General features: G+C 39.1%; 39 protein-coding genes and 2 pseudogenes. 10 read left to right on the top strand and 31 right to left on the bottom strand.

Annotated features, from left to right (window positions below; genetic code table 11):
* Positions 1 to 373: 373 nt before the first annotated feature.
* The 18 genes and pseudogenes from OLM34_RS00905 to OLM34_RS00990 form a co-directional block, all read right to left on the bottom strand.
* Entirely contained in the window at positions 374 to 1,528 is a 1,155-nt protein-coding gene (locus OLM34_RS00905) for an MFS transporter (RefSeq protein ID WP_264404580.1), read from the bottom strand.
* 25 nt (positions 1,529 to 1,553) lie between these two features.
* Positions 1,554 to 2,411: a carbohydrate kinase family protein gene (locus OLM34_RS00910; protein WP_264404581.1), complete on the bottom strand. Its 858-nt coding sequence runs from the start codon at positions 2,409 to 2,411 to the stop codon at positions 1,554 to 1,556.
* A gap of 9 nt (positions 2,412 to 2,420) precedes the next feature.
* Entirely contained in the window at positions 2,421 to 3,995 is a 1,575-nt protein-coding gene (locus OLM34_RS00915) for a glycoside hydrolase family 32 protein (RefSeq protein ID WP_264404582.1), read from the bottom strand.
* A gap of 56 nt (positions 3,996 to 4,051) precedes the next feature.
* Complete coding sequence (locus OLM34_RS00920) at positions 4,052 to 5,644, bottom strand: DUF4980 domain-containing protein (protein ID WP_413777176.1); 1,593 nt, start codon at positions 5,642 to 5,644, stop codon at positions 4,052 to 4,054.
* 157 nt (positions 5,645 to 5,801) lie between these two features.
* Positions 5,802 to 7,532, bottom strand: a complete 1,731-nt coding sequence (locus OLM34_RS00925) for a RagB/SusD family nutrient uptake outer membrane protein (protein WP_264404585.1) — start codon at positions 7,530 to 7,532, stop codon at positions 5,802 to 5,804.
* A gap of 21 nt (positions 7,533 to 7,553) precedes the next feature.
* Positions 7,554 to 10,694, bottom strand: a complete 3,141-nt coding sequence (locus tag OLM34_RS00930) for a SusC/RagA family TonB-linked outer membrane protein (RefSeq protein ID WP_264404586.1) — start codon at positions 10,692 to 10,694, stop codon at positions 7,554 to 7,556.
* A 167-nt stretch (positions 10,695 to 10,861) separates the two neighbouring features.
* Positions 10,862 to 13,600 (bottom strand): substrate-binding domain-containing protein, encoded by a 2,739-nt coding sequence (locus OLM34_RS00935; protein WP_264404588.1) that lies wholly within the window; start codon positions 13,598 to 13,600, stop codon positions 10,862 to 10,864.
* 637 nt (positions 13,601 to 14,237) lie between these two features.
* On the bottom strand, positions 14,238 to 15,719 hold the full coding sequence (fucP, locus tag OLM34_RS00940) for an L-fucose:H+ symporter permease (RefSeq protein WP_264404589.1): 1,482 nt from the start codon (positions 15,717 to 15,719) through the stop codon (positions 14,238 to 14,240).
* Between the two features lie 15 nt (positions 15,720 to 15,734).
* Complete coding sequence (locus OLM34_RS00945) at positions 15,735 to 16,889, bottom strand: DUF6786 family protein (RefSeq protein ID WP_264404591.1); 1,155 nt, start codon at positions 16,887 to 16,889, stop codon at positions 15,735 to 15,737.
* Between the two features lie 270 nt (positions 16,890 to 17,159).
* Positions 17,160 to 18,010, bottom strand: a pseudogene (locus OLM34_RS00950) (DUF2961 domain-containing protein).
* A 369-nt stretch (positions 18,011 to 18,379) separates the two neighbouring features.
* Positions 18,380 to 21,631 (bottom strand): type I restriction endonuclease subunit R, encoded by a 3,252-nt coding sequence (locus OLM34_RS00955; protein ID WP_264404592.1) that lies wholly within the window; start codon positions 21,629 to 21,631, stop codon positions 18,380 to 18,382.
* A complete protein-coding gene (locus tag OLM34_RS00960) occupies positions 21,628 to 22,281 on the bottom strand; it encodes an abortive infection family protein (RefSeq protein ID WP_264404593.1) in 654 nt (217 codons plus the stop codon). The genes OLM34_RS00955 and OLM34_RS00960 overlap by 4 nt, the downstream gene beginning before the upstream one ends.
* Positions 22,281 to 23,273, bottom strand: a complete 993-nt coding sequence (locus OLM34_RS00965) for a restriction endonuclease (protein ID WP_264404594.1) — start codon at positions 23,271 to 23,273, stop codon at positions 22,281 to 22,283. Before OLM34_RS00965 ends, OLM34_RS00960 begins: the two co-directional genes overlap by 1 nt.
* Before the next feature lie 4 nt (positions 23,274 to 23,277).
* Entirely contained in the window at positions 23,278 to 24,513 is a 1,236-nt protein-coding gene (locus OLM34_RS00970) for a restriction endonuclease subunit S (RefSeq protein WP_264404595.1), read from the bottom strand.
* 31 nt (positions 24,514 to 24,544) lie between these two features.
* Positions 24,545 to 24,880, bottom strand: coding sequence for a hypothetical protein (locus OLM34_RS00975; protein WP_413777173.1), 336 nt, complete (start codon positions 24,878 to 24,880; stop codon positions 24,545 to 24,547).
* Positions 24,853 to 25,686: a Fic family protein gene (locus OLM34_RS00980; protein WP_264404596.1), complete on the bottom strand. Its 834-nt coding sequence runs from the start codon at positions 25,684 to 25,686 to the stop codon at positions 24,853 to 24,855. The genes OLM34_RS00975 and OLM34_RS00980 overlap by 28 nt, the downstream gene beginning before the upstream one ends.
* A gap of 76 nt (positions 25,687 to 25,762) precedes the next feature.
* Positions 25,763 to 27,319, bottom strand: coding sequence for a class I SAM-dependent DNA methyltransferase (locus OLM34_RS00985; protein WP_264404597.1), 1,557 nt, complete (start codon positions 27,317 to 27,319; stop codon positions 25,763 to 25,765).
* Positions 27,320 to 27,821: 502 nt separating this feature from the next.
* A complete protein-coding gene (locus OLM34_RS00990; protein WP_264404598.1) occupies positions 27,822 to 29,324 on the bottom strand; it encodes a Fic family protein in 1,503 nt (500 codons plus the stop codon).
* Between the two features lie 1,100 nt (positions 29,325 to 30,424).
* On the opposite strand from OLM34_RS00990, the gene OLM34_RS00995 reads away from it, so the two are divergent.
* The 7 genes and pseudogenes from OLM34_RS00995 (at position 30,425) to OLM34_RS01025 (ending at position 34,409) form a co-directional block, all read left to right on the top strand.
* A complete protein-coding gene (locus OLM34_RS00995; RefSeq protein WP_264404599.1) occupies positions 30,425 to 30,766 on the top strand; it encodes an ArsR/SmtB family transcription factor in 342 nt (113 codons plus the stop codon).
* A gap of 10 nt (positions 30,767 to 30,776) precedes the next feature.
* Positions 30,777 to 31,196, top strand: a complete 420-nt coding sequence (locus OLM34_RS01000) for an arsenate reductase ArsC (protein ID WP_264404600.1) — start codon at positions 30,777 to 30,779, stop codon at positions 31,194 to 31,196.
* Complete coding sequence (locus tag OLM34_RS01005; RefSeq protein ID WP_264404601.1) at positions 31,193 to 31,549, top strand: DUF3147 family protein; 357 nt, start codon at positions 31,193 to 31,195, stop codon at positions 31,547 to 31,549. The genes OLM34_RS01000 and OLM34_RS01005 overlap by 4 nt, the downstream gene beginning before the upstream one ends.
* Before the next feature lie 11 nt (positions 31,550 to 31,560).
* The gene (gene arsM / locus OLM34_RS01010) at positions 31,561 to 32,370 is read left to right on the top strand and encodes an arsenite methyltransferase (RefSeq protein ID WP_264404602.1); all 810 of its coding nucleotides are present in this window, start codon (positions 31,561 to 31,563) and stop codon (positions 32,368 to 32,370) included.
* Between the two features lie 74 nt (positions 32,371 to 32,444).
* Entirely contained in the window at positions 32,445 to 33,074 is a 630-nt protein-coding gene (locus tag OLM34_RS01015; protein ID WP_264404604.1) for a hypothetical protein, read from the top strand.
* Between the two features lie 24 nt (positions 33,075 to 33,098).
* Positions 33,099 to 33,302, top strand: a pseudogene (locus OLM34_RS01020) (transposase); the annotation flags it as partial.
* A gap of 207 nt (positions 33,303 to 33,509) precedes the next feature.
* Positions 33,510 to 34,409 carry a DMT family transporter gene (locus tag OLM34_RS01025; RefSeq protein ID WP_264404605.1) on the top strand — a complete coding sequence of 300 codons (900 nt, stop codon included), beginning with the start codon at positions 33,510 to 33,512 and terminating at the stop codon, positions 34,407 to 34,409.
* Here the strand turns inward: OLM34_RS01025 and OLM34_RS01030 are convergent.
* The 13 genes from OLM34_RS01030 to OLM34_RS01090 all read right to left on the bottom strand — a co-directional run bounded on the left by OLM34_RS01030 (position 34,366) and on the right by OLM34_RS01090 (position 55,086).
* Positions 34,366 to 35,334 carry an alpha/beta hydrolase gene (locus OLM34_RS01030; protein WP_264404606.1) on the bottom strand — a complete coding sequence of 323 codons (969 nt, stop codon included), beginning with the start codon at positions 35,332 to 35,334 and terminating at the stop codon, positions 34,366 to 34,368. The genes OLM34_RS01025 and OLM34_RS01030 overlap by 44 nt on opposite strands.
* Before the next feature lie 170 nt (positions 35,335 to 35,504).
* On the bottom strand, positions 35,505 to 37,313 hold the full coding sequence (locus OLM34_RS01035; RefSeq protein ID WP_264404830.1) for a glycoside hydrolase family 127 protein: 1,809 nt from the start codon (positions 37,311 to 37,313) through the stop codon (positions 35,505 to 35,507).
* Between the two features lie 83 nt (positions 37,314 to 37,396).
* Positions 37,397 to 39,430, bottom strand: a complete 2,034-nt coding sequence (locus tag OLM34_RS01040) for a glycoside hydrolase family 127 protein (RefSeq protein ID WP_264404607.1) — start codon at positions 39,428 to 39,430, stop codon at positions 37,397 to 37,399.
* A gap of 174 nt (positions 39,431 to 39,604) precedes the next feature.
* Positions 39,605 to 42,421 (bottom strand): formylglycine-generating enzyme family protein, encoded by a 2,817-nt coding sequence (locus OLM34_RS01045; protein WP_264404609.1) that lies wholly within the window; start codon positions 42,419 to 42,421, stop codon positions 39,605 to 39,607.
* A 3-nt stretch (positions 42,422 to 42,424) separates the two neighbouring features.
* Positions 42,425 to 43,513 (bottom strand): hypothetical protein, encoded by a 1,089-nt coding sequence (locus OLM34_RS01050; protein WP_264404611.1) that lies wholly within the window; start codon positions 43,511 to 43,513, stop codon positions 42,425 to 42,427.
* Between the two features lie 188 nt (positions 43,514 to 43,701).
* The gene (locus OLM34_RS01055) at positions 43,702 to 44,112 is read right to left on the bottom strand and encodes a hypothetical protein (protein ID WP_264404613.1); all 411 of its coding nucleotides are present in this window, start codon (positions 44,110 to 44,112) and stop codon (positions 43,702 to 43,704) included.
* 12 nt (positions 44,113 to 44,124) lie between these two features.
* Complete coding sequence (locus tag OLM34_RS01060; RefSeq protein WP_264404614.1) at positions 44,125 to 45,657, bottom strand: RagB/SusD family nutrient uptake outer membrane protein; 1,533 nt, start codon at positions 45,655 to 45,657, stop codon at positions 44,125 to 44,127.
* 49 nt (positions 45,658 to 45,706) lie between these two features.
* The gene (locus OLM34_RS01065) at positions 45,707 to 48,859 is read right to left on the bottom strand and encodes a SusC/RagA family TonB-linked outer membrane protein (RefSeq protein WP_264404615.1); all 3,153 of its coding nucleotides are present in this window, start codon (positions 48,857 to 48,859) and stop codon (positions 45,707 to 45,709) included.
* A gap of 355 nt (positions 48,860 to 49,214) precedes the next feature.
* Positions 49,215 to 53,186: a hybrid sensor histidine kinase/response regulator transcription factor gene (locus OLM34_RS01070; protein ID WP_264404616.1), complete on the bottom strand. Its 3,972-nt coding sequence runs from the start codon at positions 53,184 to 53,186 to the stop codon at positions 49,215 to 49,217.
* Positions 53,187 to 53,309: 123 nt separating this feature from the next.
* Positions 53,310 to 53,450, bottom strand: coding sequence for a hypothetical protein (locus tag OLM34_RS01075; protein WP_264404617.1), 141 nt, complete (start codon positions 53,448 to 53,450; stop codon positions 53,310 to 53,312).
* A gap of 133 nt (positions 53,451 to 53,583) precedes the next feature.
* Positions 53,584 to 53,763: a hypothetical protein gene (locus tag OLM34_RS01080; protein ID WP_264404619.1), complete on the bottom strand. Its 180-nt coding sequence runs from the start codon at positions 53,761 to 53,763 to the stop codon at positions 53,584 to 53,586.
* 131 nt (positions 53,764 to 53,894) lie between these two features.
* The gene (locus OLM34_RS01085) at positions 53,895 to 54,872 is read right to left on the bottom strand and encodes an alpha/beta hydrolase (RefSeq protein ID WP_264404620.1); all 978 of its coding nucleotides are present in this window, start codon (positions 54,870 to 54,872) and stop codon (positions 53,895 to 53,897) included.
* Position 54,873: 1 nt separating this feature from the next.
* Positions 54,874 to 55,086: a DUF5808 domain-containing protein gene (locus OLM34_RS01090; RefSeq protein ID WP_264404621.1), complete on the bottom strand. Its 213-nt coding sequence runs from the start codon at positions 55,084 to 55,086 to the stop codon at positions 54,874 to 54,876.
* A 252-nt stretch (positions 55,087 to 55,338) separates the two neighbouring features.
* Here OLM34_RS01090 and OLM34_RS01095 point away from each other — a divergent pair, with 252 nt between their 5' ends.
* The 3 genes from OLM34_RS01095 (at position 55,339) to OLM34_RS01105 (ending at position 57,448) form a co-directional block, all read left to right on the top strand.
* The gene (locus tag OLM34_RS01095) at positions 55,339 to 56,121 is read left to right on the top strand and encodes an alpha/beta hydrolase (RefSeq protein ID WP_264404832.1); all 783 of its coding nucleotides are present in this window, start codon (positions 55,339 to 55,341) and stop codon (positions 56,119 to 56,121) included.
* 108 nt (positions 56,122 to 56,229) lie between these two features.
* Entirely contained in the window at positions 56,230 to 56,952 is a 723-nt protein-coding gene (locus OLM34_RS01100) for a DNA alkylation repair protein (protein ID WP_264404623.1), read from the top strand.
* A gap of 40 nt (positions 56,953 to 56,992) precedes the next feature.
* Entirely contained in the window at positions 56,993 to 57,448 is a 456-nt protein-coding gene (locus OLM34_RS01105) for a DUF2975 domain-containing protein (protein ID WP_264404626.1), read from the top strand.
* The last annotated feature ends 223 nt before the right edge of the window (positions 57,449 to 57,671 follow it).

Genomic DNA, 57,671 nt, shown 5'->3' on the forward strand with positions numbered 1-57,671 from the left:
TTCCTTCACATAGAATCGAATTAAAAGGAGATAGTTTAAGAAAAAAAAGATAACTTTGCCAAATTGATAGTTCAGCCAGTGGGTGGGTATCACCGGAATCACTGGGTGGATATCACCGGAATATCAACTTTACGCATCTTTATTTCCTACAAATTATACAATTTCCACACCTTTCCCACCCCGTATACCGAAATTTCTGCATCCTAAATATCCCAAGTATCCCGAGTATCCTGATTCGCCATAAATCCTGCAAATCCTACCCAGTTTATTATGCCTGCAAAATCCTTTCACGGTTTATATTAATAAATTTAAAGGAGCAATTATATAGGCCTGTCACCAAATGATCATTCTCAATCACATGTCGTAAAGCAGATTAAGGAGTATCTTTTTTAAGCTTGGGAGACAAAAAAACAAGGTAAGACACACAGACAGTAAGAATAATAACTGCTCCGGTTTGACTGTTCAAAACATCCGATGCCACGCCCATGAGTAGAGGAAAAACCGCTCCACCTGCCAACCCCATTATCATCAAACCGGATATTTCGTTATTCCTCTCCGGCAAGTGTAGTAATGCCTGCGAAAACATGATGGAAAATATATTCGAATTCCCGTAACCTATCAGGGCTACAAAAAGGAAAATAGCAGCGGAAGAATAACCAAAATAAAGGCCAATTACCGCTATAACTATAAGAGCAACACTGATATGGAAAAATTTTCTTGCGGAATAGTGCGCGAGGATAAAAGACCCACTCAACGCCCCGATTGTACGCAACAAAAAATAAATGCTGGTTGCATAACCTGCTTGAGACAACGGCATGTTAACCCTTTCAATAAGCAATTTCGGGGCAGTCGTATTTATTCCCACATCAATTCCCACATGTACCATTATTCCCAGAAACAACATCAGGATGTACGGATCTTTCAATAGAGCAAAACAGTCTCCAAATGTTGACCGGTGCTCTACCGGTTTTTCGGCAATTTTTGTAAAAGACAACGTCAGGGCAGCAACAATAGCAATAATTGAAAAAATAGGATACAATATTTTCCAGTCACCAAAACGAATAGCTGCCCATCCGGCAATAATCGGAGCTAAAAAGGATGCAATTGCCTTTACAAATTGGCCGAAGGTAAGGGTACTTGCCAATTTATTTCCGCTAACTATATTTGATACCAAAGGATTCAGGGAAACCTGCATGAGCGTGTTGCCAATTCCCAATAATGAAAAAGCGATGAGCATGACGAAAAAACTGTAACTTACTAATGGAACCATTAACGCAACAATCGTTACGATAAGACTGAGGATAACCGTTTTGCGACGTCCTATCTTGTTCATCAGTATCCCTGTTGGAACAGAAAATACGAGAAACCACAAAAACACCATAAATGGCATTAAGTTTGCCAACGTGTCGTTTAATCCAAAATCATTCTTAACATAATTCGTGGCGATTCCTACAAGATCTACAAAACCCATTGAAAAAAAAGCCAGCATCACCGGGATAAGTTGAGAAAGCGAATGTTTATTTTTCATTTTTATGATTCATTAAAAGTTTATTTTATCGTGTAACCCATGCACCGGGTCGGGTGCAAACGAAAGCCGATCTGTCCGCCGCTAGTTGGTGCGCTTCATGCATGGATTTTCCGTGAAGAATGGCAGTAATGAAAACACCGGTGAAAGCATCGCCTGCTCCAACCGTATCCACGACTTCCACTTTCGGGGTTTTTATAAAGGAGGAATCTTCCGGAGCCAAAATAAGGCTATACTCGTCTCCCGCGGTCAATATCAGGAATTTCAAATTGAATTGTTCCACGAACCAACGGCAAGCATTTTCATCCGACAAATGATCAAGAGAAAAAAGCCGTTTCAACAGTTTCAGCTCTTCTTCGTTCATTTTCAAAACATTGCTTTTTTCGAGTGAAGAAGCTATTATTTCTTCGGAATAATAATGTTGACGTATATTGATATCGAAAATCCGAAATGCATGAGGCGGCGTAAGCGAAAGAAATGTTTGAATGGTATTTCGCGATTCTTCAGAACGTTGGGCAAGCGTTCCGAAACACACGGCATCGGCTTTGCCGGCAATTTCTTTCATCGGTTCCGTTAATGGTATATGATCCCATGCCACATTTTCGATAATGGTATAAGACGGAATACCATCCTTAAGCTCCACCAGAACTCTGCCGGTTGGGTAATCAACACGTTCTGCAATGGCATTTATGCCTGCCTGACCGACTTCTTTCAGAATTTCGTCGCCCAACGGATCATTCCCGACGGCCGTAATGGCATAGCTTTCGGCGCCAACTTGGGAAGCATGATATACAAAATTGATGGGAGCTCCTCCCGCTTTTTTGCCGGAAGGCAAGATATCCCAAAGCAGTTCGCCAATACCGATAATAACAGGTTTTTTATTCATATTATTCATTTATTTATTCCAAATCGAATTTAATTCATTGACGGTACCCCCAATCATTTCTATACGTCCGTTTTCGGCAAACAATTCGATCTCGTCAAAAATATCCGAAGGAAACACCAAATCGGTAATAACTGCTTTGCCATCAGCCGCAAACAGCTCTACCGAGGAAACATCGATAATCATGCGCCAGGTTATCTCGGGCTCACGAACAATATACGGAGCAAAATGCAGGGAAGGAAATGAAGAAGAAAAATTTTCGCCTGTCGCACGGGTTCTGTCTGCATAAAAACACCTGTCGATGTTGTCATATCCAACAGTGTAATATTCCCCTTTGGAATTTTTTAGGGTGATGCCGTATTTATTCGGAAAACCCATTTTTGTCTTATTTGCCAAATTAAAAGTTAACGTGATTTCCATTGGAGCTTTTGCAAAAGGAATCTTGTCCGAAATAGATTGTGTGCCCGAAATCATCATTTTTTTTAAATTCACTTTCTTCCCATATAATTTTTCAATTTCCTGTACAGGATCAGATGTCAGCAAATATCGGTTCCCCTCTTTTTCAAGGCCCAATTCGCGCGGAAAAGTCGCCGCACCTCTCCACCCTTCAGTGGGAACTTCATTGGCATACTGCCAATTATTCATCCATCCGATCAAAATTCTCCTATCGTCGGAAGCATTGTTCCATGTCACGCCGGCATAATTGTCTTTTCCATAGTCCATCCATAATGTCACCTCCTGATCGGTTTCGAAACATCGCCCGTCGAATTCGCCTACGAAATATTGCGTGCCGGAACCTCCTGCAGGAGCACCCGGATTAACGTTCACGATCAATACCCATTTCGTTTCATCCGTATTCCTTACCTTTAAAAGAAAAAGATCGGGACATTCCCACACACCTTCATGAGAGCCTTTCCCTTCTCCGAATTCGCCGCTGTAAGTCCAATCGATGCAGTTCGGTGAAGTATAAAATTGAATGACTTGGCCGGCAGCGATACTCATAACCCATTTTTGGGTTTCTTCATGCCATATCACTTTCGGATCGCGAAAATCGGGGATTCCCGGATTTTTTATCACCGGATTATGCACGTATTTTGTCCATGAACGACCATTATCCGTGCTGTAAGCAATGGCTTGCGATTGGGTTTCGTTTCTGCGTCCTTCTTCGGCGGCAACAGGATCGTGATACGTAAAAAAAGCGATGAGCGGAGGATTGTACTCACTCCCAAAACCTGATGTATTCCTTAAGTCAACCACGGCACTCCCCGAAAAAATGTATCCCAAACTGTCGGGATAAAGAGCTATAGGCAAATGTTCCCAATGCACAAGATCCCTGCTTACGGCATGTCCCCAATGCATAGGACCCCAAAAAGGTTTCTCGGGATAATGTTGATAAAAAAGATGATATTCCCCATTGTGATAAACCAATCCGTTTGGATCGTTCATCCAATTTTTCGCAGGTGAAAAATGTACCTGCGGACGGTGTTTCTCTTGAAAAGGCATATCCCCCTCTTCTTTTGGCCGACTGTTTTTGCATCCTGAAAATAGGAATGCGATGAAAATCAGAAAAAAATAATATACTTTCATATTCTTAATGCTTATTACCGATTTAATTTTTCAAAACAATATGTCTGTCAATTTTATTATTCCCAAATAGATTTCATTTCATATGCTTCCAGGGAATGAATCTTAATGTCTCCTTCCAGTTGAAGTCCGTCATTTTTTGTTGATTTATTTAATGCTTCCGATATGAAAAGTTTTCCCTTGTCGATATAACATTCAATCGATGTTTTGTCAATAAGCAGCTCGATGTTGAAGCGAAAAATTCCGGGATAAATGCAAGTATACGGAGCTCCATTAAAGCGATTAAAATTTCCATCGTAGTGTATGACGGGATTCCCTTTAAAGAGAATTTTCAGATCCAAACCGTGCTCTATTTCCACATCCATTATTACATGAAGCAGCTCATTATCAATTCCTTTTAATTTTTTATTGGCTTCTTCACAAGTAAGATCTTTCCACGTATACCTTTTATCGTGTAGTTTCGCTATTTCACTTATGGGTTCACAAAACAATCTTATACCTTCCCTGGTGGTTCTGAGTGTCAATTCGGTTGGAAATAACATCATCTGATTAAATGGCATCCCGGGTTGTTCAATACGTCCCCAACTCATTTGAATTCTTCTTTCATCAGGAAGGTTGTTAAATGTTTGAGCTGCGTATTGGCTACCCCATGAATAAAAATATTTGCCTTGTTCGGGAGTGAAAACTTCACCATCAAAATCACCCGTCATATAAGTTCCCGATGCCCCATACATTACCCATTTTTTATTGTTTTCGTTTCCATCAACAGGCAATTCAAACAGTTCGGGACATTCAAAAAAACCCTTTATTTTGCTTTTATATTCCCATTTTTTTAAATCTTTCGAGTTGTATATGGCAAAATAATTATCTTCATACAATACCATTACCCAAACGCCGGATGATTTATGCCAAAATACTTTTGGGTCCCTGTCAGGGCCGAGAATGGGATTGCCGGCATATTTACTGAAAGTCCGTCCTTTGTCAGTACTATAAGCAAGATTTTGCGTCATATTTTTCCCTGCTGCCGTATAAAATGCAACCATGGTGTTCTTTCCCCATCCTCCCGTATTTTTCTCATCGATAACAGCAGAACCTGAAAACATTGTTCCCATCTTATCAGGATAAAGAGCAGGATTCAACTCTTCCCAGTGTAAAAGGTCTTTGCTTACGGCATGTCCCCAGTGCATATTACCCCATTGGGTTTCGTAAGGGTTGTGTTGGTAAAACAAATGATACTCCCCATCAAGATAGAGCAAGCCGTTAGGATCATTGTTCCATCCTCTTCGGGTTGTAAAGTGAAACTGAGGACGATTTGTTTCCCTGTATAGACTGTCTTCCCCCTCAATTTTATTGGATTGATAAATCTGATCAATACCTTTGACTTGATCACTGAATGTCAATTTCAATTTCTCACCTGTCCATTTGGATAAATCCGCAAAAACCCAGTAGTCAATCTTATCATCTGCTATACGGATTTCTCCGTACGTCAATGTATCTTCCCCTAATACGAATTGAACTCTCTGTCTTTCTTGCTTCATCTCGATGGGAATATTGAGGTACTTGTTTTCAATGAGAAATTCTTTTTCAATTCGTTGACCAAGTACTTTCGATGAAAATAATATAGTTAAAACGATAGCAAAACGGTATTTCATGAGTGTCTTCGTAATTAAATAATTAAAGATATGCACAATTCCCTGTTTATTTTGTATGGCCGGCAACATTCGAGCCTTCGAACTAAAGTTAAATGCTGCCGGCATACACAAATTTCGATTAAAGATACTTGAAAATTTCCAAGTTCGATACTGAAAATCAATATCCCGGATTTTGTTTATAGATCCCTTTTACGTAGCTGATTTGTTGTTGTGGAATCGGAAAGTATTCGTCTCGTCCTTTCGTGAATTTTGCATCCTTCAAATAGGTATAGCGTGTTTTTTCGACTTCAAAATATTCGTTCATGAATTCTTCGGCAAGTCCCCATCTTACCAAGTCGAAAAACCATTTGCCTTCCGTGGAAAATTCTAAATGACGCTCCCATTGTAAAGCTTTGAATGCGAAATCTTTATTCCACGCAGGACAATTTATTCCCGGTTTGTAAGGTTCTACACTGAAATTACCGGTAGGAGAGCCATCTGAAAATTTCAATCTTCCCGTACTGTTAGCGGCTCGTTCACGTATTTTATTGATTAGAGTCAATGCCTCATCCAAACCTGTTCCAAGTTGGATCAATGCTTCAGCCCTCCATAACATCACTTCATCCAATCGCAGCACATCCCAATTTAAGGCGGCACCCATAAAAGGATTAGTTTTCCTGAAACATGGACAATCCGGCAAAACGATTAATTTTTGGCTCATCGTATATCCGTAAACTTCCGGCTGACGTACCCAGCTTTTTTCCATTATGAAATCGGGATCATATTTCCAAGGTAAGCCGGGAACACACGCGGTATGCAATAAACGTGGGTCACTTGGAGTTGCAACAATTGCATCCTTATTGTCGAGCCTGATTCCGGAATTGAAGTTATCAAAATCGGGTACACCGTTAACCGTTTTGTAACGATTCATCATATTGGTCGAGGGTTGCAAAAAACCGCAACAACCATATTCCGGATTCATTGGGCAAACAAGCCATGAATTGAGACGCCCTGTGGGTGAACCATCATTATTGGCCGAATATTGTATTGCCCAAACGGATTCCTGCCCATTTTCATATTCACAAAGGAAGTTTTGTGCGAAATCGGGGAATAAACTTTTGCCCGAATAATCGATAATGTCTTTACATAAATTCGCCACCTCTGTAAGTTTTTCCTTATTGATGTTTATTACATTGTGATTCTCATCCTGTTCATAAGCCGAAAAAAGTAAAGCTTTGGCTAGATAAGCTTCTGCAGCATATTTGGTAGGACGTCCCACTTCCTCTTGTTTTTCAGGAAGATTTTCAACACCATATCTGAAATCGTCTATGAGTTTTTGCCACAGTTCTTCATTGCTCAATTCATCATTGCTTATTTTGTCATATTCTTCTTCAGGAGTATTTTCATCGATATAAGGAAAATAATTGAAGCACAATTTCATATACATATAGATATGTCCGCGCAAAAAACGTAATTCGGCAATCCGTTGTTTTTTCAGGGGAAATTCTTCTTCACTTAAATTCTGTACCCTTCTTAATGCATCGTGAACTCTTCCAACCGCCACATAATGAACCCACCACAGATTATCAAGCTCGCCGGTTGTTGTGGGTTCCATATAGGTAAATGTTTCCCATAAATTTTGTTCTGCAAGATCATTTGTTCCTGCTCCTCCCTTGTAAGCTTCTCCTCCTCTGCACGAACCTTCGGCATAAGGCATTCCCATTTGTTTATTGAAATTATTTTGTCCGCAGAACGAATATGCGGCGATTATCATTTGCTCGACTTTGTCAGGAGCATTTAACTCGTCCGATGCTACTATTCCTTGAGGATTTTGGTCGAGCATGGATTCACAAGAAAAGAAGAAAATTAAAGCAAGACCAAGAGTGAGTTTTATTATTTTTATTTTCATATTTATTCTTTTTTTTAATTATCAGAAAGTTATGTTTAAGCCCATTGTCATTGAAAAGGGTAAGGGATAGGTGTTCCCGGGTGTTTCGGGATCAAGACCGGTATAAGCATCATCACCCCGGGTTTTCTTTATCGTTAAAACATTATCCGCTCTCAGAAATATTCTGCTGTGTTGAATTTTTAACAAATTTGTCAGATTACCGGGCAGTGTATATCCTAATTCCATATTTTTAATTTTCATGAAAGATCCACTTTCCACAAAGTAGGTTGAAAAACGGCCCTCGTCATTATAGTTGTTAACGGAAAGAGCGGGTATTGTAGATTTGTTGTTTTTCGGGGTCCAGGCATTCAAAAGCCTTGTTCCATAATTTTCGCCAACCGTGCCCAAGAAATAAAAATCGGTCCAACTTTTCCATCCGGAAACGTTTAGGTCTTTACCTAAAATACCGTTGAGAAATAAGCTGAAGTCAAAATTATTCCATTCAAGACCCATTGTTACGCCGAATTCGAAATCGGGATTTTCATCGCCTATCCATGTGCGATCTTTGCTGTCTATTGTCTTGTCCCCATTTAAATCTTTATAACGGATTCGGCCTGGTGCTGCTCCAATTTGTGTAGCATGTTGATCAACTTCTTCCTGCGATTGAAAAAGACCATCGGCGACATACCCATATAATGAGTATCTTGAACGACCCAGTATATTATCTTCCATGCCATTTCCGGGAAAGTTGTTTATTACTTGTTCGGGAACTTTTACAATCGTATTTTGGTTATGCGACAGGATCCCGCCTATATTGAAATGTACATCTTTAATCTTTTGATTATAATCGAGATTGATTTCAAAACCTTTATTGTCGACATCTGCTCCGTTTAACCACATCCCTGCACCTTCGCCTAATGTTGCAACATAACCGGGTTTCATTAAAATATCTCGCGTATATTTTAAATAATAATCAAATGAACCGGTAAGTCTTGAATCAAGAATTACAAAATCTAATCCGAAATTGTGTTGCGAAGTACTTTCCCATTTCAAATTCGGATTCCCCCTTTGAATACGTCTGAAACCAGCCGGTAAAGTTCCTGCTTGACCGGTGATGTCGTAAGCCGTTCCCCAGTTCCAGTCCCAAACATTATTGCTGTCATAGAGATATTCGTACATCTGAAAATGTGCATAATTATCAATTTGAGAGTTGCCGTTTTGTCCCCAACCATATCGAAGTTTAAGCTGTGAAAAACCTGATAAAAATTTTTCCAAGAACTTTTCGCTGCTTAAAACCCATCCTACAGAGAAAGCCGGAAAGGTTGCCCATCGTTTATTTTCGCCGAATACGGATGAAGCATCGCGGCGTAAAGTAAAAGAGGCCAAGTATCGGTTGTCGTAATTGTAATTCATTTTTCCGAACCATGAAATCATCCTGTTCATGGCAGCACCTCCACCGTTGTCTTTTTCTTGTTCACCTGCATTCAGATACATATAGTCGGTTGTTTCTAATGCAAAGATTCTTCTGCTTGCCCAGATATCATTATAATCATTTGAAATGGTTTCTTGACCTCCCATTATATCAAAATTGTTTTTCCCTATGTTAAATACATATTGCAGAACGTTGCTGTTATTCCAACTAAAAGTATAATTTGCCCAATTTGTAACCTTATTTTTATCCTCGCTTAAAAATCCCGATTTATACCTTAAATCCATGTTTCTTCGCCAATAGCCTACCAAATCCAATCCGAAATTGGAATTAAATGTAAGGCCTTTCATCAATTTGATATTTAAGAAAGCATTACCAAACAATCGTAAATGATCGTCATGATTTTGGCGATTATCTTCGATCAAACGAACCGGATTCTGACGGTCACTCATGCCTCCTATGGGTCCTCCCCATCCCCCATCTTCTGTATGTACAGGAACTATGGACATGATTGATCTACATGCGCCCAATATACCGTCTCCGATATTCGGCATGCTTCTCCACTGAGATACTGTAAAGTTTTCTCCGATTTTAACTCGATTGTCCAACCAAGAATAGTCCGAATTAATCCGTGCATTTATCCGTCTGAATAAATCCTCCTTGACCGTTCCTTTATTATCATAATAATCAAGAGCAAAAAGAGCATTTCCTCTATCAGATCCTGAAGAAAGTGTAACGTTATATTGCTGAATATAACCTGTTCTCAATACTTCTTTTTGCCAATCCGTATCGGCTGATCTCATCGTTTTCGTTTCCGGATCAAGCCATTCGCGCCAGCTGACGTCATCCAAAACAAAGTACCCCTCTTCATCTTTATGATATTTGTATTGATATAATTGAGCAATCCCGACTTCGTTAGGATCTGCATTCGGATTATCGTTAACAATTGCCCAGAATTGTGCGATGCCGCGTTGTTTTGTATTCATCAGGTCATAGGGCTTTGCGCTGCTGACTAACGTATGGGAAGTATTGAAATCTACCGTCAATTTCCCTCTTTTACCTTTCCGAGTGGTAATGATAATAACACCGTTTGCAGCCCGCGCGCCATATATCGAAGCGGATGAAGCATCTTTTAATACTTGAATCGATTCGATATCCATAGAAGCCAATTCGGACATAGACCGCGTTGTAGGTGTACCATCAATAATGTATAATGGATCATTATTGTTTAGGGTTCCCTCTCCGCGTATCCTAACTGTACTCCAGGGATCAGGAGAACCCGAGAGATTAATTCGCATACCCGGAACTTTTCCTTGAAGCGCCCTCATCGAATTTCCTGTTGGACTCGACTTTAATTGATCAACTTTGACTACTGCAACTGCACCCGTCAAATCGGCTTTCCTTTGTGTTGTATAACCTGTAACAACAACTTCAGATAACGCCAGCGAACTTTCTTTCATTATGATTATTTCAGGAATACTATTTGCCTTAAATTCAAGATTATCATAGCCTACATAACTAATTTGAACTGTGCTTCCGGGATTTACATTTAATGTAAAATTTCCATTATAATCCGAAATCGTTCCGTTATTGGTACCTTTTTCAAGAATTGTTGCACCGATAATAGGTTCATTATTCTCATCCACAATCATTCCTTTAATCATCACAGTTTGTTGCTGAGCATAAATTAATTGCCCCAAACCGAGTAGCATAAAAAAAATTATGCACCATTTAATTTTTTGAATTTTATCCATATTAAAATATTTATTGGTTTAGATTTTCGAATGCGATATTATATTTAATAGGATAACTAGACGATAAAAAAAGTAACAAATGCGATAAATCTTGTAAAATACAAGAATAAAAATCTTTTCTATATCAATAAAGATACAGAAATGTTGCAAAATTAAAAGAATCCCTATTACTTGTCTTTGATATATTCAGAAGGTGTTACATTGAAAGCGTCTTTAAAACATTTAGAAAAATAAGCAGGTGAGGAAAACCCTGTTTCATAAGCAACTTCACTGATTGAAAAATGACTACTTTCTAATAATTCAACTGCTTTTGCTAATCTAAAAATTCGTAAATAATCTATTGGATTTAAACCAGTGATTTCTTTTACTTTTCGTTGGAGGTGTACTCGAGAAACTCCTAATTCTTTACTTATTTTTTCAATAGATATAGCCGGATCGTTAAATTTGGAGGCTATTAACGATGCGAATTTTTGTATGAAAATCTTATCGGCCGTTTCTATTTCGATGGTTGGATCAACAATTGGTATTTTGCCGACTTTTATATCTTGCATGAATTTATTTTGCAATTGCTTTCGGTTTTCGAGCAATTTAATAATTTTGATTTTTACATAATCGATATTAAATGGTTTTGGAATATAATCGTCTGCCCCTTCTGCAATCCCAAAAATGCGTTGATTTTCTTCAGTTAAAGCTGTTAATAAAATAACAGGTATATAGGATAATTCAGGTGTTGATTTTATTGTTTTACACAGCGTAAATCCATTTGTTTCCGGCATCAGTACATCACTAAGAACGAGCGAAATCTCATCGTTCTTGTTGAGGATATTTAATGCTTCCGATCCGTTGGTCGCGGTAACAATTTTAAGATTATCAGAAAGTTCAGAGGAAAGATATTCCATTATATCAGGATCATCTTCAACAATCAGTATAGTATAATTATATTTTTTGTTGAGAATTTCATCTACAGAGGACGAGTTCGACGTAATTATGTCGGCAACTTCATAAATATTATTTGAGGCAATATCAGCATAATTTTCTTGAACAATGGGTAATTGCACCGTAAATGTTGTTGACATTTCCGGTACACTTTCCACGGTGATTTTCCCTCCATGCATTTTTACAAATTCTTGAGCCAAGTGCAATCCGATTCCTGTTCCCTTATTGTTGTTATTTTTTGTAGTATAAAAACGTTCAAAAATCAGGGACTGTTTGTCTTTTTCTATTCCGCATCCGTTATCGGTTATCGAAATAGATATCGTATTGTTATTTTTACTTAGGTTGATGGAAATAACACCCCCTTCTTTCGTAAATTTAAAGGCATTCGACAAAAGATTTACCAGAACTTTATCGATTTTATCCGGATCTAATAACACATACTCAGATGTAGTATTTGAAGTGAACGAATAAGTAATATTTTTCTTTTCAGCTAAATCGTCGAAAAGGTTTTTTGCCGAAGTTGTTAGAGCTACTATGTCGGTATTTTTTGTATCGAGGGTGCTCGTGTTGCTTTCGATTTTCTTGAAATCAAGAAGCTGATTTATCAGACAAATTAGTCTGTCTGTGTTTCTTTTCATTTTTAGTAAATCATCATGTAAAGGAGAGCTAGAGGTGTTTTTTATCCATTTTTCCAAGGGGCTTACAATTAATGTTAGAGGAGTCCTTATTTCATGAGATATATTCATAAAAAAACGTACTTTTTGATTTGTTACTTCTTGTATCATTTCATTTAGTTGAATAAGCTCATGTTTTTGCTTTTCGGTTTCTTCATTTTTCAGTTTTAATTGAGCATTGCTTTTCTCAATTTTTTTGTTGATAAAAAAGATATAAATGGTAAAAGCAATAATGATACTCATTAAAACAAGAATGATAAATAAGGAATGCCGTAGACCGCTAAACCTATTTAAAATAACCTCCATGCTTTTACGCTGTTGTTCAATCTTATTTTGATAATTAATCAGTTGGTTGGATTGAAGCAATAAAGTTTTAGCTGTATGTTTGTCGATTAAAGCTGTATCTAAGATGTATTTTTTATCAACCGGTTTCCCCTTTAAAATTTTCATAGCTATCCTGATTGCCAAATCTCCGCCTGTGGGATATAAAAATGAAGCATCTAATCTTCCATCAGAGACAGCCTCTAGTCCGGCATCTTTCCCGAATGCTCCGTCAACACCCAATATCTTAATATTCGATATAAGAGTGGAATCTATTTCTATTATAGCCTCTCTTACTCCTAAAGCCATTACGTCATTATGAGCATAGACAAGATCTATATTATTTATATTTATCGAATTAAAAAATTTCCTTGCTTCCGTATGAGCTATTTCTTTTCTCCATTTACCTTCTATCGACAAAAGAGTAAAGTTCTTATTTTTATCTAATCCATCCATAAATCCTTTGTGACGTTCTTGAGCCGGAGAGGTAGATTTAGTACCCCAAACTTCGAGTATAGTTGCTTCTTTTGGTAATAAAGAACTTGCATAAGTTCCCGCCATTTTCCCTATTTCATAACTATCTCCTCCTATGTATGTAGTATATTCATCGGAGTTTATTTTCCTATCCAAAATAATTGTAGGAATTCCTGCCTTATAAGCTTCGACGGCAATGGGTGTTATCTCGTCAGATTCGTTTGGAGAAATTATTAATACATCAACTTTTTTTCGTATCAATTCTTTTATTTGATCGATTTGTTTTTGATTGTTTTCTTCTGCATCTCGCACAATTATTTCCAAATTCTCATAATTAGATGCTTCTATATTCATTTCTATCATCATCGCTTGTCTCCAAACGTCATCCATCATACACTGAGAAAATCCTATAGTATATTTTTCATTTTGGTGTTTTTTATCGCATGATTCTGTGAAAAATAATGTAAAGAGAAATAATAAAATTAATGGTACCTTTTGCATGGTTTGAGGCTATTTAGTCAATTCCTTAAAAGTCTATTTTTGGGCAGAGAAGTTATAAAAGTTTTGTTGAAAGAGCAACCGAAAAATCAGCAAAAAAACTTCTTCGCTTTTCCCCGGCGTTCCCTTCAAATTCCTTACAGTAGCAGTCAGTATGCCATTGATTTGTCCAATCGCTCTCCGGGTAATTGAAGCGGGAATAACCCCTCTACCGGCAAGTTTCTTTTTGGCATCTTGTCTTTATTCATTTAGTTTGTTCCAAAATTACACATTTTGCACAAATAATCGATTTTTTGCTGTAGTTTTTAACCCGATATAGAGTTATGCAGCAAGTGCATATTACTGAAATTGTTTGTAAAACCCAATTTCAGGTGACCCGAAGCCTAATTTTCCCCTTGACCTCCCAGTTGGTTTATGCTGCTGTTTGACTCTCTTCGGCATCTGCATTCTCCCGTCCGTTCGGTAGACCACAAAGGTGTTTTTCACGGATTATTTTGAAGCATCCTTTCAAAAGCCGAGCCCGGATATTGGCACTTCTAAATTGAACCTAGGACTTCTTTACCTGACGTGGCATCTATCACTATGGCACGACAGGAATCTGTACCATAGTCTATGCCTGGTACCAATTTATCCATTAATTTTATTTTTTCAATTGAGATTCTTTACGGCGTATCTTGTAAACATATGCTTCCTTTTCACGGGCAATGGTGAAACTATAAACCGTAATAATGATAAAAGCAATAGCCGGAACCCAGTATGCAAATTTTATACTCCCCGATTGATCGGAAAGAATACCCTGGATTTGCGTCAAAAGAGCAGCTCCCGCAATAGCCATCACCATACCTGAACCGGCAATCTTGGTATCTTCGCCCAAATCTCTCATGCCAATACCGTAAATGGTGGGAAACATAAGCGACATGCATCCCGATATTCCCATCAGGGCATAGACCCCCACAAAACTCGAAGCGTAAATGGTCGTAATCGAACAAATAACTGCCAGTACCGCCAAAGCAGAAAGGAGGTTAACCGGTTTGGTGTATTTCATCAACCAGGTACATATGAAACGGCCTGCCACGAAAAGAATGAGCGATAGAATATAATATGTTGCACCCGCTTGTTCTGCTGTTCTAGGTAAAAGGACATCCAACCCAATCCAGTCACAAAAACCATAAAAAGCACCGGCAACAGGTTCAATGCCGCGTAAAGCGCCGATTATTGACTCGGAAGAAGGATTATTTCCTAATCCGGCAATGATCGCATCGAAATTCAATTGCTGCATCACATAACGAATAATAAACGACCATACTGCTATTTGTGCGCCTACGTAAAAAAATTGCGCTATTACTCCCCAAACATAGTTCTTATTTCTTTTTAACCGATTGAAAGTAGCTTTCAGATTCAATGTTTTATCTTCGTCTTGAGCCCTCGGCATTTTTGTTAAAAATATAGCCAGAAAGAGAATCAGCATAACCAGTCCCAATACCAAATATGCCATCGTAACGGCACGAAGTTCAGCATGCTGAATTGAAATCAGTTCTGTTTCGCTAAGCGTTGCTCTTTCTGCTGCACTCATCGTATTCAGTTGCGATAATACAAATATCTGACTGGCGATTACTCCGGTTAATGCACCAAAAGGATTGAAGGACTGAGAAAAATTCAATCTTCTCGTCGCCGTAAAAGGATCTCCCAATGCATAAACGTACGAGTTGGCGGATGTTTCAAGAATAGAAAGTCCGGCAAACAATACGAAAATGGCAAAAAGATACATGGTAAAACAGAAAAATTTACTGATGCCGATCGTCAGCATTGCCGGATAAAACAGAAGAGAACCGGTTATACAGAGACCTAAACCTAATAAAACCCCGGATTTATACGTGTGTTTTTTAATATAAATTGCCCCGGGAAGAGCAAAACAGCCATAACCGAGTAAATAGCACACTACCTGAATCCAAGCTGTCTGCGTATCGGTAAGACTCATGATGCGCTTGAAAGCTGCAAGCATAGTATCCGTCATATTATTGGGTACAGCCCATATAAAAAAGAGAGATGTAAGAAGGATGAATGGGAAAACGATCCCTTCGGGAACCAACCGATGCTTTTCTAAATGATTATTCGAATTCATATCCTTTATGTTCTATCAAAATATGTGTTTTACTTTATCGATGCCTACTCCCAATAATTTTTCACAAATAGGTGACAAAACCGGTTCATCGCCAACAAAATGAAATATAGTATGTTTGTGTGACAATGATTCTTCCGGTCTCAGAAAAGCCGCAGGCGAGCAGCTTTCTAATTCAAGGAATGGTCCCATAATGCTTCCATCATCCAACGGACCATCATTGTATGCATTGAAGGCATCACCGATCAAGGGATCTTTTTTCGGATTCCATTCCTGATTAAGATAAATGCCGGAAGGATCGACATCGAAAGTTACAATTGTCAGCCGTCTTGAAAGAGGATCGTAATTGCCGGCAATCCCTTTCGTGCGTTTTGCATTCATTCCTATCTTGCTGCGGTATTTCCCATCCGTTTTCAAATAAAGAATTCCGCCTTCATCTCTCAAGCGATCGGAAGGAATTTCTCCAAAATAATCGGTTGTGGCAATTTTACCCAACTTAGTTACGTCTCCTTGATGATAAGGAACAATGGTTATGGCCGAATCCGAGGGGTGAAACATATCGAGCATCCAGATACAAACGGTGCCGGTTTCAGGTGTCCATTCAAAATCGTTTTTATTGGTAATTTTGTTATCGGTCGTATAAGCAACAACACCCACTTCTTCCGGTAAAGATAGGGCAAGTAGCTGCGAAATAACCGACTCGGGAAGCAACGATATTTTTCTTTCCACATTCACTTTCAGTAGGTTACCTTGATAATTTTTCAGTTCCATGTCTTTGGTAAACATAGCCTCCTTTTGCGAAACATGTTCAATCTGCCAAGTTTCGATATCAAATGGTTTCGGTGTATGCCAATTATCGTAAATTTGTTCAACGCCAGGTTCGAAAAAAATAGAATATTTACCCCCTTCAGGGCCTAACCAAAGTCGGTTCTCACCACCGTAACCATTCATATGTTCGTCGATTACGCCGGAATCGAATACCTTGTAGTTGACGAAACCGAGACTTCTTCCATCCAATCCGTTTGCAGTAGAAGTAAATACTTTAGCCTGATATTTTGCCGAAACAATCATTTGCGCTTTTTCATCATCCGATTTGAGCACAATCAAGCTGTCTTTTTCCGAGAGATAATTCAAATCATACCCGAAAGTTCCTTTTTCATACGTTTTCTTCATATTTTCTGATGTTTTTTTGTCCTTACCTGTGCAGGAGAAAAGCATTATTCCCCCTAGCGCTACCGGTAAAATAAAATTTACATAATTCATTTTCATTGTGTTGTATTATTTATTGTCCTCTACTGCACATTTGTTTAATTCTGGAGGTAAGCCTTAAAAGCTTTTTTTAGAATGACATTTGACCATCTTTCCCCTATTTTCGACGCCTGATGAACGTAAACTTCCTATTTTTAATTACCCGAATGATCGCTTCATCGCACTTTTATGAGACTAATTTACTTCCAGATATTGCCAGGCGGGAAGCTGTGGAAATTTGGCATGAGGCTCTTTTTGATACCAAAAACAAGTTGAAGATATATCGGATTTCTGGGGTAAATATCGTCCTCCATGGCGCCAGCCCAAGTCCTGAATCGTGATGCGCAAATCCTTCTTAAAACGAACGGGATCCATGATATGCCACCGATAAAGCCCAAAACGCTGTCCTGCTTTATACGTCAGATCAGCGGGTATTACCTGCACAAGTCCGCTGTAAGGGGTGGTAAAGGTGACATATTTTCCATCGTAATCCGGCATTTCTTCCGAAAAGGCATCGGCCAGTAACAGTTAAATGCACTCCCGGGATTAACGCAAACGGCAAGCGAATTGAGATGAGCATATTCACCCCATCCCATTCCGAAAAAATCGCCTACCGGCACTTCAACCGAAGGCGTATCCTCACCGTCCCAGTAAATACGGACAATGGAAAACCGCCAATTGCCGGTAGGTGTCATCCAGATATGCTGAATAGCTCCCGGACCGTCAATTTCAGCCAAGGTAATTGTCTCACCGGGTTTAATAATGATAAAAGGATTCACCTTCCATCCTTGCCCAAGATCTCGTGCCGCCAAAGAAGCATTGGCCGTATTTCTCGGTGCATCCGGATCAGGTATGGCCATCCCTCCCTTTCCTTTTTCTCCCGTAAAGTTTTCGGGACTGATCGATCGTGTTTCGGCATCGGAAAGCCGATACAGATTTCCCATATTCATATTCAATCCGTTGAACCTTTCATTTTGTCCCCAAAGATTCGGAGATTGAAAAATTAAAATAAATAAAATACTGCAAACAAATGATTTAAGTTGCATAATAAAAAGTTTTATATTGAATTGATACTACAACGTTAAACGGCAAGTGCAATATTACTGAAATTGTTTGTAAAACTCAATTTGTATTGTCCTGAAATTTGTTTACAGTTTGTTTTCATAATCCTGAATCCTGTTACTTTTTTGTAAACCTATTTCAAGACTAGACACTTTCCTACGCTTTTCTACAGTTTTACATTTCCTACGCTTCCGACAGTTTTACAGCTCATGCTTTCCTACACTTTCCTACGCTCGCAGATGTACCTGAAACCCGCTCCGAATCAGACTTTCCTACACTTCCTACAGTTCCTACACTTCCTACACCTGCTATGGTTTCCATGGTTATTTAGTCGAACCTTAAAAAGTCAGTTTTTAATCGGCCAGTGTATTATTCATCGTTAGTTCATTGGCAATCATTTCGGCTTGTTTCAACACCGTTTCTGTCGCGAGCATCTGCATATCGGGCGGATAACCGTATTTTCTTAACAGTCTTTTTACCGACACCTTCAATTTAGCTTTTGTGCTTTCTTTAATTGTCCAGTCGATAGTAGCATTCTGTCTTATGGTTTCTGTCAAGGCAACAGCCAATTCACGTAATTTGTCTTTTTGCATAAGTTCCCTTGCACTGTCGTTACTGGCCACAGCCGTATAAAAAGCATACTCAAAATCGGACAACCCCATTGCTTTGGCTTCCTTGTCCATTTCCACAATCTCCTTACTCAGACTGATCAGTTCCTCGATAACTTCGGCTGCGGTAAGTATTTTATTGTGGTATTTCTTGATGGTGTTTTCCAACATTTCCCTTAAGGTCTTGCTTTTCACCAGATTCTTTTTGGCTCTCGATTTAATCTCATTGTTCAAAAGTTTTTTCAATACTTCAAGCGCAACATTTTTATGTTCCATTCCTTTTAACTCCATCAGAAACTCTTCGGAAAGGATTGAAATATCCGGTTTTTTCAATCCGGCGGCATCAAAAACATCGATAACCGGTTCTGTCACCAACGCCTTGTCGATTACTTGGCGGATCGTCGTTTCCATTTCTTCATCCGTTTTGCCCGTGTCTGAACTGTCAAATTTCACTAAACGCGCTTTTACCGCCTGAAAAAATGCAATCTCGTCTTTGACATCCATCGCCTGCTCGTGAGGTACAGCTATGGCAAAAGCTTTTGACAAGGCAGTTACTTCGTTAATGTATCTTTTCCTTCCATCCTCCAATCCCAAAATATGTTCTTCGGCTGCTAAAATAATGGACAGTTTTTTGGAAGTATCGGCTTCGAAATACTCTTCGTAATTAAACCCATAATACATATTGGAAACCACTTCCAATTTTTCCAACATCAATTCAACGGCCTGTTCCTGTAAAATAGTCGGATCTCCCTTACCTCCGGAATCTGCATAAAACGAAAGGGCTTTTTTCAAATCGGACGCAATACCCAGGTAATCGACAACTAGACCACCCGGTTTGTCCTTGTACACCCGGTTGACCCTCGCAATAGCTTGCATCAGGTTGTGCCCTTTCATGGGTTTGTCGATGTAGAGCGTGTGCAGACAAGGAACGTCAAAACCCGTGAGCCACATATCGCAAACAATGACGAGTTTAAGCTCGTCATCCGGATTTTTCATCCTGTCGGCCAACATACGGCGCTGTTCTTTGGTTGTATGGTGGGCTGAAATTTTCGGACCATCGGACGATGCAGATGTTATCACCACTTTGACAACCCCTTTGTTCAGTTCGTTTGAATGCCATTCGGGTCTGAGTTTTATGATAGCTTCATACAAATCGACGGCAATACGGCGGCTCATGGTAACAATCATCCCTTTGCCTTCAAAAACCGTTTGTCGTTGTTCAAAATGTTCGACAATATCTTTGGCTATCTGATTAATTCTGTTTTCACTGCCCACCAACGCTTCCAACCGAGTCCATTTGGCTTTATTTTTTTGTTCATCGGTCAAATCCTCTTGATCGAGTTCTTTGTCCAGTTCATCCACCAAAGCCTTCCCTTCTTCGCTCAAATTTACTTTGGCCAACCGGCTCTCGTAATAAATACGAACTGTTGCCCCGTCTTCAACAGCTTGGGCTATATCGTAAATATCCACATAATTCCCAAAAACAGCCGGTGTGTTTACATCGGTATTTTCAATCGGCGTACCCGTAAAACCCAAATACGTTGCATTAGGCAACGCATCACGCAAATATTTGGCGAAACCATAAACAACTTTTTTACCGATCACCTCCCCCTTTTCGTTTTTATCGTCAATGGTTTTAGCTTTAAATCCGTATTGGCTCCTGTGAGCTTCATCGGCAATAACCACAATGTTTTCGCGATCGGAAAGCAATTCGTAGACATTACCTTCGTCGGGTTGAAACTTCTGAATGGTAGTAAAAACCACACCACCTGAACCTACTTTTAACAGCTCTTTAAGATGATTTCTGTCTTCGGCCTGCACCGGCTCTTGTCGCAACAGCTGTCTCGAAGCAGCAAAAGTATCGAAAAGCTGGTCGTCCAAATCGTTACGGTCGGTAATCACCACAACGGTCGGATTATCCATTGCCAACACGATTTTCCCGGTAAAGAAAACCATCGAAAGCGATTTACCGCTCCCTTGGGTGTGCCAAACCACGCCGCCTTTACGGTCACCCACAGGTTGTTTTTTCACACCCGCAAGTCCATAACTTTCGGGCGATTCCAAAACCTCACTTACCGAGGTACAGGACCGTACATTATCATCAATATATCCCGCCGCCCTCAACGTCGATTCAACAGCCCGGTTCACCGCATAGTATTGATGGTAGGCAGCCATCTTTTTAACGGTATTTATGGTAATAATCCCCGTTTCGGGATCTTCTTTTTTCGTTTTTTCAAAAACAATGAAATGACGAATTAAATCGATCAATGTCTCCTTATTGAGCATTCCCGCAATGAGGGTTTCCAACTGACTGACCAAATGCGAAGCTTCAATTTTTCCGTCGGACGATTTCCAGGCCATAAAACGGCTGAATCCCGACGAAATGGTTCCTGCTTTGGCTTCCAACCCATCGGATATAACCACAAAACCGTTATAAATAAAAAGAGTCGGAATCAAGGCTTTATAAGTCTCTATTTGTCGAAATGCCGAACGAATGGATGCGTTTTCATCGGCAGCGTTTTTCAGTTCGATAACTACCAACGGAATACCGTTAACAAACAAAATAATATCGGGTCGTTTGGTATGGTTGTTTTCCACAACGGTAAACTGGTTAACAACCAAAAAATCGTTGTTATACGGATTTTTAAAGTCGATCAGCCAAACCAGGTCGCCCCGATCATCGCCATCCACCCGCTTTGAAACAGGAATACCTTCAGTTAAAAAACGATGAAAAGTTTCGTTATTCGTCAACAATTCCGGTGAGTGAATACGCCGGATTTCTTTTACGGCATCTTCAAGTACATCGGCGGGCATGTTTCTATTGATGCGTTTTAGGGCTTTACGTAACCGATCGATCAGCAAAACCTGTTCGTAGCTTTCCCGTTCGGGAGTCTCGCCGTCCGGGGCAATATCGGGACCATAAACCGATTCGTAACCAAGTTTTTCCAGTAACTCGATGGCAAATTCTTCTATGCTATTTTCGGTAATGCGTGTCATTCTTCAATGGTCTCAGTTGTTATAAAGGCATTATATTCATTTTTATATACTTGATTATCCACATAGAAAAGAATTTCACTTGCGGGATAAGAATAATCACCCATTTCAAACTCTCCGAACAAATTATCCCAAAACTCGTTGAATTCTTCTGCTTCGTAATAATCCAACGTTTCATCAACTGACTCAGCCGGCTTTCTTGGGTTTTCATTTTCAAAATTTCGTATGAGAAAGCAAGAAACTATTTCGATTGACGATATTAAAAATTCGTTGGTCAAGAAATCCATGTTTTGATTTCTTCTCTCAAGTTCATCAAGGGATTTACCATGAGAAGTTGAGCCAATAGAAGTCCGTAGATTTCCAATTTGTTGAGCAATGGCAGATAATGAAGTCGCAATAGTATTTATAGGATCTCTCTTTTCAAAACCAATCGCTTCAAATGAAATTTTGACGAGTTTATTTATACTTTCATTACCTATCAAAACAACGCCTTTTTCTTTACAAATTTGTTTTGCAATACTTTCAAGAAGCGCTTTTGAGTTTTCAACGCAAAGGCTGAAATCCGATTCAATATAAGTTTCTATTCTCTCAACATAGATTGAAAGAACTGCCCAACGCCCATATTGCTCTATTACTTTTTTAAGCTTTTTCATCAATTAGGGACCAATCCGATTTTTAAACCTAATTTATCTCTGAACTCCACAGGTATATCATTCCAATGCTCGGCCAAAATATCTACCAACTGTTCGCCATTGATTAATCCAATGCGTGGAAATCCTTGCTCAACAGCAATTTTTTTGGCTGCTTCTTGGTAATCGGCAGTAGTAATAAACGCACCTTGTCCGCCTGCGGGAATGTTAGCCCTTAGTGCTTTTACAACATTTGCATTTATTTTTGAACCGAGCTTGTATCGTTTGGCTTGAACAAACAATTTGATTTTAGCCATATTTGCCACATTTAACTCACCTGTGGCATCCACACCACCATCACCCACTTTGCCTTTGTGTTCCGAACCTTCAAAACCAAGTGCATTTAAAATATGTGTAATAAGGATTTCAAATTCTTTTTCGTCAAGTTCCAATATCTTGTTAAGTACTGAAGTGTAATAATCAAATTCCACTTTCTTTTCACTTTCCGGCACCAGTTCGGGCTTGCCAATGGTTGTGAAAAAGTTCTTTTTGTGGCTAATGCAAAAAACGGTGAGTGACGAACGGATAGTATTCTGAAAAGGAACGGAAAACTGACTCCGTTGAATGGGCTCTTTGTGCCATTTCACTTTCTTCCGGTGCCGATAAGGACAACCATCTGCTCCATCTGAAAAATAATAGGGATTTTCCTCCACAATGCCGTAATAAATAAATTCTGTGTTCTGTGCCGGAGTAATTACATAATCCCCTGGTTTTATTTCTAAAAGAAAACGGGCAATTTGTCCCACCTGCTGACCAATCACTACATTGCTGGTGTCTTCCGGATATTCTTTCTTGTATAGCGTGTATAGCTCATCACGACTGGCTATCGCAGACAAATCATTATTCGGCAACCAACCAATAGCTACGTAGCCACCATCAATAAATTGTTTAGTATAAGTGCCAAATTCTGCTCTTACACAGTATAGTTCAATATTTTCAGTATTCGTTTTTTCCATAGTCTTAAAATTTAACAGTTATCTCCCCACTCATTAACTTGGGCAACAATAAATCCCGCAATGCCGAGAGAGTGCGGATTTGAGTTTTATTTTGATTCACTTTCTGAAATAAAGATTTTACTTGATTGTGAAATTTAATAACAAAATTTTCATCTGGCATTTTATATTTTAAATCAAATAATAAGGTTTTATAATCAAGGTTTTTTATACCTGAGCTTCCATTTTCAAGATTAAAAAATTCATCTTGATTATAAAGATATTGAATGTAGCAGTATACAAAAAAAGAATATTCTGGTTTCTTGATTCTTATCATCCTACAAAAATTTGAAAATACCAAAGGGTAGTCGAATAAAGCTTTAACTTGATTATTTATATAACAAATTCTGCCTGTTGACTGGTTCTCAGTACCTCCTGAAACTTCAATTATCAAATCACCTTCATTTGGGCTAATCGATTGAAATTTTTTTTCTTTGATGAATCGAATTGGCGTCTTATTTGGTAATCCATTATTCAAATCGGCTATATCTGTTCCCCTAAGACAATAAACAGCTTTAGTGAATTCATCTTCTATTGATCCTTTTCCCCAATCACCACCAACTGTTTCAAGTATCCATTTTTCAAAAGTTTCTTCTTCCCACTCCTCTTTTGCTTCCTCAATAAACCACTGCCTGAAGAGCGTTTCGGCCATTTTTTCGAGCGTGGCGTTTTGGCGATGGAGCAGGTCTATTTTATCGTCGAGGCTGGAAAGAATTGAGGCTATGGCGGTTTGTTCAGAGAGAGAAGGAAGAAGAATATCTATGTCCTTTATGTTATATAAAGGCAACTTTGGTTGGGTCGAACCTACATTTCTCTTTTCTATTTCATATTGTCCTTCATCAGAAATCAGAAAATAAAAAAGGAAGTCATCATTAACTATTGTCTTATTGGTTAATAATTTGACACAGTTTTCAGTGAGGTTAGCTCCATCCAATTCTTGAGATATTCGACCAACCAAACCAATGCTCCCAACAATTGAAAGAATTACATCTCCCGAATTAACTACATAGCGTGATATTGTTTTTTGAACTTTAGGAGTTACAAATTGTAAACCTGATTTTCTAACCCACTTTTTACCCATATCCGTTACTCTTATATAAGGATGTGGTGTTTCATAATCAACAAGCAGTTCTCCCTTAGGTAAACGTTTTCCGCCTTTGATTTCTGCAATTTCCCCCAGTTTATATTTCTTCCACTCACTCATTACATCTATCTTTAAAAGTTGCCTGGATTTATTATTTCTTCTTGTTTTTAGGCAATTTGGGGCTTGCCTTTTCAATTTGTTTTTCTTCGGCAGCTACGCGCCGTTCGAGTTTCTTGATGTCTTCGCCAATTTCGATCATTTTCGTGAGGTCACGAAAATGGTCATCCACATTGATATTCTGTGTTTTACATGAATCAACGGCTCTGCCTATTGCTACCCGAAAATTCTCCCAACGGGCATATCCCAATGCAACCATCAATTCACTGGCAAACCAAACTTCCACTTGTTCTTTACCATCATCACTTGTAATAAAGTGACCTATTTCGTCGAAAACCGATTTTAATTGCGAAATGCGTATTTTATCCATTGCAGCATATCGTTTTTGGTTCTTACATTACTTAAATTATCGTAATACAGGCTTTTATTTTTTTCGAAATACAATGATGGATAGAGTAAAGGTTTATCTAAAATACCTTCTGATACAAGAAATAAAGTTATCATAAGACGTCCGATACGGCCATTCCCGTCTAAAAACGGATGAATAGTTTCGAATTGATAATGTGCAATAGCAATACGTATTAGCAGAGGAACGTTAATTTCATCATTATTAAGAAACTTTTCCAAATCGCTCATAAGTCCATTCACCAAGTGGTGAGATGGCGGAATAAATACTGCATCATGCAGTGAAGTACCTCCAATCCAGTTTTGGCTAGTTCTGAACTCTCCGGGTAATTTATGTTCACCCCTTACGCTTTGCAGCAGTATTTTATGTGTTTCTTTTAGTAAGCGAGAAGAAATGGGCAGTGATTTTAGTTCTTCAATAGCATTATTTAATGCCTTGATGTAATTATTTACTTCCTGCCAGTCGTCTCTACGTTCGGGATGAATTTCTTCAACCGGCAAAAGGGCTTCATCCATATTGGTTTTGGTGCCTTCAATATGGCTTGAAACCACCGCTTCTTTGGTCACATGCAATTGAATAAACAAATCAATATTGGGAACGAGCCGTGCATAAGAATTTAATTCACCCAACTTAATAGCTGCTTTTTCCAATAACAGATTCAAGGCCGGCGTTTTCCAAGTCCATTCGTCGTTAATTGCACTAGGAACAAAATATTTGTACCCTAAATTTTTCTCAAAATGTCCGCCTTGATATTTTTCAAGTTCAATCATATTTTTATCGATAAGGAAAATATAAATATCGTTATTTTACTTTTGGCACTCAAAGTAAAATAATGCTGCCTTTATTTTACTTTTCATCCATCAATTTGATTTTCGATAAATTTTCAAGAATGATTTCGTTCAACTGCGCTTCTTCTTTCAGCTGCTCTTCCAGTTCGGCTTTCAGAGCGGTGAAACGTTCGTTGAAATCGAAATCGTCGTCGTTGTCGGGTAAACCGACATACCGACCGGGCGTAAGCACATAATCGAGCTCTTTTACTTTCTCTATGGACACGGAAGCGCAAAAACCGGGAACATCTTCATAGTTGCCATCGGGATTCCGCCAATTGTGGTATGTGTTCGCAATTTGCTGAATATCTTCGCGAGAAAGTTCACGGGTGCGGCGGTTTATCAAATGCCCCAGATTTCTGGCATCGATAAACAATATCTCGTCATGACGATCGCGAAATTTGCCGTTATTGCGGTTTCGACTCAAAAACCAAAGTGCAGCCGGAATTTGTGTATTTAAAAACAGCTTGGCAGGAAGATTTACAATACAATCGATCAAACCGTTTTCAATCAAGGCTTTTCGTATTTCACCCTCTCCGCCGGTTTTTGAAGTCAATGCTCCTTTGGCCAATACCACGCCGGCCTGTCCGGTTGGCGCCAAGTGATAGATAAAATGCTGCAACCAGGCAAAGTTGGCGTTGCCGACCGGTGGCACACCATATTGCCAGCGGGCATCGTTCCGTAGCAATTCTCCGCCCCAATCGCTTACATTAAACGGTGGGTTGGCAAGGATATAATCGGCTTTCAGATCTTTATGGGCATCGTTGAGAAACGAACCCTCGTTGTTCCATTTCACCTGCGAACTGTCAATGCCGCGAATAGCCAGGTTCATTTTACACAACCGCCATGTGGTTTGGTTGCTCTCCTGTCCGTAAATGGAAATGTCGTTTGCCCTTCCCTGATGTTCGGTTACAAATTTTTCCGATTGAACAAACATACCGCCGGAACCACAACAGGGGTCAAACACACGCCCGTGATAGGGTTCCAACATTTCGACCAACAATTCGACAACACTTCGGGGCGTGTAGAATTGTCCGCCTTTCTTGCCTTCCGCAAGCGCAAATTCACCCAGAAAATACTCAAATACATGCCCCAGTACATCGGCACTGCGTGCTTTCGTATCGCCAAGGGCAATGTTGCCAATCAAGTCGATCAATTCTCCCAAACTGGTGGGATCGAGGTTTTGCCGCGCATATACTTTGGGTAAAACACCTTTTAGTGAAGGATTTTCCTTTTCTATGGCATCCATGGCATTATCCACAAACTTACCGATATCGGGTTGTTTTGCTTTAGACAAAAGAAAACTCCAGCGCGCTTCCTGTGGTACAAAGAAAACGTTCTCCGCGTTGTATTCGTCTCTGTCTTCCGGATCGGCTCCCAGTTCTTCTTCGACTTTCAGTCGGGCATATAATTCTTCAAAAGCATCGGAGATGTATTTCAGGAATATCAATCCCAACACCACATGTTTATATTCGGCGGCATCGATGTTCTTTCTCAGTTTGTCGGCCGCCTTCCAAAGTTGTTTTTCTAACGGTTCTTCTTGTTTGTTTCCGTTTTTGCTCACTTTCTTGCCCATATTTTCAAGATGTTGGCGATTGTGCTATCGCATAATTCGTTGCCGTCTATATTGTTCACTTCGTTAATTCAACAGTTTTTTTGTTTCAACCTCAAAAATAAACAATTAAGTCCAACTTCGCAAGCAATTTGGAGTGTTGTTTTTGTATTTTTTAGCAATACTGCCACAATTTCGATACAAATGCAAATAAGCATTACGCGAACCCATCAATAATGCGCTCTATGTTTTTCGGAAAGTTCAAAAAATTGGCGTTTCTTCTGTCCATTCGTTATTGTCAAAAACAGAAAAAGAATCGCATCTCATCCCCTATACATCCTCAAATCCTACACTTTCCTACACTTTCCTACGCTCGCAGATGTACCTGAAACCCGCTCCGGGTAAGACTTTCCTACACTTCCTACACTTCCTACACTTCCTGCACCTGCTACGGTTTCCACAGTTCCCACGTTTCTCACGGTCTCACACTTACTATGGTTATTTTAGTTTCGATTTAGCTTCTATGTTATTTTTCCTGATTTTTCCATCGTTGTTGCAACGCCTTGCCTTTTGCCGTAAGGCGGTATTTCTGTTCGGGGCTGGTTGGTTTGTCGGGAATAGTCATTTCGATGAGACCCTGTTCCAATGCTTCCGATATATACAGCTTCCTGAAATTTTCCCTATCCTTTAGTTGCAGTTTTTCTTGAAGTTCATCCCTTGTCATTTCATCCGTCATAATTAAAACCAGGTTTTTGGCTTGCCGTGTAACTTGCCGGGCAGCTTGCGGGGTAACTTGCGGGGTAACTTGCGGGGCAGCATTTACTTTCCGCCAGAGAATCGCTTTAAAAGACTCTTCTTGAATCAGTTCCGGCTCTTTAAGTCCTGCTTCCAAGCAAACGTTAATCATATCGGGGATACCTGTACCCATTCGTTCGATATACCCCGCAAGATAAAGCGACTCGGCCAGGAGCGGATTGGTCGGAAATGATCCATGAGGTTTTTTCAGTTTTGGTATGGTAAGGCGATACGACAATTGTCCGGGATTCCACACCTCAAGCCTGTCACGAAACAGCATCACCTGCACCGATCCTTTGCTGGTATAATCGCGATGAGCCACCGCATTTACGATAGCTTCCGTAACCGCCGTACGTGGTATTTCGTAATGTACCGGCACATCCACCGACAGGCTTCTGTCGCCTACATAAAGATCGATTCGTGATAACACAAAATCGACAGCCTGCTCAACCAGTTGAAAAACATCTCCTTTATATACCTGATAAGAAGGAATGGGTTTTTGCACTTCATTGCCGTGAAACATGGCGCACCTGACTTCGGACGTGACAAAAAAACGCTGAGGTTCGCGACCGAACAGAAGTAATGAGGCATTTGTGAGCTGTCCCGATTTAATGAGATGAAGATGGGTTAGAATTTTTTCCGGATCATCGTTTTCAGTAAAAGGGAAATTTCTCTTGGCTCTTGCTGTTCTGACAAACCATTTCAAACGTTCCGGATCGATATCTTCAAAAGTGGCTTCCTTGCAGATCGTTGCATCAAAGGGGCCGGAACGGATCAATTCCTTTTCTTCCAGCAGGTTCACCAATGAAGCATAAACGGCAGTTTTTAATTCTGCGGCATCAATAAATTTTTTACGTACCAATACACTTTCTGCCTTTTTTATCAATAACAATTCCTTCGGATGAATTTCAGAATCACTATGATGGGCAATAAATATCAACCTGACCTTTTGATGTTCCGTTGCGCAATCAAATTCGAGCTCCGTTGGAGATATTCCCTCCTTATTTTCAAAGCCGTATTCCTTCCCGAAAAGTCCAAGGTAAACATCCGAAATCTTTACCTGTTGGAGATAAGCTTTAGAAACTTTTATATCACGTGCGGGAAGTTTTTCAAAAATAAACGGTTCAAAAAATCGCCCGAGCAAAGCATCATTCAATAAATAATCATACAGCATCTGCCTTTCTTCGGCAAATTCGTTCTGTACACTGCTGATAAATACTTTCAGTTTGTTCATAATTTTACGCTGCGTTAACCTTGCTGTGTCGTTGCCATTTATTGCTTGCGCATACTATTTTATTGACAGCCTAAATATACAACTTTTTTCAAATTCAACGGTCAAATGCAAATTTACCCGCATTGTTTATCTTCCCTCCATGCTTGCATCAAATGCCTTAAAACAAGGGTCCAAGACATTCGATCTTTAGAATTCATCGGATATTAAAATTCATATAGGGAAAAGTGTGGGAAAGTATAGGAAAGTCTTACCTGTAAAGGATTTCAGACGAATCCTACAGTGTAGGAAAGTGTGGGAAAGTGTAGGAAGTGTATGGTGCAGAGTGTAGGAACTGTAGGAACTGTAGGAAGTGTAGGAAGTGTAGGAACTGTAGGAAGTGTGGGAAAGTCTTACCCGGAGCGGGTTTCAAACGAATCCTACAGCGTAGGAAAGTGTAGGAAGTGTAGGAAGTGTATGGTGCAGAGTGTAGGAACTGTAGGAACTGTAGGAAGTGTAGGAAGTGTAGGAAGTGTAGGAACTGTAGGAAGTGTGGGAAAGTCTTACCCGGAGCGGGTTTCAAACGAATCCTACAGCGTAGGAAAGTGTAGGAAGTGTATGGTGCAGAATGCATAGTCCTGCTTTTAATTTACATTGAGTGTAAACCTATTTCAGGACGAGACACACCAACTCCGCTTCTTTTTCGCACCAAGGCTGCACCTGCTCCGTACCAAGGCTGCACCATCCTCGCTCCATGCTTGCATCACCCTTGCACCATCCTCGCACAAAGTCCGCTTCGGCTTCGCCTATGTATTCCCCTTTATATGAGCCAAATACGCAGCTTTATTCTACCATAATTCCACCGATTCCGATGTTTTTGTCCCTGCCTTGAAGCGAAGGAAGAGCGAAGAAGAAGCGAAGGAAGAGCGATAAAAAGCCTGCAAAACCCGAGTACATTTGCACCTTTCGAGTCGCGGCTGAGCGAAAGAGGAGCAAAAAAGTGGTTTAAAAAACTCGTTTTATCGAACTTCGACTATTTTTTAGAAAAAAATCTTCAGTATTTATTGTGATTTGAATATTATTCGTAATTTTGCGAACAACAAATTAAAATCATCGATTGACCGATGGCTTACCCTAAAAATAAAACATACGACATAGACATCGAAGAGCTGGCGCGTTTCGCCAAAGCAATGGGACATCCTGCCCGCATCAGCATTCTTCGATACTTGGCTTCGATGGACAGTTGTTTCTTTGGCGATATTTGCCAGGAACTTCCTATTGCAAAAGCTACCGTATCGCAACACTTGACAGAACTGAAAAACGCCGGATTAATCAGAGGCGAAATCGAGCCACCCAAAGTGAGATACTGCATCGATCGGGAGAATTGGGAAAAAGCCAATGAAGCTTTCCGGCAATTCTTCTCCAACATTCAACCCAACGATGTTTGTTGCAATCCCGAAAATTAATTTCACATTGATGAAAATACTTATTCTTTGCACCGGTAACAGTTGCCGCAGTCAGATGGCAGAAGCATTTCTGCATTCGTTCGACAATCGTTTGACGGTTTGTTCTGCGGGTACCGAGCCGGCTGAGAAAGTAAACGAGAAGGCCATTCAGGTAATGTGTGAAGCCGGTATCGATATTAGCCGGAACATTCCGAAATCGGTCAGTCAATATCTGTCGGAAACGTGGGATTACGTGATTACCGTTTGCGCCGATGCCGACCGCAATTGTCCGATATTCTCGGGTAAAGTGAAACATCGGCTGCATATCGGTTTTGATGATCCGGCCAAAGTTACAGGTTCTGAAGAATTTGTCTTAAACGAATTCAGAAGAATAAGAGACGAAATAAAAGAAAAATTCTATTTATTCTATCAAGAAAATTTACAGCTATGAATGTCATTTATACCATCGTCAAGGTGTTGCTTTCGTCGGTTGTGCTGGTAGCAGTTTCCGAAATATCCAAACGGAGTACCTTCGTAGGCAGCCTGTTGGCTTCCATACCGTTAGTTTCGCTGTTGGCCATCGTTTGGCTGTACATCGACACCAAAGACACGGCACAAATTGCCTCGTTGTCCACCGGAATTTTCTGGCTCGTGATTCCTTCGCTCGTCTTTTTTATCGTGCTGCCCATACTGCTGAAGAGAAGTTTCAACTTTTGGCTGTCGCTTGCCATCTCCTCTGCGCTGACGATCATCGCCTATTTCATCATGCTTTATATTCTCAAAAAATCAGGAATACAACTCTAACATTCAATTTTATGGAAAAAAATATTAAATCCGTTGTAAAAGACACTTACACAGTGATTGCCCGGCAATCGAAAGAACAAAACGAAACTTCCTGCTGCGGCGTTGGCGGGTGTTGTTCTACGGTCGATTATGCCGTATTCAGTGAAAACTACCGCCAACTGAAAGGGTATCATGAAGATGCCGATTTGGGATTGGGATGCGGCATACCTACCCAATTTGCGTCCATCAAAGAGGGCGACAGTGTGCTCGATTTGGGAAGCGGAGCAGGTAACGATTGTTTTGTTGCCCGAGCCATTGTGGGGGAAACCGGTAGGGTGGTCGGCATTGATTTTACCGATGCCATGCTGGAGAAAGCCCGTAAAAACAATACCAAACTCGGCTTTCAAAATGTGGAATTTGTCAAAGGAGACATCGAAGATATGCCGTTGGAAGATAATCAGTTTGACGTGGTGATTTCCAATTGCGTATTGAATCTGGTGCCAGACAAACGGAAAGCGTTTGCCGAAATTAAACGGGTATTGAAACCCGGCGGTCATTTTTGTGTGTCGGATGTGGTTGTCAAAGGCAATCTGCCCGAAAAATTGAAAAACGATGCCGAGATGTATGCCGGTTGCGTTTCGGGAGCCATTGAGATGCAGGAGTATCTGGATATTATTCGGGAAACCGGATTTCAATCGGTTACCGTTCACAAGCAAAAGGAAGTGCAACTGCCGCAGGAAATCTTACAGAAATACCTCAACGAAGAAGAAATCCGACAGTTTAACCAAAAAGAAATCGGAATTTTCAGCATCACCGTTGCGGCAGAGAAAGCGATTGAATGAGAATGCAGCCTAAATTTAGGAATGGTAATTTTCAATATGCAAGACAAGATTTTTATTACTAAACCATAAATGCTATGAAAACTTTAAAATTAATAGGATTATTGACGTTGGTAATAATCGACTTCACGTCCTGTGATAAGATTTTTGATCGTCATGAACCGGAATTTGTTGTCTATAATTTAGACTTAAGTTTACGGGATACTTCCGGTAATGATTTGGTAAAAGGAATTGGATTGGCGGAGTGGATACCCAGTAATATTCCGGAAGAACAGGCTCAGTCAGGCTCTGTAAAAGATGATTTGTACGTATTGGATATTATTGTTTCCGAACCATGTTGGAATTGGGATAATAATATTTACAATGCTCCTGCCAGACCCGGCTTTGAACCTGATGTTAACCATCCCAAATTAGTAATGTCTAAATATAATGGTTATTGTTATTTGACGAATGATTTTTCTGTGCCTGTAAATGATTGTCCTGAAGAGAAAAAGCTCACATACAAGTTGAAATGTCCTTATGTATTCGGCGATGAAGCGGTACATGAATTTGTTACCTATTGGGATATTCCAAAGAGTAATTATGCACATACTTTTGAACGTTTTGCTAAATGTAATCGTATAGAGTTTGAAGGCAATGAGATAACCCCAACCCCTATGGATAAAAACGAACAGAGTTATGCAGCTATTATAATACTAAAAAAATAAAACGGACTTTAGTTTTTGGCGACGGTAAAGAATTTAAAAGGTTGCACTTCCCATCATCTTCAACAGGAATATACGGAGTTGCGCAAAAGATATTGGGGGCAACACTTTTGGGCGATAGGATATGGGGTTTGGAGTACAGGACGAATAACAGATGAAATTGTTCAAGAATACCTTGAACATCATCGGGATAATCCGAATACAGCAAAATTAAAGTCATCGACTTTTTAAAGTGGAATCATTAATAAAACATTGCAATCAAAGCAAATTCTCTTCAAATATGGATGTTACCCTCGCTTTGAAATTATTAATATCTCCAGTTATCAAAACGTAAATTCGTAATTTGGCCACATCGGTAAGTGCCGGTCAGGACAGAGGAAAACCTGTTCCGGCAGGGTAAAATGAAAAATTACGAAATAAAACATTTCAATTCTCCGCATGAAAGACGATAACAAGGCTATTCTTTACGTTTCCATAACCGTTTTGAGTTGGGCTACTGTAGCATCGGCGTTTAAACTGGCGCTATCGATCCTTACGTATTACGAACTGCTTCTGATTGCCTCCATCACGGCGTTGATCGCATTTGCCATCATGCTCACCTTTCGTAAGCAATGGTTTTTGCTTCGCTCCGTCAGTCGCAGACAATGGCGGATGTTTGCCGTTGCGGGAACACTCAACCCTGCAATGTATTATCTGGTTCTGTTCAAATCCTACGAATTGCTTCCGGCTCAGATTGCACAACCCATCAATTACATGTGGCCGGTGGTGCTTTCGTTGATGCTGGCCGTTTTTGCCCGGCAACGCATCCCTGCTGTCAAATTTGTCGGCATGGCAATTTCATTGGCCGGAGTTGCCGTAATTTCCATAGGACCGGGACAATTAACGGGAACCAACCTTTCGGCACTCGGAATAGCCTTAGGCATTGGAAGTGCTTTTGTGTGGGCAACTTATTGGCTCATAAACAGGATGAATGCCGAAACCGATCCGATTGTGAGCTTATTTCTCAACTTCTTTTTCGGAACGATAGAATTGTTGATGATTGCTCCGTTCATGAAAATCGAAATTTCTTCGTTGCAGGGTGTTTTAGCTGCGGTGTATTCAGGGCTTTTCGAGATGACCATCCCTTTCATTTGTTTTGGAATTGCATTGAAAAAAACCAACAATCCTGCACTCATCAATCATCTGTGTTATCTTGCTCCGTTTCTGTCGCTTTTTATAATACACGTGATTTTAGGCGAAAGCATTTATCCCACCACATATACAGGCCTCGCACTCATTGTGGGCGGACTTCTTTTCAATGAATATATCGGGATTCGTTATTCTTTACGAAGTCCGTAATTGCTTTTACGAGTTCATCCGATATCGGCAAATTGGGGTTCATGTAGGTTGCCACATTTTTATTTCTGTCCCCTTCCACAATTTTCAACACATGATTCATATTCTCTATGATTTTCAGTTCGGCACGAGGAGCCGATGCGGCCAATTGTCGCGCATGATCGACGCCGACTTGAATATCGGCAGTGCCTTGAATGATCAAAATCGGTATGCGTAATTGCTGAATTTCTTTGGAAGGATCGTACTTCATCCAACTTATCATATACGGTTGAACACTCGGTCTGAACAACGCGGCTAAATTCGGATTAACATGGCTGACGGTTTTACCCTTTCGCAGACTGTCGAGAATAGCAATCGTTTCATTGTACAGATGGGTCGGCAAACCTTTCGTTTGCTCCAAAATTACCCCGTCGGCAGGTTTGGAAACACCGGCTATGGAGATAAACATATCGGCTTTGGCATCCCTGGCTGCGATCATGCCGATTAATGAGCCTTCGCTATGACCGATTACGATAACCTTTGAAAATCTTGCATCTTGCTTTAATCTCGAAATCCATTTTTTAGCGTCGTCGATGTAATCTTCAAATCGTATGTCGCTTTCGCGCTGCCCGGTTTTACTTTGCCCTATCAGCCGTTTATCGTATCGTAACGTAGCAATACCCTGTCTGGTCAAATTTTCAGCCAGATAACGCAGACTGTTGTTTTTCATGTTCGGCTGATTGCCATCTCGATCGGTTGGTCCTGAACCGGAAATGAGTAACGCAACCGGGAAAGGGGCTTTTGTATTCGGAATCAGTAAGGTGCCGAATATTTTTCCCCTTTCACATTCGATACTTAAATCGTACGATTGAAAAGGATTTGTCAGTACTTGCGAATATAGAAATCCGCTAAGAATGCTCACGATAAAAAGCAGTGCCGATTTTTTCATTTTAAAATCTCCCCATGAGTACAGCAAACAGCATAATTCCAAAGATAATCATATGAGAATTAAGTTCATCTTGGTTAAATAGAATTTAATCATTTTTTTCAACATAACTGGTGGTCCTATTTTTAAAGAATAACATAGTGAGTTCCAAAATACAAATTTTGAGATTCTTGTTATTCATGATATTTGATCCATACTTTCATTTTTCCTGGTTTACGGTTATCCCATGCATAATACGGTATAAATTTGAATGTCTGATTCCCGTCGGCTTTTGCCGTGATGGAAACTACAGACCCTAATAAATTTGACTCCTTCTGAAAAGTATACGTAGTTGAATTTGTAATTTGTGCATGATCTATTCCCGGATTATCCACTTCTTCCAAACAATATACCAGTGGCCCTCGTTGTATGGCTCTTTTACCCACGTTGGCCTTTACTCGCGGATCTGCGGCAACAACTTCTACCGGCATATCCATCGTAAGTGACACCGTATCTCCTTTTTTCCATTTTCGACCAATGGTTACATACTGCAAATCTTCAATCGCCTCAAAAGGTTTATCGTTTACTTTGATGGAATAGGATTTACACCAACCCGGTATTCTCAATTTCAAATTAAAATGATCCGAAAATTCGGGATTTACTGTCAACCTAACAGCGCCGTCCCAAGGATAAAGTGTTTCCTGTAGAAGTGAAACGTAATTATTTCCTATTTTGATATTAGCTTCATTTCCAATGTATAGATTAATCCATAGCGTTTTGTCCGGCGAAACAGCATAAATATAGCTACCGATGGACGGTAGAAATCTTGAAATTTGACTTGGACAGCAGGCTGTTCCATACCATTTTTTTCGGTGATGATCTCCGTCCGATTCCAATGGATTGACATAAAAGAACAAATCTCCCGACAGTGAGATTCCGGCCAATGCCCCATTATACATGGAACGTTCCAGTACATCGACGTATTTTCCATCACCTGAAAGCATGTTCATTCGTTGATTCCAAAAAACCATCCCAACTGATGCGCACGTTTCGCAATAAGCCTCTTTATTAGGCAAATCGTAGGGTTCGGTAAAGCCTTCGTTGGCACGTGATGAGCCAATCCCGCCAGTAAGATACATTTTTCTGAAAACTACATCGTTCCACAGGCTGTTCAAAGCGGGAATGTACGTAGAATCTTTCATAGCCGAAGATACATCGGCCATTCCCGTAAACAGATACATGGCCCGCACCGCATGTCCCCCAATTTCCTTCAACTCTCTGACGGGAACAGCATCTTGATAATATTCTTTATAAGCAGAGTTCCACGTACCTCGGTTATGTCCACGTTGTTCCAAAAGCCAGCGAGATAAATTCAAATAACGCTGATCGTTTGTAACTCTGTAAAGTTTCACCAAGGCAAGTTCGATTTCGGGATGTCCGGGAACCCACGTGCGTTTTCCTTCGCCAAAAAAACGATCGATATGATCGGCATATTTTATGGCTACATCCAAAAGGGATCTCTTGCCTGTGGCTTCGAAATAGGCAACGCCTGCTTCGATGAGATGGCCACAACAGTACATTTCATGTTTATCCATATCCGTCCACCGTTGCGATAAATCACCAAGCTCAAAGTAAGTCATCAGATATCCGTCGGGTAATTGTGCTTTCGAAATAATTGTTATTAGGCTATCCATTTTCTTTTCGAGAACTGGATTTGGATTATTCATTAAGGAGTAGGCAGCTCCTTCGATCATTTTATAAACGTCGGAATCGTCGTAAACGAATCCTTCAAATTTTCCTTCGGCCAATCCGGCCGCGATCGCAAAGTTTTTAATCCGATTCGTTGCGATCTCCGATTGATAAATACAGGCAGGTAAAGTAACGGCAGCATGCGTTTTCAACCGAGGCAACCAAAAACTGTCTTTGATGGTTACATGAGAAAAATTGACAGCCGTGTTCTCTTGAAAGAACTTTTGTTGGGATTGAACATTGAACGAGATCATTATCCACCCAACAAGTATCATATAATTCCATTTTTTGATTTTCATATTCTGGAGTCGAAGTTATTCATAAATTATGTCGATGGTTATTTTCTTGTAATGGGGAATTCGGTTATTCTCAGCGTAGTACATCCGTAAGGGATTAAAGTAATATCTTCTTCGGGCATGGTAGTTTCCTGATACTGGACACTGAAAGGTAACGGCCCTGCAGAACCGTTGTACTTCTGCCATTGATTCATTCGTTTTCCCTTGGTTTTGATTTCGACGGGAGCATTCTCCAAATTCCACGGATATCCGTTGATATTTTTCTTTATTACTTGAAAATGAGTTTCTATGTTTTCGGGTTTAACAGCTTCTTCCAACAAGCAATAATTCCACGGAGTGTCGCTATGAACTTCATAGTACCAATCGCCATATCTTTTCCCGAATTTACGATCATCGGGAACTTTCGTCCATTTTTCTTCCATGCGTAAAGCATACAACAGCGGGCCTCTTTCTATGGCTGCCGATCCTTCGTACCAGCGGGATACGATAACTTTCATCGGGAGTATCAATTCCACTCTATCACCCGACTTCCAGTTTCGACTTATTCGTTCCACATTTCCTCCTTTCACCTTTTTCCAGATGGTATCGTTGATTTTTATCGTGGCTTCTTCGCACCATTCCGGTATCCGTAAATAGAAAGGAAATGCTATTACTTTGCTGCCTTTATCGGCAATCTTGATATTAAAATGAATTGACTCATCAAACGGATAGTTGGTCATTTCTTTTATTTCGACTCTCGTTCCCGTGCCCACTTCTGCCGTTACCGTGCAAGGTGAATAAAAAAGTGCGGCTAATCCTTTATCATGTGATGCAAACCATAAATGTTTGGTAAATTTAGGCCATCCCTGATGCAGATTCGATGTACAACAAGGATAACCAGTCAATAAACCAAACAGTTGATCGGTTCCATTATAACCTGTAACAAAATTTCGAAGATGACGCGATATCTCAACCTGATTGAGTTGTTGATAATACTGTCGGGCATCGAAATTGTCGGTTACTTGGGTAGGCAATGCGTTAAAGGCAACTCTTTCCAACCAATCTGCCCATTCAACCTTTCCGGTAATTTCGATCATTTTTTCCAACGAAAACATCATCTCTACCGCTGTACAAAGCTCGGAGCCCTGCGTCGGATTTCCCGTATGTAATAATTCGTCGGCCCCATACAATCCATTTGGCCATCCGTGAGCTCTTTTTAAATCGGAAGCACATTTGATTATTGCCTCAATATGCTTGTCGTTTTTAGTAGCCTGATAGCGAATAATGGGTTGTTTAATTGCCTGAGCCAAATCAACGCAATGGGTACTGAATAAGGTGTTGATTTGCTCACCTTCCAAAAACAAATTAGTCCAATCGATTGTTTGCTGCGTGATTAAATCTCCCAAATCCAATAAAAATTTTTCCCCGGTAATGTTATAAAGCCAATAAACGACCATCAAATTGTCACCTCCTCTTTGCTGTGCCCATCTCGTCCAATAATTAAGCGGTTTTTGAGGCAATTGCGTGAATTGATATTTGAAATAGTTGGTCATGAATGGAATGACACGCTTGTCACCGGTTGCATCATAATACTGTTGCATAAACTTTAAAACGACCATTCTGGGCCACCAATCCTGGGCATTGTTTCTCTGCAATCCTTCTTCGGGCTCTCTATCAACGGAAGGTCCGAAATATCCGTCCGGTCTCTGACTTTGTAAAGTCCATTCCACCCAAGGTTGAACTTTTGCTTTCAACGTATTGTCGTTTAAGATATAAGCCAACGGCAGCAATCCGTCAATCCAATAGGGACCTCTTTCCCACACGTCACCATCGCCTCCCAACCAACCGTTGCGAGGTCCCATTACCTGGCTGTATAAAGAATCTAAGTGCCCCGTCATGCCATTTTTCATTCTCAACAATTGATCTTTCAGCCATCCTTCCGGACGCACTGCTCCAAGAGGAAGTTCCATAAAGGGTTTTGTAAGTAAGGGGGAACGATTATTTTCATATAAATCGGTTGTTGCCCATTGTGATTGTGCATAACTAGTTAAATTCATCAGTACATAAAATAAAATGAGTAAATTGATTTTTTTCATGTTGGTTTAACTTTTCTATATTCTTGTTTTTTAGTTTCTCTTTGACTGTTTATTTGCATAAATAATTTGTGATACGATCGTTTTGTGCTCAATAAAGTTGTAAAAATTATTCAACATACGTCGACTTATTGAAAATTAAAATCATCCCTGCCGAAATGAATAAATTCATTCTTCTCATAAAGCGTCTTTTACACAACGAAATCCAACCGTTGCTTTTCTTTCGAAAGAAGGGGATACCCTAAGTAAATATTGCCTATAATTGAGCTCTCGGGGTCCGCCTTGAACATACCAAAAACTTGAAGACGGCATAAAATAACTTCCTCCTTTTACCATGATATATCTGTAGGTAGTATTATCGTAAACATCGTTAGTTAACTGCCATACACAGCCAACCAAATCATATAAACCATATGGATTTTTCCCTTTAGGATATTTCCCGACAGGATAAGGTGAACCATCTCCCAAATTACATCTATCGGGTTCGATCCCCGTTAATTTCCATACTGAAAGGGTTTCGGTTATGGATTCTTCTATTCTTTTTACCGGAGTTTTCTGTAACCATGGCCATTCATTACCTTTCTCCGTTTGAGCTGCATATTGCCATTCCATTTCTGTGGGAAGTCGCTTCCCTGCCCATTTCGCATACTGTTGTGCATCTTCGAGTGTAACGTATACCACAGGATAGTTTTCCTCACCATTGGGGATTTGATTATTTTGCCAATGTTTGAGAAAATTCGTTGTATCGATAGGCTGATAACCGGTAGCATCTAAAAATTCTTTATATTGTTTATTGGTAACAGGAAATTTATCCATAAAGAATTTTCGCATTTTTACCTGTTGTCCTTTAGAAGTTAAATTTTCAGGATAAGGAATGAAAGAATCTCCGGTACGATAATTGTCGCATTGGAATATTCCGGCCGGAATTACAACCATTCCTTCGGGAGCTTTGCTTGCTTTGGGCGTTGTTTTCGATTCGGAGATGAGTCGCGCGGTGCCGGGAATGATCATTATCACCCTTTCGTCTATGATTTGACTATTTTTGAAAGCCTGAACGACGAATTTCCCTTCGTAATCGGGAAAGTGGGATAACAGCTTGATGGATTGTTCTTGAGTGCCGAATACAGCTGGTGTTTTCTCATATGAAGGATCTCCTGCCCATATTTTTATGCTGTCTCCTTTTTCGCTAGAAAATATCAAGCTATCTACAGCCGGTTTAAGTTCCACCGAAAGAACTTTTTGAAATTGTGCAATTGCCGTTACGGAACTTTCGTTATTTGTTCCTAAGTCAAAGGAATTAAAGCCGTCTATCTTGACAGGAATGTAATTTTTATCCTGTTCCCTATTCAATTCGATTTCTTCGTGATGAAATAAATCCACAAAATGGGTGGAGTCATCAATCAAACTATCTTCAAATAGATTTCCGGAAAAACCTTCAGGATGAAGATTGTAAACCGTATAAATAGTTTTTGAATCGGAAGGCCATTGGTTGACATAAATGCTATCGACAAGCGTTGGGAGCAAGGGGGTATACGAATATTGCAAAAAATTACTGCTGTTTTCTCTCTGAATTTGCAGCAATTTACCCCAATATCGTAGTTGTTCGTCCGACCATTCAAACCTGCCGGGAGGAAAGCTGTTTATTTCGGTGCCGTACCCGTTGAAAAAAGAAAGATTAAATTCTCTTCGGATAGGTTCGCGGGCTTCCTCTGCTACTCTAAATATCGCGAAATCCGGCTTTATAAATTTATTTAAATTAAGAACCGGAGGATAATAGAGTGCGTTGTGCACCCTACCCGACGGAATACCTTGCATGTCTTTAGGGACAGCCATACCTTCGCTGTACATGACCACACCAGGACGAGCTTTATCAACAGCATCTTGAAGTTCGTTGCTCGAACTCCCTCTCGTATCGAGAACGAAACCGTCGACATTCACCATTTTTGCAATGGTGGTCATCCCATCAAAATGGCCTTCTGCAGAACGGGTACTTTCGTCCCACGGATTATAACAAATAAAAAAATATGTTCCAAGTTCGTGGCTCAAATCCGAAATTTCTCTTAATTTCCGATATCCTCCCGGCAAGTCGCGAAACATATCCCATTGATTTCGCTGGTCCATTCCTAAAGCAGGCCATGTTGGCCAGATACCGTACACATCGTAGCCTCCGATTAATTTTTTCATTCTTTCGAGATAATCTCTGACATGATATGAGCTGTCTTTGTAATCATAAAAACGTTTATCCCATGCCATCATCAAATTTGCCGCATAACAATTTCGAATCCATTTTAAATCTTCTCTTTCAAACAATGAATTATCGAATGTGCCAACAGGAATATCATAAAGCAATCTTTTTTGAAACATCAGGCGCAATCCTTCCTGCCACTCACCCTCATAAGCGTCCATCCAAAAGTCGTAGGAAACGGATCCCCCAGGATATAAAATTGTTTCAAAACGTCTTAACTTTCCATTTTTCAAACTTTTATTATTTCGTCTGACCAATGCAACTATATTTTTTTCATTGTTGACCTTACCACAGGTAAATCCCAACTCCCATGCATTATCTGGTAAAATGACGTTTAGAGGTTGATAACCGGGTCGAAAGAGATGCGAACGAGAGAGGCCATGCGAGCCTTTTCCTGTAATATACACATGTTCTTCACTTCGACCTAACGGTACAACGTTATGTAAACGGATCGTATCGGTAGAAGTGTTTTTAAAGCTGATAATTCCTTTAATTCCATATTCAAATGGTTCTGTTGAAAAAGAGATATCCATCATTTCAGAAGGAAAAGCAGTCGAGTATTCCATTTCATCGATTTGGTACGAAACAAGGGGCAATTCCTCAGACAATATGATGTTAGGTTCGATAGATTGGATCATCAAATGATTGGCTTTATCAAACTGTATTGATTCTAATGATTGTCCATACAGTAATGGAAAAACGCAAAAAATATAAAAGATAAAGTTCAGCAGGGTTTTTGAAATTTTCATATTTTAATTCACAGTTTGTTTTTTGATGGCATCGTTGTAGTCCACTACATAATGCCACCAGTTGTTAAGTTTCCCGTCATTCGGATTAATACCTTTATAATGTGGAATATGTCGGAACCACCAGCACATATATCCCAAGTGTGAACAATCCCATTCAGAACAATTTACTTTACGCCTGCGTTCGTTTTCTATATTGGGATAATTGGCCCAAGTATCAGCAGCTGTTGAAACTTCCAATTGATTTTTAACGTCGTAATCTTGTTGTCCATTAGGTGGAAAATGGATATTTCCTATGTGGGCGTGTCCAGGTAATACCTTATCGTAAGTGGTGTAAAGTTCCCAGTTGTTTTTTCGGGAATAAGGCTGGCTATAATCCCAACGACCATAAACTTTTCGCATGACCGATTCGAAACGATGACCGTAACTTTCAAGAGCCAACGATATTTCTCGCTCATAATTTAATCCCATAATCGTTAGAAGGAGTTCATTCGATGGATTTTCAACTGGTTCAGAGTTCAACCAGAATGCTCCTTTCCCGCAATAAGTAGATTCCCACATGCCTGCATAGGGAAATGTCCATACCCAAACCTCATTAATTTCGCCCTTATCTCGCATTTCCCCAAAGCCATAATAGTGAATGAACGCGTTATAATCAAAGGTAGTCCCCCTCTCCTTAAATGATTTCCAGCCAGGCTCTCCGAGATATTTTACCACGTCATTCAAGGAAAACAATTCGTCGCTGTCCTTAAATTTTGAAAAGAATATACTATCGTCATAAATTTCAACGATCTCATATTTGATCACATCGTTACTGATAGCCTGTAACGTATCGGCATAAGCAGCAGTTAACTCCCATGGATTATGCCATTGAAAAGTATATCCGGGTGTTTTAAAATACTCGTGCAACCGTTTGTTGGTTCCTGGAATCACGGGATCTTGAACGACAACTGCGACTTTTACGGTAAGGGTTTCAGCTTTTCTACCCTTTGTAGTCGGAATATCGGTCCCTTTGCCACTGGATAACGAAACGAACAGGAAAACAATAGTAGTAGGCAATAGCGTTCCTGCAAATTTATTCAGAAATAATTTCATCAAAGAATCTCGATTTATATTGGTTCCGTTTGGACTTGCTAAAATTTACAAATCCAGAATAACCCATTATGTAATTTTTTGACAACAATTTGTCACCCTATTTCATTACGCAACTCTTATACCAAACCATTCCATCATTAGCAATGTGGACTTTCACTCTGCATCAATAATTAGGATAGTAAAAAAGTCTAATTTGCTTTTAAAATGATGTAATGATAAGTATGTCCATCATTCATCAAAAGATAACGAGTGATATCATTCTTTATTATTCCGTCTTTTTCTACTTTTAAATAATAAAAACCCTTTGCCTTCTGCGGATCAGAAGAAGGTTCGAAATCTTTCAGCAGAAAAACGGCCTCGCCATTTTTATCGCTTTTTTTAGTTAAAAAGACGTTGATATTATTATCACGATCAGCCTGATTCTTATAGATATTGATCGTTGCATCGGCAACTGTTTGTGTCATATTATCATCACTGTAAACCACCACATGAAATTCCCATGGGATAGCTTGTTGAAATTCCTCAAATATTCCACTTCTATCACAAGATGCCACTAAAAAAAGTAATGAAAAAAGAAATGTTAATTTTATTGTTTTCATAAGTTCATCAGTTTAAAATTCGTATTCATCATAAGCTTCTAATTCTCCTCCAAAAGTATAGGTCTCCAAGCCATAAAAACTAAGCTCCAATACAGGAATGGGCAATTGACGAAAAGATCGAGTGGTAAGCTGAAATTTATCAATAGGAGTACGTCTCCGATCATAAAATGGGGTAGCAGTATAGGCATATCCACATTCTACAAAGCGTTCATAAAAAATGGCTTCCAATATAGCCTCTCTCGTAGAATTAATATTGATATCATTTAATTTTCCCCTTTTTTGACGAGTATTATTTATTAACTCAACTGCTTTTGAAATATCACCCGTATGTAAAGCTGCCTCTGCATATAACAGATCTGATTCTGCTTTTGTAAGGAAGTAGAGCTCGCCTTCACCTGACGGCTGACCTGATTCGGAAAAACGATTTAATACATACGAACTATATTTGCTATAACCATCATAGGACAAACCTCCTGTTGGAGTATTCACTGATGGATAGTATACAAAATCAGTACCTAATCTATAATCAGGAGAATTAGCTTCTGGCAAGGTTTGTCCTTGTCCAAAATCGATTGGCAAAGGCCAGATAGCGCCTGGATCATTCGGATAAGCCATCATATTAATGACCCGTAAACCCACTCGACCCCATTGATTACCCCCCGGCCACGAAGCCGCAGCATAAGACCATTCTTGCCAACCTTGCATTGGCAAGACGGCTTTTATATCCATAGTCAATCCTTCTGAAATATAGTTTTTGACTTTCTCCCAATCGATGTCAGCGTATTCCGCCTTTGTCCTGGGTTGATAGGCGATAGCTCTTGCTGCCATAAATTTGGCAAATTGACGTAATTTTATATTATCACCAACAGCATCTAAAGGCAATAACCCCGTAAAATTGGAAAAATTATGGCTATTGCACAATTCAATACATTTATCCAAATAGCTAAGTGCGGTTTCTTTCACTTCGGAGGCAGGTCTAATATCATCGACAGTAATTTTCTGCAAATCGGTCTCTTCAGTGATTATAAAACATTTATCAAAAAGTAAACTCAATTCAGTATAGAAAGCCCCCATCAGAAAATAGCAATTGGCTAATATTTTATATGTCTGATCCTTATTATCTTCTTTAAATATTAACCCTTTATTGGATATCATGGCAAGCATATTTCGTACCGTACTGATCTTGCTATAATGATTATACCAAAGGGTTTTGGGAAAACCTGCATTTTTGTCCGTATTCGGTATCATAGGTTTTTCATAGTTACGCCTATAATAATATACTTGAAGATCCCAATTCCCAGCTCCAGCAGTATAGGCATCCGAATTGGTTGCCAATATCCACGTATCGCCATCATAAGCTCCTAACATGTGATGCCACCAATTGTTGTATGCTCCTCCAATCAAAGAAGGATATTGATTTATATCACCCATGACGGTTTCAATATCTGGTTGATGGTCATTTTTAATATCTAAACCAGAAAAATATGGTTCACATCCGAGTAAAATCGTTAATATGAAACAGCTTGTAAATACTATTTTTTTCATCTGTTTAAATTCTAATAATTATTAAATAAACCCTAAACTTAAGTCCAGTTTAAAATTCAAATGATACTGTACCTGTTAGCGTTCTGATATCTGAAGGATACTTTGGCGTATCGGATCCGTTCAACGTATTATTTTCTATGGTTCTGGTTTCCGGATCAGGACCTGAATAATTTGTTAATGTAAACAAATTTCGACCGATTAACCCTAATTTAATTCCTTTACAAAAAGAGATACCCCATTTTTGCAATTGATTCTTTGTTACATTATAATTTAACGACATTTCACGCAATTTTAAAAAGGTCGCGTCTTCCGTAAAAGAGGCTCGTGCATGTTGATTTAAATAGGTCATGGGTTTCCTTTGTTCCCAGGGTCTGACTGACATATCCCAGAATGCTGCATTTCTGCCTGCAGATGACATATAAACTTTTGTATTATTATACAATACCCCGCCTTCTTGCCAAGAAAGAGTGAAATAAAACATCCAATTCTTGTAACTAAGGATATTTATCAAATTCATATTAAAATCGGGAAGCATATTACCCATAAATTCGTTTTGAGAATTATTTCCATATTCATCCAGAACATACATTTTTGCTTCATCACGCGTCCCAATCATATCTTTTCGAACTACAAAGCCATAATTATTTATGGTAAATACATCTTCAACACTTTGTCCAGGTTTTATGAGTTTACTGGTTTTGACTTGATCTAAAGATGTGGCAAATTTACTTGAATAAAGATTTCCATATCTTTCGTTAGATGCAACTTTGGTATAGCCAACATTGAAGTCGGGGCGGCCCAACTCGCCCACATATTCATCCAATTTGTCCCATGTTAAGGTCGCATCCCAACTCCAATCTTTCTTTTGAAGAATATTTGCATTCAATGATATTTCATAATTATGAACAAAAAACTCACCAATATTAATATTTTGATATTGAAAACCGGTAACTCCGGAAACAGCCATTACATAAGGCAAATCTGTATTACGTTTATGCGAATAAGTAAATGATAAATCAAAACGATTTAAAAAACGCATATCAATACCCGTCTCTAATTCTTGCGATAAAGCTGGTTTTAATTTTTTATTCCCTAATTGAGCTCCCCCATAAAGAGTACCATCACTTAATGTAAAAGTTTCATACTTTGCACCATAATCAGGGAGAATACCTGCTGTACCATACGAAATACGGGGTTTCAACATTTGAAAATAAGGAATCTTAAAATCTTCTGTTATATTCCATGCTCCCGATACCCGATAATAGGTTTGCCACATATTATCCTCTCCAATTACTGAGGCACCATCTCGGCGTATTAAACCGTCGATAATGTATTTGCCTTTATAATCTAAATTTCCTATAGCGCTGTAACTGTTAGAAACAATTCTACTCCCCCACGACGAATGATCTCGAGTTTCTGGAGCAGCAAGTTCAAGAGAAGTATTATTCATTCCGGATACAGCCAGTTTTGAACCATTACCCCATAGTCCCTCCGATTTCTCATCTTCATATAAATATTGCACTCTAAATGTCGCGTCTAAATTATTAAAAGATTTGGTCAACAAGCAACTGGCTTCAAAGTTATGTTTGAAGGTATTTCCAGATCCTTTGTATACATACCCTTCTTCACGGATACTGCCATCCGGATAATTTACCATAAGTCGACCTTTAGGTATCAAATCCTCATCCTGATAATGAAAATAGTCAATATTATAATTAACATTAAAAGTAGACCACTCAGTAGGTATAAATCTAACCCCATAATTACCAAGAAAACGATTGGCTGTGCCACGCTGTATTTTATTGTTGATATCATACAAGGGATTAATATTGTTGCGCGTGGAAACTATATTTGGATTTACTTTGAAAGGAGTTCCATCTAAATTCTTTGCAAAAAAATCGGCATTCGGATCAGCATAATAAATATCATCAAAATTTACCGATCTGCGATCATTTATAGTCCTAACATATAAATTAGATGTATTCAAAGAAACCATGTCCGAAATTTTATGATCCAAATTAACTCGAAAACTATATCTTTCTACGCCTTTAAGCATGCGTATCACGCCAGGATTATGAGTATACTGAATAGAAGTATAATAATTCATATCGCCATCACGACTTCGACTGGTTAAACCAACTGTTGTTGAATTAAATACTCTCGGAACAAAAAAATCATCATACGAATTATGATTCATATTATATTTGTTATCCCAAACCCAATCATCATCAAGAATACCTCTGATCGGATCGCCATTCTCATCAACTTTGTGACCATGAGCCGTTGTTCTTTCAGGAAGAAAGCCAACCCAGTTGGATCCAATTTCCGTCTTTAAGGATACTCTCGATACTCCACTATTCAAATCTCGTCCTCTTTTGGTAGTTATATTTACAACACCTCCCGCCGCTTTTGATCCATAAAATGAAGCTGCTGCAGCCCCTTTAATTACTTCGATGTTATCAACATCTTCCATATTAATATCTTTTAATACGCCCGATGTGATAATACCATCTACGATAATGAGCGGTTGAGTAACCCCTGTGAATGATGTCGTGCCTCTTAATTGAATGATTGGCTCATCCATAGGATTTCCGGTAGTAGAAAATACCTTAATCCCCGGCATCTTTCCTGATAAAGCTGTAGCCACATTTACTCCTGGAACCTCTTTAATGGATTCATTATTAATTTTTTCAACAGTAAAAGACAGCTTTTCTTTTGACATTCCTTTTGCAACCCCGGTTACTATCACCTCTTCCAGAGCTTGGGCATCTTCTTGCATAATAATCTGAAAATTCGTCTTACCGGATGTATTTATTTCTTGTTCCCTGTAACCAATGTAGGTAATACGGATGACAGCATTATTTTCTACATCCAATGAAAACTCTCCATCTGCATTAGTCACTGTACCATTAGTGGTACCAACTTCAACAATATTTGCGCCAATAATAGGCACTTTATTTGCGTCAACTACAATACCTGTGATGCGTTTTTTTTGTTGTTGGAGAATAGTTAATTCACTGGGATTTTTTTGCAATTCAGATTTCTTTTCGGCTAAGGGAATTATTTGAGAATAATCTGATGATGATAACAAATAGAATACACATATGCATAGCAAAATGATTGTTATTAGTGCTATTCTACAAAAACGACTACTTACTATCGGGATGACTAAATCATCACTTTGAAGATTTATGTTATTCATACTGACATAATTAAATTAAAATTTATTCATTATATTCATTTACACGCAATTTTTCAAGCTAAAAATAGCTAGCATAAAATACAGACAGAATTACTTTTTTACAATTATTCTTTTTTTAAGAGATCTACAAATTCGTTTTTCCATAGGCATAAAAGTTATCAAATTAAAAAAATATGATTTTAAATATCCAAATACATGAAAAAAACATTTTCACAATTAAAAATTTATTGGAATTTTAAATAAGTCAAATTAACCAACACAAAAGTGAGAAGATTTATAACAGAAGGGGTGTAAAATCGTTTCAGAAAAGAATAAAATTGTATCAAAATAATTAAGGCTACCGGGAATATAGGCACTAAAAATCTTTCGGGAGAACACCAAATTGTTTATAAAAGCACTTTGAAAAATAATTTGGAGAATTGAAACCGACCATATAGGCGATTTCGTTGATCTGATATTTTTTTTGCTTAAGCAGTTCTGCTGCCTTTTTCAACCGAATAAGCAAGATAAAATCATTAGGGGACAATTCGGACACATTCTTTATCTTACGATACAGAGTTGCTCTGCTCATAGCCATTTCCTGGGACAGTTTATCTATGTCTAAATCAGGTGCGTCCAAATGCTTATGAATAATATCGATTAGTTTTTGAAGAAATTCCTTATCGGTTTTTGAATAAGTAATGCTTTGATAGGCAAACTCGGGCGAATTTCGAAATGTTTCTCTTATTTTTCTTCTGTTCTCGAGCAGATTTTCAATTCGAGCCATCAAGTAATCGATCGAATAGGGTTTTTCGATATATTCATCGGCACCATAATTCAATCCTTCAATTTTAGACTCCAAATTAGTTTTTGCTGTTAATAAAATAATAGGTATATGGCTATATTTTAAATCCGTTTTCATCATTTTACAAAATTCCAATCCATCCATCTGTGGCATCATTATATCACAAATAACAATGTCGATATTTTCTTTATCCATGATATTTAATGCTTCAAGGCCATTTCTACCTTGTATTACACGATATTTTTTAGAAAGTTGTTTAGTCAGAAATTGCAGGAATTCTTCATTGTCATCGATGGCAAGAATGATTGGAACTGTCTTATCGGAATAAACTGTCGGGTTCGCTACAGAGCTTTCTATGTCGTCATGTTCTATTTCTCGTGGATAATCTTTCTCTATTTTTACCATATACTCCTGATTTTTAGGTAGAATCATAACAAAAGTAGTTTTATTTGCCTCCGAATTGTTACAATATATGATGCCTTTATGCAATTCCACTAACGATTTTACCAGAGCCAGCCCGATGCCCGTTCCCGGTATATTTTTATTTAATTTAAAGAAAGGCTCGAAAATTTTGTCCACAAATTGATCGGGAATAGTATCCCCATCATTACTAATTTTCAGTTCGAAGTTTTTTTCGTCGTAACTAAAATTGACTTCGATCGTATGCAAAGAATGTTTTAAGGCATTCGAAAATAAATTACTCAATATTTTAGTAAAAATTTCCTGATCGACATCGGCATAAAAACTATCACTTGAAAAAAAGGTGCTTAATGAAATTCCTTTGGCATCGATACTCGGTTTAAATTCATTTATGACATCTCGAATAAGACTTATCACATCAGCGTGAATAAAATTTAAATTTAGTCCCTGAGCTTCAGTCTTTCTAAAATCCATAAGTTCGTTAACTAATTTCAGTAATCGATCGACATTACGTTGCATAACGATAAGATTTTCCCAATTGGTATTACCTTTATCAATATCTTTCATAACCTCTTCCAATGGGATTTTAATTAAACTTAAGGGAGTTCTTATTTCGTGAGTGATCCGGGTAAAAAATTCAATCTTCGCCTCATATATTTCTTTTTCTTTAGTGTTTTCCAGCTCTTCGAGCAGCAACTCATTTCGGCGTTTCGCATTTTGCACATATCGATGTATGCTGTAGTAAACCAAAGCGCTAATCATCAAGAAATAAAACAAGTAAGCCCAAAAAGTTCTATACCAAGGTGGCAGAATGTTTATTTTTAAGGATATTCCTTCTTCATTCCAAACCCCATCGCTATTTGCACCTTTCACTCTGAAAACATAATTGTCTGGCGGAAGATCGGAATAATTGACTTGATGTGTTTGGTCAACCTCGATCCAATCGTTATCGCGTCCTTCCAATTTGTAGGCGTACCTGTTTCCGTTAGGATAGATATAGCTTAGAGCGGCAAAACCTATGCTGAATATCGAAGCATGGTATGGAATATTAATTGTATTGGCATAGGTAATGGATTTATTCAACAGCTTTTTTTCATTCGTTAAAGATACTTCTTTGTTCTGAACTTGAAAACTATTTAAAACGACTGGAGGAATATATTCATTAATTTTCAGGTTATTCGGTATGAAAGCCACAAATCCTTTAACTCCTCCAAAATAGAGTTTACCGTCATGACCTTTAAAACCTGATTTATAATTAAACTGATCTCCCAATAAGCCGTTTGAATGAGTATATATCCTCACATCCAGATTTTCGCTGTCCAACCTGAAAAGCCCTTTGTTGGTACTTCCCCAAATATATCCGTTAGAATCTTCAATTAATTTATAGATAACATCATTCGGCAGGCCGTTATTAGATGTGACAACTGTAGAATAAGAATTCTTTTCTGGATCAAATCGGCAGAGTCCTGCTCCTTCAGTGCCTATCCAAAGTCTGTTTTTTTTATCCTGCAATAAGCAAATAATCGATTTTCCGGTATCGTCGGCAATATCTACCTGCGATGAATAATGTTGCCATTCGTCAGAAAACCTGTCGTAAGAAAAAAGCCCATCGCCGATAGTAGCAAACCATACGATGCCCTTGTAATCTTCAAGAATATCATTCACCTGACTGGTTATTTGATGTTCACGAACTCGCTTGAAATTATCGGTTTTTTGATCGTAATATTGTAGTCCGGTCATCGATCCGATCCATATTTTGCCCGACGAATCTTTATAGATCGAATAAATATTGTCGTCTTTTATGGAATTGGCCGACGTCGAATTCTTGTAAGAAGTTACCTTTTGTGTGAGAAGATTCATTACATAAAGCCCATCGGAAAATGTTCCGATCCACAATTTGTTGTTGTCGTATAGTAATGAGTGAATATTTTTGGATAGGACGGGACTTTTAGTAAAAACCTTTGTGACAGGATTAAATTTATTGAGGCCGGCATCTTCTGTTCCAATCCAGATGTTTTTTTCCCCATCTTCACAAAACTCACTGATACTCTTTCCACTTATCGAATTTTTACCGATGATTGGATAATATTTTTCGAAGTGCAAAAAGGAATCATTAAAATAACTCACTCCTCCAAAAAAAGTACCAATCCATATTCCTCCTTCTCTATCCTGATACAGACTGTGAATGGCATTGTCGGATATGGAATAGGGATCATTATGAAAATGTCGTAGATTTACAAATTCCATGGTTTTCAAATCATAAATAAAAATACCTTCTTCAGTTCCAATCCACAATCCTTGATTTTTTGTTTTTATCATGCATCGTACAAAAAGAGGATGGCCATCATGTCCTTTCTCCAAAAAGGGAGTGAAAATTTTTTCCTGCAAATCGAATTTTTGTACACCTCGAGTTACAGTTCCCACTAACAAATACTTAGAGTTTAACGATAAAATAGTGTTGATATAATTTTCAGAGACTTTCTTTTTTTTCTCGTCAATTAAGAATTCATGCACCTCCGATGATTTAGGATCGATGCTGAGTAATCCTCGTCCATAAGTTGCTACCCATACGTTTCCGTAGTAATCGAACTCCATTTTTCTCAAATTCATATTTTCAAGCGGATACCTCACCAATTTTTCATCTATAGTTAAACAAAATACACCTTTATCCTGAACGACCATCCAGATATTTCCCTCGGCATCTACTTTTAAATCTCTGACTAAACCATTAACACTTTCACCTTGATCCGTTTTTTTATCGAATCTGGAAAAATTTTCATAGTGCGGATCGTAAATATATATTCCGTCGGCTGTACCAACCCAAATTTTCTCATTGGCATCTTGAAGTAATGAAATGATCTTATTAGAACCAATGCTGGACTGATCTTCGTTATTTCTTTTAAAGATTTTAAATCTTAATCCATCATATCTGTTTAAGCCATCTAAGGTACCAAACCAAATAAAACCGGTTTTATCTTGCATAATGGAGTACACCATGTTTTGCGAGAGTCCGTCTTCAACAGCCATATTTCTGAAATAATATTCAGAGTTAGTAGCATTAGACACAGCTGAGAAGATAAACCCGATTAGAAAAAATACTGCAGCCTTTGTCTTTAGTTTCATAAAATTCCCATCTGTTGGTTTAATTCCTTATTTGTTAATGCGAATCAGTCGTTGAAAATATTCGCGAGTTTATTTAGTCAATCCTTAAAAAGTCTGTTTTTAATCGGGCAGTGCATAAAAGTTTTAATGAAAGAGTAATCGAAAAATGAAAACAAAAAAATCCTCTTTGGGTTTTTCCGTCATTTTCTTCAAATTCCAAGCTGAAGCAGTCAATAATGCGTTGATTTGTATGTCTTTTTCGCCCATAAGATAGTTCTGTTCCATTCGGAAGTCTTTTGCTGGATGTCCGATTATCGGTTCTATGCCTGCTCTTGCTCTGCACTTCCTGCACTTCCTGCACTTCCTGCACTTCCTGCGTTTCCGGTATCTTTGATAAGCCGTATCGCTTGCTTTGGGTTTATCCGGCGTTACGATCAAAATGAATTTCATCGCTTTCAGGAATCTGATGTCCGGTCGCATAACATATTCTACCAAATTTTGCGAGAATTTGTCCCTTTTCTTCGTTTGTAATTTGTCTTTGTAATATTATCGCCATTGTTTTTGTTTTTATAAAGTGATGAATAATAGTTTCATCCATAACAGTTGTAAACTTTCCGGAAACTTTTCGCTATTAAAAAATTATGTAACGGATATCACATGTATTTTTGCAAATTTAGATAAAAAAGTGAGATTTTATAAACAAAAAAGCTGTATCGTCCTGATTTTTGTTTACATTTTCTGTAAACGTATTTCAGAACAAGACACTTTTACGAAGTCCGTAATTGCTTTTACGAGTTCATCCGATATCGGCAAATTGGGGTTCATGTAGGTTGCCACATTCTTATTTCTGTCTGCCTCCACAATTTTCAGTACATGATTCATATTCTCTATGATTTTCAGTTCGGCACGAGGAGCCGATGCGGCCAATTGTCGCGCATGATCGACGCCGACTTGAATATCGGCAGTGCCTTGAATGATCATAATCGGTATGCGTAATTGCTGAATTTCTTTGGAAGGATCATACTTCATCCAACTTATCATATACGGTTGAACACTCGGTCTGAACAACGCGGCTAAATTCGGATTAACATGGCTGACGGTCTTACCATTTCGCAGACTGTCGAGAATAGCAATCGTTTCATTGTACAGATGGGTCGGCAAACCTTTCGTTTGCTCTAAAATTACCCCATCGGCAGGTTTGGAAACACCGGCTATGGAGATAAACATATCGGCTTTGGCATCCCGGGCTGCGATCATTCCGATCAATGAGCCTTCGCTATGACCGATTACGATAACCTTTGAAAATCTTGCATCTTGCTTTAATCTTGAAATCCATTTTTTAGCGTCGTTGATGTAATCTTCAAATCGTATGTCGCTTTCGCGCTGCCCGGTTTTACTTTGCCCAATCAGCCGTTTATCGTATCGTAACGTAGCAATACCCTGTCTGGCTAAATTTTCAGCCAGATAGCGCAGACTGTTGTTTTTCATGTTCGGCTGATTACCATCTCGATCTGTTGGTCCTGAACCGGAAATGAGTAATGCAACCGGGAAGGGGGCTTTTGTATTCGGAATCAGTAAGGTGCCGAATATTTTTCCTGTTTCACATTCGATACTTAAATCGTACGATTGAAAAGGATCCATCAATACTTGCGAATATAGAAATCCGCTGAGAATGCTCACGATAAAAAGCAGTGCCGATTTTTTCATTTTAAAATCTCCCCATGAGTACAGCAAACAGCATAATTCCAAAGATAATCAGATAAGCATACGGATTAGCCCAATTGAGCGACAAACCTATTCCCTTTCTCCTAGGTACAAATATCCTATGATCGTTCGGGTTATAATAAAAAAAGCCCCATTTGTAATTATCCGGATCATTTCTCATCCTGTTAAGCTCTTCCCGATTAAATTGTTCATTCATGTATAGAGGTATTAAACAGTGATATTCTTACATCTGTAAAAATACAGAATAATTTTTTTAATTGATGCACCGACAACTAATAAATTTTATGGTTACCTAAATTCAGCGTAAAAATGGAGTACCCGGTAGTACTCCCCCAAAATGCTGCTCATTGTATTAAAAAAAATGACTAATTTAGCGGTCATTATGAAAGCAACAAGGAGAAAATTTTCAGCCGGGTTTGAGACTAAGGTAGTCCTCATTTTTTTGACAATGAGCTTGTCGTTGACGGCAATTGCTCAAGAAACAATTTATCGAACCCAAACCGACATCCCGTACTATTCGGAGCAGAAACGGAAAGCAAATGCGTACATCGACGAGCGTTGCAAACTGGATATCTATTACCCAACGAATAAGAAGGGTTTTGCAACTGTCGTATGGTTTCACGGCGGCGGACTGACGGGCGGGAACAAGGAGATTCCGGAAGCATTGAAGAATAACGACTTTTGCGTGGTTGGCGTGAACTATCGGCTTGCGCCAAAAGCAAAAGCGCCTGAATATATTGAAGATGCAGCGGCTGCAGTGGCTTGGGTTTTCAACCACATCGAACAATTCGGTGGCGACAGAACCAAAATCGTTGTGTCGGGTCATTCTGCCGGAGGCAACCTGACATTGATGGTCGGACTCGACAAGCATTACCTGGCAAAATACGAAATAGATGCCAACCACATTGCACAACTGATTCCGTTGAGTGGTCAGGCCATTACCCATTTTACGATTCGTAACGAACGCAACATCAAAGACACGCAACCTCAGATTGATTCGTTGGCGCCGCTGTGGCACGTCAGAGCAGATGCGCCGCCTCTCCTTCTTATTACCGGCGACCGGGAACTGGAAATGCTGGGGCGCTACGAAGAGAATGCCTATCTTGCGCGGATGATGAAACTGGTGGGCCACAAACAAACCCGGTTGTTCGAACTGCAAGGTTACGGCCACGACATGACCTACCCGGCATTCCCCCTAGTCGTTCGTGAAGTCAAAAACAAAAATCGCTAGAGAAAATTCGAGAAACACATCTCCGGTCATATTTACCTCGGACAACCGAAGACGACATAATTTGGGCAGAGATTTGTGGAAAATTTTAAAAGAAACCGTATCTTGATAATGAATAAAATCAATTTAATGCAACGCATAATTGCCGAATTAAACGAACAGGCTTGTAAGGAAAAAGCACAGCATCACCTCCGGTTTTTCAAAACGGCACCGGGCGAATACGGGGAAGGCGACAAGTTTATAGGGGTGAATGTTCCCGATCAGCGAAAAATTGCCAAAAAACATTACCGGGAAATCACGTTAAATGAACTGGAAGAATTTTTGAGAAGCGAAATTCACGAATACCGATCGACCGCTCTTTTTATGCTTTGCTACAAATTTGAGAAAGCGGACGAATCGGAAAGAACTTCGATAGTGAACCTGTATCTCGACAACATAGCTTTTGTCAATAACTGGGATTTGGTCGATGCCTCTGCCCCTCCGCTATTGGGGGCTTACTTGGTTGATAGAGAGCGAGATTTGCTTTACCACTTTGCTCACTCCGACGACCTTTGGAAACAGCGGATTGCCATTATTGCCACGTTGTATTTTATTCGTCGCGGCGAGTTCCACGACACACTCAAAATTTCCAAAATATTGCTGCATCATCATCACGACCTGATTCATAAGGCGGTGGGATGGATGCTCAGAGAAGTCGGAAAAAGGGACAAAGAAGCAGCACTGGCTTTTTTGCTGAAACATTACGCCGAAATGCCCAGAACCATGTTGCGGTATGCCATAGAAAAATTGGATGAAGATTTGCGCCGCCAATTTTTAAAAGGGCAACTAAAATAAAACAATCCCGGGCTATATAATTCATATTCATTAAATCATCATGAAAAGAATTCTCATACTATTCCTTCAGGTAGTTATCGTGCTTATCGGTATCGCTACCCTTTACCTGATGATTCGGTTTCCATTGACCGAAGGAAGGGCACAGAACTTAGACCTGTTCAGCATTTATTTCGACCCATTCATCTTGTATGGATATGCCTCATCCATCGCTTTTTTTGTTGCGTTGTACAAAGCCTTCCAATTGCTCGGCTATATCGCCCAAAATAAACTGTTTTCACCAACCTCGGCAAGGACTTTAAGAAGTATAAAATATTGCGCAATCACATTAAGCATTCTAATTGCAATGGGCGGATTATATATAAGGATATTTCACAATAAAGAAGACGACCCTGCCGGTTTTCTTGCCATATGCATCGTACTTACGTTTATCTCTATTGCAATAGCTGTTGCTGTGGCAATGCTTGAAAAAATCGTGCAAAATGCCATTTTGCACTAGTTCATCCATTCGTCTGCTACTCATTTTTTAGAAGTCGGTAACCGATCTAAGATTTATCCGAGAACTTCTTGGGCATGAAAGCAGTAAAAACTACTGAGATTCACACTTCTGCGAGTCAAAATAGTTTGAAAGAAATATAATCGCCATTTGATGAATTGGCTAAGTTCATAAATTTGGTTTATTAAATGAATAGTTTTTGTATTTTTGAATCAAAAAATAAACG

The sequence above is a fragment of the Anaerorudis cellulosivorans genome (genome assembly GCF_025943985.1).
Lineage (GTDB): Bacteria > Bacteroidota > Bacteroidia > Bacteroidales > Dysgonomonadaceae > Anaerorudis > Anaerorudis cellulosivorans.

Coding starts and splice junctions, on each gene's coding strand:
- OLM34_RS00905 (WP_264404580.1), bottom strand. CDS start 1,528: ATGAAAAATAAACATTCGCTTTCTCAACTTATCCCGGTGATGCTGGCT.
- OLM34_RS00910 (WP_264404581.1), bottom strand. CDS start 2,411: ATGAATAAAAAACCTGTTATTATCGGTATTGGCGAACTGCTTTGGGAT.
- OLM34_RS00915 (WP_264404582.1), bottom strand. CDS start 3,995: ATGAAAGTATATTATTTTTTTCTGATTTTCATCGCATTCCTATTTTCA.
- OLM34_RS00920 (WP_413777176.1), bottom strand. CDS start 5,644: ATGAAATACCGTTTTGCTATCGTTTTAACTATATTATTTTCATCGAAA.
- OLM34_RS00925 (WP_264404585.1), bottom strand. CDS start 7,532: ATGAAAATAAAAATAATAAAACTCACTCTTGGTCTTGCTTTAATTTTC.
- OLM34_RS00930 (WP_264404586.1), bottom strand. CDS start 10,694: ATGGATAAAATTCAAAAAATTAAATGGTGCATAATTTTTTTTATGCTA.
- OLM34_RS00935 (WP_264404588.1), bottom strand. CDS start 13,600: ATGCAAAAGGTACCATTAATTTTATTATTTCTCTTTACATTATTTTTC.
- fucP (WP_264404589.1), bottom strand. CDS start 15,719: ATGAATTCGAATAATCATTTAGAAAAGCATCGGTTGGTTCCCGAAGGG.
- OLM34_RS00945 (WP_264404591.1), bottom strand. CDS start 16,889: ATGAAGAAAACGTATGAAAAAGGAACTTTCGGGTATGATTTGAATTAT.
- OLM34_RS00955 (WP_264404592.1), bottom strand. CDS start 21,631: ATGACACGCATTACCGAAAATAGCATAGAAGAATTTGCCATCGAGTTA.
- OLM34_RS00960 (WP_264404593.1), bottom strand. CDS start 22,281: ATGAAAAAGCTTAAAAAAGTAATAGAGCAATATGGGCGTTGGGCAGTT.
- OLM34_RS00965 (WP_264404594.1), bottom strand. CDS start 23,273: ATGGAAAAAACGAATACTGAAAATATTGAACTATACTGTGTAAGAGCA.
- OLM34_RS00970 (WP_264404595.1), bottom strand. CDS start 24,513: ATGAGTGAGTGGAAGAAATATAAACTGGGGGAAATTGCAGAAATCAAA.
- OLM34_RS00975 (WP_413777173.1), bottom strand. CDS start 24,880: ATGGATAAAATACGCATTTCGCAATTAAAATCGGTTTTCGACGAAATA.
- OLM34_RS00980 (WP_264404596.1), bottom strand. CDS start 25,686: ATGATTGAACTTGAAAAATATCAAGGCGGACATTTTGAGAAAAATTTA.
- OLM34_RS00985 (WP_264404597.1), bottom strand. CDS start 27,319: ATGGGCAAGAAAGTGAGCAAAAACGGAAACAAACAAGAAGAACCGTTA.
- OLM34_RS00990 (WP_264404598.1), bottom strand. CDS start 29,324: ATGAACAAACTGAAAGTATTTATCAGCAGTGTACAGAACGAATTTGCC.
- OLM34_RS00995 (WP_264404599.1), top strand. CDS start 30,425: ATGGCTTACCCTAAAAATAAAACATACGACATAGACATCGAAGAGCTG.
- OLM34_RS01000 (WP_264404600.1), top strand. CDS start 30,777: ATGAAAATACTTATTCTTTGCACCGGTAACAGTTGCCGCAGTCAGATG.
- OLM34_RS01005 (WP_264404601.1), top strand. CDS start 31,193: ATGAATGTCATTTATACCATCGTCAAGGTGTTGCTTTCGTCGGTTGTG.
- arsM (WP_264404602.1), top strand. CDS start 31,561: ATGGAAAAAAATATTAAATCCGTTGTAAAAGACACTTACACAGTGATT.
- OLM34_RS01015 (WP_264404604.1), top strand. CDS start 32,445: ATGAAAACTTTAAAATTAATAGGATTATTGACGTTGGTAATAATCGAC.
- OLM34_RS01025 (WP_264404605.1), top strand. CDS start 33,510: ATGAAAGACGATAACAAGGCTATTCTTTACGTTTCCATAACCGTTTTG.
- OLM34_RS01030 (WP_264404606.1), bottom strand. CDS start 35,334: ATGAAAAAATCGGCACTGCTTTTTATCGTGAGCATTCTTAGCGGATTT.
- OLM34_RS01035 (WP_264404830.1), bottom strand. CDS start 37,313: ATGATCTCGTTCAATGTTCAATCCCAACAAAAGTTCTTTCAAGAGAAC.
- OLM34_RS01040 (WP_264404607.1), bottom strand. CDS start 39,430: ATGAAAAAAATCAATTTACTCATTTTATTTTATGTACTGATGAATTTA.
- OLM34_RS01045 (WP_264404609.1), bottom strand. CDS start 42,421: ATGAAAATTTCAAAAACCCTGCTGAACTTTATCTTTTATATTTTTTGC.
- OLM34_RS01050 (WP_264404611.1), bottom strand. CDS start 43,513: ATGAAATTATTTCTGAATAAATTTGCAGGAACGCTATTGCCTACTACT.
- OLM34_RS01055 (WP_264404613.1), bottom strand. CDS start 44,112: ATGAAAACAATAAAATTAACATTTCTTTTTTCATTACTTTTTTTAGTG.
- OLM34_RS01060 (WP_264404614.1), bottom strand. CDS start 45,657: ATGAAAAAAATAGTATTTACAAGCTGTTTCATATTAACGATTTTACTC.
- OLM34_RS01065 (WP_264404615.1), bottom strand. CDS start 48,859: ATGAATAACATAAATCTTCAAAGTGATGATTTAGTCATCCCGATAGTA.
- OLM34_RS01070 (WP_264404616.1), bottom strand. CDS start 53,186: ATGAAACTAAAGACAAAGGCTGCAGTATTTTTTCTAATCGGGTTTATC.
- OLM34_RS01075 (WP_264404617.1), bottom strand. CDS start 53,450: ATGGAACAGAACTATCTTATGGGCGAAAAAGACATACAAATCAACGCA.
- OLM34_RS01080 (WP_264404619.1), bottom strand. CDS start 53,763: ATGGATGAAACTATTATTCATCACTTTATAAAAACAAAAACAATGGCG.
- OLM34_RS01085 (WP_264404620.1), bottom strand. CDS start 54,872: ATGAAAAAATCGGCACTGCTTTTTATCGTGAGCATTCTCAGCGGATTT.
- OLM34_RS01090 (WP_264404621.1), bottom strand. CDS start 55,086: ATGAATGAACAATTTAATCGGGAAGAGCTTAACAGGATGAGAAATGAT.
- OLM34_RS01095 (WP_264404832.1), top strand. CDS start 55,339: ATGAGCTTGTCGTTGACGGCAATTGCTCAAGAAACAATTTATCGAACC.
- OLM34_RS01100 (WP_264404623.1), top strand. CDS start 56,230: ATGAATAAAATCAATTTAATGCAACGCATAATTGCCGAATTAAACGAA.
- OLM34_RS01105 (WP_264404626.1), top strand. CDS start 56,993: ATGAAAAGAATTCTCATACTATTCCTTCAGGTAGTTATCGTGCTTATC.